The organism is Bacillus sp. FSL K6-0069, from assembly GCF_038007785.1.
GTDB classification, from domain to species: Bacteria; Bacillota; Bacilli; order Bacillales; family Bacillaceae_G; genus Bacillus_A; species Bacillus_A mobilis.
Window position 1 is genome coordinate 3,360,216 of sequence record NZ_JBBOXN010000001.1, and the last position, 57,671, is coordinate 3,417,886.

Genomic DNA, 57,671 nt, shown 5'->3' on the forward strand with positions numbered 1-57,671 from the left:
AAACAGGATGACCTTCTGTCGGATTACAACCTACAATAATAACAAGACCGGATTTTGCGATATCTTTAATCGTTCCTGCATCTCCGCCCATACCAATTGTACGGAATAATCCGTCTGTCGCTGGTGATTGACAATAACGTGAGCAGTTATCAATATTATTCGTTTCAAATACTTGTCGAGCTAATTTTTGAATAACATAATTGTCTTCATTCGTAATTTTTGATGAAGAAATAAAACCGATAGCATCTTTACCGTATTCTTCTTTAATAGATCCTAATTTACTTGCAACTACATGTAGTGCTTCTTCCCATGTAGATTCAACAAACGTTCCATTTTTACGAATTAAAGGTTTTGTGATTCTTTCTTTAGAATTTACGAAATCCCAACCGAATTTTCCTTTTACACAAGTAGAAATTGCGTTAACTGGCGCATCAGAAGAAGGCTGTACTTTAAGGATTTTACGCCCTTTCGTCCACACTTCAAATGAACAACCTACGCCACAAAATGTACAAACTGTTTTCGTTTTCTTCGTACGAGTATCACGCATGGCCGCTTCCACTTCTGATACTGCAAAAATGCCGCTATATCCAGGTTCAACTTCTTTAATTAAATCTACCATCGGTTCAAGAATATCTGGTTTTAATCCCGTCATAAATCCAGCTTCACCGAGCATCGTTTTCTCCATTAAAGCATTACAAGGACAAATGGTTACACATTGACCACAGCTCACGCATGAAGAATCATTAATATTTACTCCTTCATCCCAAATAACTCGTGGGCGTTCCGCTTCCCAGTCTATTGATAACGTTTCATTTACTTGTAAGTTTTGACATACCTCAACACATTGACCGCATGCAATACATTGATTAGGATCGTAGCGATAAAACGGATGCGTCATATCAACTTCACTTACATCTACTTTCGGTTCATAAGGATATTTTTGATGTTCAATCTCCATTAATTCTGCTGTATTATGCAGTTTACAGTTCCCATTGTTGTTATCACATACCGTACAGTATAATAAATGATTTTCTAGTAACCGATCCATCGCCTCTGTTTGCGCTTCTTTTGCACGAGCAGAATTACGTTCAATGTTCATACCTTCTGTCGCCATTGTCGAACAAGAGCGCATTAACTTTCCGTCAACTTCTACAATACAAGTATCACATGTTTGAATAGGATCTACTTCTGGCACGTAACAAATTTGTGGATGTTCAATCCCGTTCTCATTAATAACACCCAATATCGTTGAACCGGGCTCCGCTGTATACTTTTTTCCGTCAATTGTAATATGAACCATGTTGTCATTCATGGTCTTTCCCCCTTTTTGAGAATAAAAAAACTCCACCACGAAAATATACGCACCACATTTCGGCACGTTATTATCATGGTGGAGTAGTTTATTAGCACATCTTGCTAAAATACCAATCCATTTATTCATAAATAAAACGATAGATTCATAACAGGTCATATCACGATTCCATCTTTAACACTATAATTATAGCGTTAAAGCTAAAAATATACAATATAAAATTTAAACTACGCATATGTCCGCATAGAACTATCCATAATAACCCATATAAAACATAACAAGGAGTAAGCGAACAAATGGGGTCTTTTAATAAATGGATACGTGGTGAAAAATCTTTTTCTGCCCAAGGGCAAGCTGATCACCTATTAAATAAAGCTATTTCTTCTTCTCTTTCCCTTAATCTAAAGCACTTGTCCAAACTGTTTAGCGGTATTCCAGAATTAATTACACGCACTTTTCCGTTAAAAAACGGCAAAGAAGCTGCACTTATATATATGGAAGGACTTGTAGATAAAACTGTTATTAACATTGATATTCTTCGCCCACTCCTATTTAAAGAGTGGAATGAGGACGATTTTTGGGAATCCTCCGTTACAATCGGGAATATAAAGAAAGTTCAGCAGTGGGCAGATATTGAACAGTCCCTTTTACATGGAAAAAGCATTTTATTCATAAATGGACAACTTACAGCTTTAGAACTAGATACGCAATCTGCGCCAAAAAGAAGTATTGAAGAACCGACTACAGAAACTTCCATAAAAAGCTCACACGAAGGATTTAATGAGGTAGCGAGCGACAGTCTTGCACTTATTCGTCGCTATATTCCAAATCGCGAATTGAAAGTGAAGGAATTCACTGTTGGTGAACGAGCTACTTCAAAGGTTTTTTTGCTATACCTAGCAGACACTGCAAATGAAGATGTCGTACAAGAAATGGCATGCCGTATCGAATCCATTAAAGTGGATGCCATTCTTACTACCGGAGAATTAGAAGGATTTGTTGAAGATAATTCCTATACTCTCTTTCCCCAATTATCTATTACTGAACGCCCTGACACAACGGCCCATCATATTTTGGATGGACGAATTGCTGTTGTTGTAGATCGCTCACCAGGCGTATTAATTGGACCTATGACCTTTTCAGCTTTTTTTCAGACGATAGATGATTACAGCTTTAGGCCAATGATTCCATCTTTCATACGATTACTTCGTTTCACCGGATTATTTATTGCAATATTTGCTCCGGCTCTTTATATTGCTATGATTTCTTTCCATTATGAAGTGATTCCTCTTAAATTATTGTTAACAATTGGAGAATCTCGAGCTAAAATTCCTTTTCCTCCTATATTAGAAGCACTTTTGATGGAATTAGTACTTGAAATGCTCCGCGAAGCTGCGGTTCGGCTTCCTGGTCCCGTTGGACAAACGATCGGCGTCGTAGGAGGGATTGTTATTGGACAAGCCGCGGTTCAAGCAGGCATCGTAAGTAATGTTATGGTTATCGTCGTATCTATTACTGCAGTCGCTTCTTTCATCATTCCTAACATGGAAATGTCGGCAGGAATTCGGCTTCTTCGATTCCCAATGATGGTAATCGCTTCTTTATTCGGTGTCATTGGCATTATGGTCGGGATGGCAATTATCATCATCCATATTCTTTCTATGGAATCACTTGGTGTACCATATGGTAGTCCTTTTTCTCCGTCATTTGCTTCGGATTTAAAAGACATTCTCATACGTTTCCCATGGAAAATCATGAAAAAACGACCTCTCTCTCTTAACTTGAAACAAGAAAACCGACAACGAGATATGAAGGAAAGGAAGGAAAAGAAGTGACAAATCGCGCAAAGAGGGAGATTACTTTATTTCAATACATTCTAACAATTAGTGGTGTTCAAGTTGGATTTGGTGTACTCACACTTCCACGTGAAGTTGCACAAGGAGCGAATACCGATGGCTGGATGTCAATTATTATTGGATGGGCTATAACTACTTGTGTAAGTCTTTGTATTATACAAATTATGGCGCAACATCCTGGTTATTCTTTACTTGATGTGTTAACACGTTATTTGGGGAAATGGCTAGGAAAAATCGCGATGCTGCTTTGGATTTTATATGCTGTACTTGCAGCTGTTTCTTTAATATTCTCCCTCTTATACGTTATTCACATTTGGATTTTACCTAGATCTCCTATGTTTTTAATTATGATGTTACTATCTATTCCAATGCTTATGCTCGCATGTAAAGGTGTTCTTATTATTAGCCGCTATGCTGTTTTTACTGTCTTCTTTACACTCTGGATGCCATTATTATTATTTATCCCACTTAAAGACGGGCATTGGGTTTATCTTCTTCCCCTCCTGAAAGAGGGATGGATACCCGTTTTCAATACAGTAAAATCAACTATTATTGCGTTTCTCGGATTTGAGTTTGCATTTGTCCTTTATCCTTATCTCAGTAATAAATCATCTGCAAAAAAAGGCATTGTTCTTGCGAATTTGATTACGCTCTTTGTTTATCTTCAAGTCACGTTCGTCTCTTTTGTTTATTTTAGCCCGGATGGTATAACAAAGTTTTTATGGCCCACTCTTTCTCTTGTTACACCATTTCACTTTTCATTTCTTGAACGGTTTGAAATTATCTTTTGTCATTTTATCTCTTCATTATTTTTGATTCTTGCATTCCCTATATTTTCACTGCTTCAGATGGAATCAATCAATTACTTAACAAAAAAGAGAGTTCATTGCCTGTTTGGTTTTTATTATTTGGGTGTGTTTTCGTTTTATTCTTTTATATCCCATCCTCGTATCAAATAAGTGCATTACGAGAATTTTGGGGAACTGCAAGTTATTTTATCGTTTTTCTATTCCCAGTCGTATTTCTCTTATACATGACACTTTATCAGCATTGGAAAAGGAGAAAAATTTAAATGAGACGCTTTATTTTCACTATATTTTGCTTTCTCATAACCTTTTTAACAGGATGTGGAGGAGATCGGCTCGACTTAGAAAAACAATCCATTTCATTAATTTATGGGTTTGATGCAAAGACAAAAGGAAAATTAATTGTGTACCACGTAAACCCTATTTTTAATGAAGATGTAGAGAAAAAATACGAAACTCATGAAGCGACAGTACATACCCCTCGAGAAGCGAAAGCAACATTTAATAGTTCAAGTAGCGGTTTAATATCTACAGAAAAGTTACAGCTCATTTTATTTAGCACGAAGTTTTTAAAACAAGAAGGCGCTATGCCTTACCTTGATGTTTGGTATCGCGACCCTAAAAATACAGGAAATATGCGCATGGTTGCAGTTGACGGACCAATTTCTTCCGTTATATATAATAATTTTAAAGATAAGCCTGCACTTCCTGAATATTTAACAGATTTAATTAATACGAACAAACTATACAATCGAACCGCGTTTACGACATTCCATGAATTTCATAGGCAAACTTTTAATAAAGGTATAACACCTGCTATCTCAGAAATAAAAAAAGGAAAAAAAGATATTATCGTTACCGGTTCCGCACTATTAACTTCTCGCGGAATTTATAAGATGTCTTTAAATCGATATGAAAGTGCCCTCCTTCTTCTATTACAAAAGAAGGCCAATACACCAGTTTCTCTTACAATGAAGATCCCTTCTACTCAAGTTGAAAGTAATAGTGATTTAAAAGATACAGACGGCAAAGATTTCGTGACAATAAATGTTCTTAGTATGAATCGTGACATTCACACAGGTTATAACGATAACCACTTCAAATTTAATATTGCAATGGATTTTAAAGTTTCCGTATCTGAACTTACATTCAACATGGATATAGACAAAGATAGAAAGAAATTAACTTCTCTTATTACAAAACAGCTAAACAAAGATTTAAACGATTTAATCCACAACATTCAAAAACAGCAACTTGATCCGTTTGGATTTGGTGATTATGCGAGAGCTTTTCAATATAAAGAATGGAAAACTGTCGAAGATGATTGGCCAAGTGCCTTTTCAAAAGCTAATGTGAAAGTAACTCCTACTATTAAAATTTTAGAAAACGGGATCATTAAATAATAAAAACACGCTACTTACTCTTATACGTGTAAAGAGTAAGTAGCGTGTTATCATTTTTATTTTGAAACTTCTTATACAGTTACGCTTCTGTTTCTGGTTCTTCGTTTTCCGCTTGTTCCAATCTTTGTTGCTCTGCAAGTTCAGCTGAAATCATTCCATAATAAATTTCTGGATACAATCCAAATATTTGATATACACTTCCTAAAAACGGCATCGGAATCCCTCTTTTCTAAAGTTGTATTGCCACTTTTAAGGATTCCCTTTTCATTCATTAAACATTCGTTTTTGGTGTTTCCTCTTCATCATAAACGCTTAATAAATTTTGCCACTTTTTATAAGGAGCACTATTTGGGTCTACATAACCTTTCGCATACGAACGATCCCACAATTGTTTAATAAACATTTCTTTCTCTTTCTTTGCAACCATATCGGCACCTGTACCGTAATAGTTTTGGAAATACAACTCAATTTCATCAAGGAATAGCCTTAATAATTCATCAGAAGTTTCTTCTAGCGTTGGGTCATATTTCGCTTCACGATCATACATTAAAATCATATCTAAAATATTATGGACATGCTCTTTACGAAGCCATCTAATATCTTGAGCACCTAATACAAACGGATGTGTATATAAATGTCCGCCCTGTATCATAGCTTTTTCTTGTTCTTCTTCAAATCTGGACAAGATGTTTTCATAAATAAACGGATTATGAAGCAACGCCCTGTGTAATTTGTAACTTTCACTTGAAATATTTTTTCCCATCGACTGAATTAAGAAGCTACGCCCAACGCCGTTATATTGATACACGAACTGACCATCAACAGCAACTAAACTAATCCAGCGATACATATACGCGTATAGAAGAGCTCGATTACATTTATCGTAATCTAACTTCGTTTGTGTTGCATTTAAGTCTGGCATGAATGCTGGTAAGTGCCAATACTTATCTAAATGCGGCGTTAAACTAGATTTTTTACTATTCAACTTGTTTACACGGCGATAGTATGACTGAAAATAATCACCTTTATCATTCATAAATCCATTTGCAATGTGTCCAGACGAAAGCTTAGGAAAGTCTTGCAACGATAAACCGTAATGCGCACGATAACAAATGACTTCAAATGGCGAAAAAGCTTCATGTACTGTATCTTTTTCTTTAAACATTTCTTGAATTAATTCCTCTTGTAGTTCTTTCTTTAAAGATGGATGTATACCCCAATATTGTAATTCCCTATGATGTGAAACTTTCGGCACAAATGGACTAGCTAAATGGAACAAGTCTTCAATTTTTTCACGGACGTATTCATCACGATCACGCTTCTTATAATCCGCTTCTTTTCGTAACGCCTCAACGATATTCAGTTCTAACTTATCGCGATAGCGTATTTGTAATTCATCGTAGCAATAACTTAGTATGTGCTCACGATAAAAGTCTTCTACCTTTTTCGATTGAATCTCTTCTGTTTTCGCATCCCGGCAATATTCCCCGTATAAACTCATATAAATTTCCGCAGATATATCTTTCGGTAATACTCCTAAATTTAAATGTTGCTGCATATCTTGCCATATTTTTTCTTGTAACTTCTCTTCAGCTAATACGTATACATTCGTTGGGTTTGTTTTCCCTTCAAATTCCTTGCTTCGTTTTTGAATTTCGAACAATAAATTTTCACGTGTTTCGTGTAAATTATCAAAAAACCTTTCCCAATATTGAATCATTTTATTAACTGCTTGATATAGTGATTGATACACGAGTTCTAATAGCATTTCTTTACGATACTCGTTTAACTTGTGTACGTACTGCGTTACAATATCTTCAAATTCCTTTTTAAATAAACGCTGCTGATTATTCATCATTTTTCCAAACCAGCCTTGTTGCTGCGCGATTTCTACTCGGCGAACAGCAGTTACCGTTCCATCAATATTACTTACATTAAATTTCTTATCGTAGTTTTGAATTAAATTACGCTTTTGTTCATTATTTTCATGTAAACGATTCATTTTCTCTACTAACTGCTTTCGAATTTCATATAACATAAAACGAGCTGATACTGGATGAACAGGATCTGTTTTCTTTAAAAACCATGTATTTAGTTGATATGACTGGCCTTCAGAACCACTTGGTGAAAAACGGTCTGATTCAATCATGTCATATAAAAGTGTCGTTACATGTTCATGTACGCGGCTCGGAATCGCATACGCATATAAACGAACCGCATGATCCACTCTTGCTACTTCACCTTTCATTTGCTCCATCATTTTCAGCTTCGCAGCCGAAATTTTACACTCATGCTGCAGACGGTTTAATTCCTCATCTTTTTGCACCGTACGCTGTACATAGCTTTCTACAGCTTCTAAAAATAATTTAGATTTGGCTACACCAACCTTACCACCTTCTGCTCCTTCACGCGTTTCATTGTACATTTGTCTATAGAAAATATGAGCCTGTTCCGGACGAGTAGCAAGATGTTCTAAGTCTTCTAAATAACTTTTCCCGCGCTCTGGCTTTTCACGTTGCATCCCTCGTTTTACATCTTGATCATATCTTTGTTTCTTCTCTTGAAACAGTTGATCTAAATGAAGCCACGATTCATCTAAACCTTGCACTGCCCATTTTAAAGCACAATATTTTAACACGTGCTCATACGGATAAATAATCTTTGCCGTTCCTGCCCCGCAATATCGTCCTTTCCCGCTCGATTCTGCTAATTGCTGAATTTGATTATCTTCCTGCGCAAAATGGTTTGCAGACATCGGACTAAATAACTGTAAATAAATCGTATTTGCCATTTGCTCCATATAATCTGATAAATTGTGCAGATGGTGTCCATGTAGATTTTCATAATCGTATAAGAAACAATAATTGTACGGTAAATGATGCTGTTTAATCGTATGATTCGTTCTCCCATCCTCATCTACTTGATCAGGACGATACTCTAATTCAATCGTGACGCCACCGCGTTTTGATAATTCCCCCGTAGAACCAAGCGTAATGGCATGTAATTCTTTTAAAGATGCATAGCCGTTTGCTTGCACCGTTTCAAACTCTTTCGCACTAACCGTTCTCGTCTTAACTAAAACGTCAGGCATTAGAAACGCACCACGTATTAAAATGTTGTGATGCTGCAGTTTTTTCCGAAGCATTTCACGTAAATATAATGCAATTTGTAGAAACATCCCTGAACCTGTTCCGCCCGCTAGTGACGTTACTATAATGACACGTACTCCATATTCCGTTTGATCGCTTGTAACCGGAAAAATCTTCTCGATTTCTTGCCAAAAGGATGTCAATTTATCTTCTTTCATCGCAGCACGTAACGCTAAACGGGAAATGACGCGTAACTGTCCTGCCCCTTCCGTCAGTGGTTTATCAAGTATAGTCGGGTCCATTGGAAACCATTCTGGAATCGTTGGATCTCCCGCAATATACTCTCTTGGCGTTTTACTTGAACTCGTTTGTGTTTTAAACTTTCGAATATGATCAAATTTACTCAATGTATTCACATCTGTATCAAATACGTGCATTGCTACCTTTTTCCGGCGCTCCTCAGGTAGTCTTTCATATATTTGATGTGTTACAGTACTACCGATTCCACCTAAACCAATTAATATCGTTGGAACTTGTAACGTCATGTGAACCACCTTCCTATTCTTGCTTGTTTGAAAAGAGGAGGGAAAGCTAAAATTCCCCTCTTTGCCCTATCTACTATTCACACTCGTACCTGTAAATCTCTTTACCATATCCTCTATCAATTACTAAAAGTTCATTTGGATATAGCGTCTTATGCTCCATTCCAACCTCATCCTCTGTTATAAACATCCCATCAATAATCATTCCTACTACTTGTGACTCTTTCGCTACAAATATTGATTTCGATCCTTTCTTTGCTATAAACGTAACAGATTGCACAGTCTTTCTTTCTGCCCTAAACGGAATGCCAAAATAGTGCTTCCACCATTTATTTTTAAGTAACTCTGGTTCAGATTGATATAACCAATCTTTCGCTACCTCTTGATCCCATTCATAATACAATAGTGCTTTCCGGTGAAATCTTGGGCGAACAATCCATCCTAAAATGATTATTCCTACTATTAACAGTAATAAAGTGATAGGAATAACAAACTTAAAGATAAGCGCATATTTTTCATAAAACGGTGCATTTTGAATATGAAGTGAAATACTTTTCTTTACTTCTTTTAATTTTGAATCTTGCACTGCGATGGTAGCTTCTACGGTGCCGGTATCTGTAAAATTGAATGTGTCGGAGTAATGAGGTCGAGGATAAATATAAATTTGATTACCATGTTGTTTGATTTCATAGTTGATTGATTGTTTAGATGTGACACCAGTAGATTTTATTAGTCTCTTTACAGCCTCTTCTGTTATCGGCTTACCATCTAACTGTGGTTGTATAATAAAGGGTTTACTATTCTCTAAATTTGTTACTTTTTCTTCATAATCTTTCGTAATAGTTTGCAGTGATAATTTTGGTTTTTCCGTTACTTCGACTTTAAATTCTTTCGTCTGTCTGTAAAATCCCTTTATGTTCATATGAACTTTCCCACGCACTAACCCTTTATCAATCTTCGTTTCGTAGTAAAATACATGTTTTTTATCGTCCCACTTCATCTGGTACTGTTTTCCGTCTATTTCTACTTCTGCCTGAAAATATGAAGACTGAATTGGTAATTCGGTAGGCTTCGCTTCAATAACAGCAGTAACACCTTCGTACATTTCTTCCACATTTTTTTGACTACGATCATCTTTGTCATAAGTAGAAACAGTATAGTTAAGCGCTGGTTCAACTAGTACTTGTAGTCCTTCTTTCTCAATGTCTCGATCCACCTCTATCGTATAAGTTCCTGGTTTAATAACTTCCTGATTTTCCGTACTGATATGAACTATATTTCCGAATAATTTCGCTTCTCCTGGTGCATGTATGGAATAGGAAGATTGTAATTGTAACGGTTTAGAAATTTGTGTGACCTGATAATTAGACAAAGAAGGCGATTGTCGTACAAGCGTCATACGCTTTAATGGAAATGGTGTTGTAATCTCTACTTTCTTCCCTACTACTTTCGTTTTTACAATCGATTCAACAGAAGAGAACGGGTCACGATTTGCAACTAATGCAGCCACTTGATTGACGCTTTTTACAATACCATCCTCTCCACTAGATGGCATCGCTACTCCGTTTATCTCTTTCTTCCATATCTCTTTAAACGTATTTAGTTGTGCCTTTTCTTGCTGTCCTAAATCCTCTTCCATCGTAATTAAAATTGGATGTAGCGATATTTTTTTTGCATCCATATCCTTCTTAAACTGTGCTAACTTCTGCAAGATTTGTTCTTTCCCGCCAACCTTATCTTTCTCTAAATCATTAAATGCCCCGTCAGTTAAGACAATAAGCCAAAATTCACGTTTTCCATCTATATCTGCTTCCTTTTTTATAGATTGCATCGCCGTTTCTACTGCGCTAAACGGAGTATTTAAATACGTTTTCCATGCCCCAATTCCCTCAATTTCTGTTTGTCTCTTATCCTTTGTTAACGAAATGTTTAATGGATCATTCGGCTTGCTCATTGGAACATACGAAAATTTATCTTTTTCATCTAATAGCGCAACTAAACTTTGCAAAGCGTAATTGGCATATTTCCAGCGATCGTTATTTCTCATGCTGCCCGAATCATCATATACAAGTGAAACGACCCTTTCCTTTGCCTCCTCTCCTTTTGCAAAAGTCCAAAAAGGATGTAACCATATAAATAGAAACAACATGAATGTGGCACAAATTCGAATTTTCATGATGAGGCTTCGCCACCTTTGTAGACAAATTCCTATGTTTAAATTTATGAGAGGAAACAAGATATATGACTTGTATTTTAGGACAACTAACATGGCATAACTTTATTATGTAAACAGTTATATAAACTGAATAGTATTCCTTCTAGCGTTTTCTATCCGATACTATAAGTAAAAAAGCCTGTTTAAGCTCTACACTTAAAACAGACTTTTCCTACTTTTCATATTGAAAACACATAACAAAAAGTTTGATTTTGAATTAACACATCACTTCAATTGTAAATCCACCAGGTGCTTCAACATAAAACGTATAAGCATGTGCATGCTTAGGAGGTTCGACCAAAAAGCCATCCGCATGCAATCTTTGATTCATCTTATTTACTTGTTCTTCATTTTCTTGAGGAAACCCTACATGAAATGTTTGTGGATAATGTACGTCTTTCCCTTTCATTAATGTTAATATAAACCCATCATTATCACGCAAAACTGCAAAGCCATTTCCCCTTGTTCCGCTACAAGTTAAACCAAAATATTTCTCTAAAAACTCTCTAGCAGCTACTACATCTGAAACTGTCAAATTAAGATGTTTAATTTTCAAACCGCCACCTTCTTTCTTAATTTTCTAACATTTTATCATAAAAATAAAAAACACGCCTTTCACAGCGTGTTTCATTGCTTCACATACACTTCAACAACCGGATTATCTTTATTATCCGCATGCAAGCGTATATTCTCTTCACTCGCACTATAAATACTAGCTAATAACATAATTGTTAACACATTAGGCGTTTTTGCATCGCTTCCGTATTTTCTTTCAAGTACTTCCTTATATTCAAAATCCAAATCCCCTTGCACATATGTATACACTTCAAAGCCATCTTCTAAATTGCAAACTACTGTATCAATTATATCTGCCCCTACTTGCTTCTTCATTTCCTCTCGCAATGCTTCAATAAATTCTTCCCACGGTACTTCGTATGTCTGAAACTGATCTGTAGATTTCATTGCCTTTTCCTCCTTATATATCCTTCTCCTATATTTCCCCTTTCCTATAACAATTATGATAGATAGGGCATTCGTACAAGCCGCACTTGTCCCCCTTACATATCGTATTACTGTAATGGAGAAGGAGGAAAGAACATGCATAGACAAAAATGCTATGATACGTGCCAACGTTATTTCGGTAAAGTCGTTCGAATTGAAGATCGTGATGGGCGCGTCCATTTAGGTAAAATAATTGATGTGACAAAAAACTCTGTATGGATTGAACCAGTACAACAGCACTCATCTTTTGATACAGGATTCGGATACTATGACGCTTATACAAACGGTGGTTGCGATCTTTGCGGCGGCCTTAGCAGATGTGATAGTTGCGGGTTTGGTTGTGGTGGTGGATTCAGTGGCTGTGGATGTGGCGGTCGTGGTTGCGGTAATTGCGGCGGCTGGGGAGGCGGCGGTTGTGGATGGGGCGTTGAACTTGGATTTGGTTTCATCTTCGGAATTACATTAGCTGCATTATTTTTCATTTAACATAGTAAAGAGTTGACTATCTTTAGCCAACTCTTTTTATTTATTTTTCACATATAAAAATACGATGACCTAAAATATGTTGGTACATAAGTCGTACATTTTCATGCTGTACCCATGCCTCATATAATTCATTTGGAATATGCGAGGATACATTCCATTCTGGCTCTTCTATATAGCCCGAGATCGTTTCTGCAATTGTACCACCGCCAGCAATTATAATTCTTTTAAAATTTGCTTTCTGGAATAATTGTACCCATTCATTCTCAGTTAATAGTTCTTCCATCCCGTATAACTGGACAATCTTTTCTTCCTCACTCTTCTCAATGTGCCTATCAATAATCATTTCAATGACAACAAGCTTGCCATCCTTCTGTAATACACGATAGCACTCCGAGATAACCCTTTCTTTCTCTGTAAAAGCGAGTATCGATTCTCCGAGTACGAACTCAAATGAATTATGCAAACAAGGTAATTGCTCTACATTCCCTTCAATTAATTGAATGTCTAGTCCTTCAATTAACCATCTATCTTTCGCCTTTTGAATCATAATCTCATTCTTTTCAACCGCCGTTACTTTATAACCACATTCTTTTGTCATATATGCCGCTGTTTTCCCCGTACCGCACCCTATCTCAAGGACATTCGCTCCAAATCTAAAAGGTAGTTGCGCCAACAATTGTTTTGTTAGCGTAAAGCCACCAGGATGAGCACTTCCTATTCCATAATAAGCTAGGAAATCGATGTAAGTATTTCGTTCCATGGGATTCTCCCTTTTTTATTTTATATATTCGGGGAAGAAATAAAAGTGCATAGAAAAAGCATTTTCAAGTGCTATAATACCGCAACTTGAAAATGCTCTTCTCTTTTTTATTTCTCTTCAATATACGCCCATTTGAAGCTATATTCCGGACTAATATTATGTTTCACAATTCCCTTTATATTTGGTTTCATAACATATGATTTAGCACTTTGGTATAAAGGTACAAGCGCTACATCATCTTCAAGTAACAATTTCTCTGCCTTCCCTAACTCTGTCCAACGTTTTTTTGCATCAGCCATCCATTCTGTCTTACTTTTAGTAATAATGTCATCATATTTTGAATCTGAGTAGCTCATCTGGTTCTGAGAATTTGTCGTTTCAAACATATCCAGATACGTCATTGGATCCGCGTAATCTGGATTCCAGCCACCATATGAAAAATCATAATCTTGGTCTGATTCTAATTTCAGCTTTTGCTTAAATGGTTGCAGTTTAATATTTACTGTCACGCCTTTTAGATTTTTTTCAACTTGATCTTTTACATACTCCCCAACCTTTTTCGCATTACCAGTATCATAATTTAACAGTTCAATTGTTACTTGATCTTTTCCAAGTTCTTTTTTCGCTTCTTCCCAAGCTGCTGCTGCCTTTTTAGTGTCTTGTTTTAAACCATTCTTGAACGTTTCTGCGAAATCTTTACCATCTGGTCCACTCGCTAAACCTTTTGGTACTAAGTAATCCACTGGTTTTGAACCATCATTTAAAATGACATTCGCTAAAGCTTTCTTATCAATTGATAATGCAATTGCTTCACGTAATTTTTTGCTCTTTAACGGTGTATCTTGCCCGCCACGTTTTTGGTTTAGACGTAAGTAAAACGTACTTGTTTCCGAATACGCACCAAACTCTTCTTTATTATTTCTATACTTATCAACAAATTCTCCTGATAAAAGGGCGAAATCAATCGCTCCTGTATCGTATAAATTCACTCGAGTAGCTGGTTCTTTTACTACACTATAGTTGATTTCCTCTAGTTTTACAGTCTTTTTGTCCCAATACTGCTCATTTTTCTTTAATTTCCAGCCTTGCTCATGTTTCCAATCAGTAAGAACGAACGGTCCGTTATATACTGTTGTATCAGACTCTAAACCGAATTTATTCCCTTTTTCTTTTACGAACTTTTCATTTAATGGATAGTATGACGCAAATGCCATTAAGTTCAAGAAATATGGTACTGGTCTTTCTAGTTCCACTTCAAGCGTATAATCATCTGTCGCTTTTACACCTAATGTAGCAACTTCTGCTTTTCCTTGATTAATTGTTTCTGCATTTTTAATATAGTAAGCAATAAATGCATACTCAGCAGCTGTTTTTGGATCTACGAGACGTTGCCATGCAAATACGAAATCTTTCGCCGTTACTGGATCACCGTTTGACCATTTTGCATCTTTCCGTAATTTAAATGTATACTTTTTCCCATCCTCGCTTTTCGTGCTAGATTCTGCTACAGCTGGGATTGGCTTATTATCTTTATCAAGGCGATATAAACCTTCCATCGTATTCCCTAAAATTTGTGCGCCAAGTGTATCTGTACTTTTAGAAGTATCCATCGTCGGAATTTCATTCGTTTCTGTACGATTTAGCACTTGCTTCGCTGCATATTTTATATCAGATTTCTTCTCTTCCCCGCCATTATTAGACGTTGTAGTCGATTTCTTCTCCCCACCAGATCCAGAAGAACATGCTGTTAACGCCATACTCATTGCTAAAACTGGTACTACAACCGCCGTGAACTTTTTCATCTTTTTCTTCATTCTTGTACCCTCCCCAATTTATATGTACGAAACTAACTTTGAGAGATTTCTAATTTAAATTATCAGAAAATTATTACTAATTATTATTCTACTAATTTTTCGTAATTTGTAAAGTATTTTTAATGAATATTCATAATAATTAATTTATTTAAATCAATAACAATCTATTACTACTATACGAATTCTCCCCCATCTACTATATGTAAGTACCACTTTTCTTATTCTTCTCTATTTATTTAAATTTAATTGAATAGTAAAAGAGCGTTTAAAAAATAAATAATATATTTTTCAAACGCTCTTTTTTCTTATTTCCCTTCCGTTACATACGCCCACTTAAAGCTATATTCTGGACTAATGTTATGTTTCACAATTCCTTTAACATTCGGTTTCATTACATACGCTCTTCCTGTTTGATATAAAGGAACTAACCCAGCATCTTCTTCAAGGAATAATTTTTCTGCTTTTCCTAACGTTTCCCAACGCTTCTTCGCATCACCCATTAATTCATTACCTGCTTTTGATACCATATCATCATATTTGGCATTTGAGTAACTCATTTGGTTATACGGGCTCTTCGACTCGAACATATCGATAAACGTCATTGGATCCGCGTAGTCTGGACTCCAACCTGCATAAGAAATTTCATAATCTTGTGCAGTCTCTAATTTTAATTTTTGTTTGAATGGCTGAATTTTTGTATTAATCGTTACACCCTTTAAATTTTTCTCAATTTGATCTTTAACATAATCAGCAATCTTTTTCGCAGTTCCATCATCATAACTTAGTAATTCAATTGTAACTTGATCTTTGCCAAGTTCTTTTTTCGCTGCTTCCCACGCTGCTGCACCTTTTTTCGGATCATATTTCAGACCATTTTTAAATGTATCTTGGAAATCTTTACCGTCTGGTCCTGTCGCAAGTCCTTTTGGTACTAATTGATCTGTTGCTTTTGAACCATTATTTAAAATAACATTTGCTAAACCTTTTTTATCAACTGATAATGCGATTGCTTCACGAAGTTTTTTGCTCTTTAACGGCGTATCTTGTCCGTTACGCTTTTGATTTAAACGTAAGAAGAATGTACTTGATTCTGCATACTCGCCATATTCTTCTTTGTTCGATTTATATTTATCTACAAACTCTCCTGATAGTAGTGTGAAATCAATTGATCCTGTATCATATAAGTTTACTTTCGTCGCAACTTCTTTTACTACACTATAGTTAATTTCTTCTAATTTCACAGTCTTCTTATCCCAATACTTATCATTTTTCTTTAGCTGCCATCCTTGTTCATGTTTCCATGAAGACATCACGAACGGCCCGTTATACACCGTTGTATCTGCTTCTAAACCGTACTTATCGCCTTTTTCTTTTACGAATTTTTCATTTAACGGATAGTATGACGGGAATGCTAGTAAATTCAAGAAATATGGTACTGGCTTTTCTAATTCTACTTCTAGTGTATAATCATCTACTGCTTTTGCTCCCAAATCTGTTAGAGGTTTTTCACCTTTATTAATTGCTTCTGCGTTTTTAATATAGTAAGCAATAAATGCGTATTCTGACGCTGTATTTTTATCAAGTAAGCGCTGCCATGCAAATACGAAATCTTTCGCTGTTACAGGATCACCATTCGACCATTTTGCATCTTTACGTAATTTAAATGTATATTTTTTGCCATCCTCGCTTTTCGTACTAGATTCTGCAGCAGCTGGGATTGGCTTATTATCTTTATCAAGACGATATAATCCTTCCATCGTGTTCCCTAAAATTTGTGACCCTAACGTATCAGTAGATTTAGACGTATCCATCGTCGGAATTTCTTGATTCTCTGTACGATTTAATACTTGTTTTGCTGCGTATTTAATTTCGGATTTGTTCTCTTCCCCACCACCACTAGACGTCGTACTTGATTTCTTCTCCCCACCAGATCCAGAACACGCTGTCAACGCCATACTCATCGCTAAAACTGGCGCTACAACCGCCGTGAACTTTTTCATCTTTTTCTTCATTTTTGTACCCTCCCCAATTATATGTACGGAACTAATTTTGATAGATTTTCTAATAACTAGTTATCAGAAAATTCTTATTAATTAATATTCTACTAACTTTTCTATTTTTGTAAAGTTATTTTTAAAATATTCTAAAAATTATTTTTTTGTTATAGTAAAATGTATTTTTCACAATTGTTACTATACAAATTATTTATATCTATCAATTCATTTACATTTAATCTCATAATAAAAGAGCATTCCAAAAGTAAATAGTCTACTTTTAGAATGCTCTATCATTTTATCTTACTATTGTGGACGATGAGATTCTCACTACAAAATAAGCTAAGAAACTTTTATAAATCCACCTAAATCTAGTATTACTGTTTAAAATTATTTCCCATCTTTTTCAGTCATGTATGCCCACTTGAAGCTATACTCTGGGCTAATGTTATGGTGAACGATGCCTTTTGCGTTTGGTTTTTGAACGTATGCATCACCACGTTGGTATAAAGGGACAAGCGCTACATCTTGCTCAAGAAGTAATTTCTCAGCTTTTCCTAGCTCTTCCCAACGTTTCTTCGCGTCACCCATTAATTCTCCGCCAGCTTTTTTGATCATATCATCATATTTTGAATCAGCGAAGCTCATTTGGTTATGAGAATGATTAGACTGGAACATATCTAAGAATGTCATTGGATCTGCGTAGTCAGGTCCCCAACCAGCATATGATAAATCATAATCTTGCTCTGTTTCTAATTTCAGCTTTTGTTTGAATGGCTGAAGTTTAATATTAACAGTTACACCTTTTAAGTTTTTCTCAATTTGATCTTTTACATATTCTCCAACTTTTTTCGCATTACCAGTGTCATAGTTTAATAGCTCAATTGTAACTTGATCTTTTCCAAGCTCTTTTTTCGCTTCATCCCATGCAGCCGCTGCTTTTTTCGCATCTGGTTTAATACCATTTTTAAATGTTTCTTGGAAGTCTTTACCGTCTGGTCCAGTTGCTAATCCTTTCGGTACTAAGAAGTCCGCAGGCTTAGATCCATCATTTAAAATAACGTTTGATAAATTCTTTTTATCGATTGATAATGCGATTGCTTCACGTAATTTTTGGCTCTTTAACGGTGTATCTTGTCCACCACGTTTTTGGTTCATACGTAAGAAGTAAGTACTTACTTGTGAGTATGTGCCAAACTCTTCTTTATTGCTTCTATACTTATCAACGAATTCACCTGTTAATAGCGCAAAATCAATTGCATTTGTATCATATAAGTTTACTCTTGTAGCTACTTCTTTTACTACACTATAGTTAATTTCATCTAGTTTTACAGTCTTTTTATCCCAATATTGATCGTTTTTCTTTAGTTTCCAGCCTTGCTCGTGCTTCCAATCAGTAAGAACGAACGGTCCGTTATATACTGTTGTATCAGACTCTAAACCGTATTTATCCCCTTTTTCTTTTACGAACTTCTCATTTAATGGATAGTACGATGGGAATGCTACTAAGTTTAAGAAGTATGGTACTGCTTGTTCTAATTCAACTTCAAAAGTAAGGTCGTCTACTGCCTTTACTCCTAGTTCTGTTACAGGTTTTTCCCCTTTATTAACGGCTTCTGCATTTTTAATTGGGAATGCAATGAATGCATACTCAGCAGCTGTTTTTGGGTCTAATAGACGTTGCCAAGCATATACGAAATCTTTCGCTGTTACAGGATCACCATTTGACCATTTTGCATCTTTACGTAATTTGAATGTATATTTTTTACCATCCTCACTCTTCGTGCTTGACTCTGCCGCAGCTGGGATTGGTTTGTTATCTTTATCTAATCGATATAAACCTTCCATTGTGTTCCCTAAAATTTGAGAACCTAATGTATCAGTATTTTTAGAAGTATCCATTGTCGGAATCTCATTTGTTTCAGTACGATTTAGTACTTGTTTCGCTGCTAATTTTTCTTCTGATTTGCTATCTCCGCCAGAGCTAGAATTTGTGCTTGTCTTCTTATCTCCGCCTGATGTAGAACATGCTGTCAATGCCATACTCATTGCTAAAACTGGTGCTACAACTGCTGTTAATTTTTTGATTTTTTTCTTTTTCACTTTCTGTACCCTCCCTAATTCTTAACGCTCTCATTTAAGAATTTTCTGATAATTCTGTTTTTCTTTATATATTTATCAGAAGATTCTTATTAACTATTATTCTACTAATTTTTTGAGTTTTGTAAAGTGTTATTATTGAAAATTTTTAAAAAATTATTTTTTTACAGTAATATTCATAAAAATTCCATAATCTTTCGAAACACTATATCTCATTGAATTCTATGTATTGATTTAATAGCCTTTATATCCCTCCACTATAAAACACTTGTAAATTATTGTTAATAAATAATGTATATCGTAACAAACCTCTTTTCTACAAAAATAAAAAAGCAGGCATTACGCCTGCTTCAATTCTCTTCAATCTGCTTTTCACTTAATCCTAGATGTGTTCTAAGCGTATTACTCAAACTCTGTAGATCTTTTTTATTAGGATTATAATAATATACACGTTGCCCATTTGGACCGTTAGGTAAATATAAATCATCACCAGCTAATTGTATTTTTTCAACTGAACCGTTTAAACCGTACTTATAAAATGATAAAATATCATCCATTACTAAGTTTGTTTTAAAATCACCGTCAACCGCCTCAACCATTTTTTCTAGTTTCGTAATCGAACCTACACTTTTTAATTTACTTAACATCGCTTCAATAACAAGCTGTTGACGCTGACCTCTCATTGCATCACTGTCAATATGACGCGTTCTTGCCAGTGCAAGTGCTTCTTCCCCTGTTAGTTTTTGTAGTCCTTTTTTCAAATGAATCGCATCAGGCTCATCTTTACTATTTTGCTCCGTAAATTCAACTGGGACATCTACTTCAATCCCATCTAACCCATCAACAATTTTAGTAAATGCATTAAAATTGAACTTCACAAAATAATCAACAGGCACTTGTAACAATTTTTCTACCGCTTCCACCGAAGCTTGTGGTCCTCCATCTTTACCATTTTTAACGAAACCACTTCCATATGCATGCGTTATTTTATCTTTTTTCTTTTCAACTGGAACATATGTATATGTATCACGTGGTATGCTCGTTAATTTCACTGTCTTATCATCCTTATTAAAAGTAGCTAGCAGTAGTGCATCTGTATGAAAAGCACCATTATATTCCTTTTGCCGTTCTTGATTTTCATCAATTCCCATAATTAAAAGTGAAACATTATTTGCAATTGGTTTTACGGTGTTCTCACGTAAATGTGATTTTTCACCACGTGCTAAATGTAAACTAGACTTTTGTACGAGATTAGAAGTTTTCATATACACATAAGCACCATATCCCACTCCGCCAAATAGTAATACTACTAACAATACACTTATTATCATTGTCTTTTTATATTTTCTTTTATTTTTCTTTTCTCTTGAAGGAGATGTATTCTCCATATAGTTCCCTCCGTTTTCTATTCATCTAATATGTTTTTCAATTTTTCATACTTAGCACTATCCTTTTGAAATACATTCTCTTTCAATCCTTTGTTTATTTGTATCCATTCAGTCGTAATCGAATATTGAATCATACCTTCGTGGAAACTAAGGAACTTTAGCATAATCCCCGTATTTTTCTCTACAACCATTTCAAATTTCCCTTTTAAATCTTCAGATGTACTTACAGGCATTTCTATGTTTATTGTCCCTTCTATTTTGTAACAGTCCAGTCCAAGATACTTCGTTTCTTTATAATTCCAATCTTTATATCGAATTAATAGATCAGCAAACTCTGATTGAATACTATACTTAGCAAATCCCACATATTCATCATCATATCTTTTTTTCTCGCCTGATTTTCTCAATAATCTTTCCGTGGGATTTAATTTTAATAGTTCATAGTTTCTTTCTTTTGGGCTCCATTTTGTTTCTTTATATGTATACTTCTCATCATCAAATTCTTTTTTCTTGCCCTCGTTATATATAATTGTTCGTTTTTTCGCTAGTTTATCTTCTTTCGAAGAGATCCCACTTTGTTGCTCCGTATCAATCGCATATTTGTATGTTGTAGCAATTCTTGATGAGCTAGAATATTCTTCAAATTGTCCTGAAATATTTTTAAAATAATCAATGGAATCCAGCATCTTTTCATGAATTTTTTCTTTATCTGGATAATTTACGTTCGATTTTATTTCCTCTTCATTTTCATAATCAGAAAACGCCTTTTTCTTTACATATTGAAATACTCCACCATTTTGAGCAAAAATTTGATCAGAGAACTCCGACATAGATACGATTGAAAGTGCTAGAACAGCAGCACTTATAACCATCATATACGCTCTGTAACCTTTCTTTTTGACCGGAAGATTATGTAGTGTACGATTAATCTTTTCATTTAACTCTGGCGGTACTATAATATTCTCATCTTTTATTCTCTTTTTTAATTTCTCATCAAATAATTTTTCGTTATCCATCCTATACACCCCCTATTCCATCTTTAATTGTTTTTGCAGTTGTTCCCTCGCACGTGATAATCTCGATTTCACTGTTCCTTTTGGTATTTCTAAAAGCTTCGCTATACTCTCTTGATTCATATCTTCATAATAATAAAGCACCGTAACAGCTCTTAATTCTTTATGTAACGATTGAATCGCATTACACAAATCTATATCTTCATACTGATCACACGCACTCATATTGTAATCATTCTCTTCTGTCACAATTACCTTTTTATACGCTCTAATAATATTGTTACACTCATTCATTAAAATTCGAATTAACCAAGTTTGAAAAAACTCTTCTTTTTTTAATTTTTTAATATTTTCATAGGCTTTTAAAATTGTTGCCTGTATCGCATCTTCTATATTTGTCTCATCACGTAACATAGCCTTTGCAATGCGATACATCTTCACTTTTTCTGTATGTATAAGCGCCATAAACGCTTCATGATTACCTTTTTTCGCTAAAGAAACATCGGTTTCTTCTTTTACAATCATTTTATATAAAGGGATTACTTTCACAATTGCTCCTCCTGTTTCATCCTCACTTCAAATTTAACTTTACATGTATTAGACGGATGAACCTAGAAAAAGGTTCATTTCTTTGAATATTTTCATAAAAAAAGGTAAACATTTTTCATGTTTACCTTTACTCAGATGTAATTCTAAGGAAATATCCATCTGGATCCGTAACTTTAAATCCCCTCATCTCCCACGGATACGTTTGAATTTCTTCCTGTATTGTGCACCGCTTCTCTTTACAACGTTCATATACTTCTTCAATCCGATTGACAACAATAATTAGTTCAAAGCCATTCCCCTTAATTTCTTTTCGATTGTAAAAATAGTGATTTTCATTCAATCTTGAATCACTGACTAGCAATAAAGAAAACTGGTCGTGATTAAAACGTGCTGCATGCATATCTTTTTTATACAACTGTAAACCAATTACTTCTTCATAGAACAATAATGACTTTTCTATATCATTTACATATAGCTGCACCCGGAACAACTGATTCATTCATTTCCTCCTCATCAAAAAAAGCCCACTTTTTCAGTGGACTTTCTACTTTACAACGGTAAATCCCTCTTCTTAAACACTAAAATCGCTACTATGAAAATACAAAGTGCTCCAGCAGTTAAACCTATACTCACTGGCCATATATTATACGTTCCCTCAGCAATCTCTTTCGGACGAAATAGCGTAAATAATGATATATTTCTCATCCATTCTAACTTATCACTTAATTTACCTACCATATCCGTTACGAAAAATAAAATTGTTAAACTTGCTGAATAGCTAAGTGCCTTTCTTTCATCATTACATATGCAAGAAAAGAAAAAGGAATAAGCACTAACGGCTAAAAATATGAGCCCTCCGACTACATTTATCTTCAAGAATAATTCTTTATTTAAGTTATTATCTTGTAGAAACCATTCTGCACCTACTATACCCGCTACATACGTAACAGTTACTATAATGAGTAGTCCCAATATGAGAATAGACGCTTGTGTGATTGCAATTTGCACTCTAGATACTGGTGTTGCTAGCAAGTATGCCATCGCTCCTTTATCTACATGACGAGCAATTAAATGTGTTGCAACTGTTACACAAAAAATTGTTAATATGATAATAAACAATAAACTATAATATTCGCCAGCTAAAAAATCCATTACGTTTTGAATCGGACTTTCCATGCCAACGATTTTTTTCACACTATCAGGCATAGCACTTATTAATTCATTTAACCCTTTCGCCGATACCATTGAAGGGAATATCCAAATTAACAACCATAAATATAGAGCTGCACCGGTTGCATAACTCAAAATACTTTTTTGTGTTTCTTTCAAACTAGCTAAGAACAATTGCTTATTCATGCTTTACCCCTTCTTTCTTATCGTAATAATGCATAAATAAATGTTCTAAATCCATTGCTCTCGTTTGAAGTGCCGTTACATTATAGTTTGAAAGTGTTTGTAAAACAGCTTGATAGTTTCCTTGTACAATAATTGATGCTTCTCTTCCTTTCACCGCTTCAAATTGCAAATTGCATTGCGCCAGAGATTCAATCTCTTCTTGCGATGATACTGTTACATCTATTACCTGACGTCTCATACTTTGTAAATCATGAATATTTTCAACCGTTACAAGGCGACCATCTTTAATAATCGCTACTCGATCACACGTACGCTCAATTTCAGTGAAAATATGTGACGACATAAGAATTGTTTTTCCTCTTTGTTTTTCCTCTACTATTAAATCTATAAATACTTGCTGCATAAGTGGATCGAGCCCTGATGTCGGTTCATCTAAAATTAACACTTCTGGATCATGCATAAAAGCAGCAACAATCCCTACTTTTTGCTTCATTCCTTTAGACATTTTTCGAATCGGCGTTTTCACATCAAATTGCAGACGTTCTATTAATTCATCTCTTCTTTTCGTATCCTTAAGCCCACGCATTCCTTGCATTAACTTTAAAAACTCTAATCCGTTCATTCCTTCAATAAAAGAGATTTCTCCTGGTAAATAGCCAACTTCTCTTTGAATTTTCGCTGCTTCATTCCAACAATCTAATCCAAAAATTGTTGCTTTACCATCTGTCGGTTTTATAAATCCCATTAAATTACGAATCGTTGTGGATTTCCCGGCACCATTTGGTCCTAAGTAACCGAATACTTCCCCTTCTTTTACATCAAATGTAATATGAAACAAACCTTTTCCATTTGAAAACTGTTTTGTGACATTTTGAACTGAAATCATAATTCCACCTCATTTTTTGAAATATTTAATATGTGATATTTCAAAATTATTGTACTCCTCATCTTTCATATTCGCAACAACTTTTTGAAATATTTATATGTCCATATTTCAAAAATATTGTTTTCCATTATTTTTTCTTGTATATTTTAATTGAGGTGATTGCATTGAACGGCTTTGAAAAAGTGAAAGAAAAGAAAAAACGTGCCATTAAAGAGGCCGCCTTCTTATTATTTTCAGAACGTGGATTTAATGAAGTGAAAATAGAACATATTGCAAAAAAAGCAAACGTTTCTCAAGTTACCATTTATAATCATTTCGGAAGTAAAGATGCGTTATTTCGAGAGCTTATACAAGAATTTATTATATCTGAATTTCAATATTATAAAGATCTTGCAGCGGAAAAATTACCTTTTCATGATATGATGCAAAAAATGATTGTAAGAAAAATGAATACTGGTGGGTTATTTCAGCCAGATATGTTACTACAAATGATGCAAAGAGATGAAGAGCTCCGAGAGTTTATTTATAGTTATCAAAAAGAAAAAATCCTACCTTGGTATTTAGAAATATTAGAACAAGCACAGCAAAAAAATGAAATTAACCCTCACCTTACTAAAGAAATGATGTTATTATACATTCAAATGTTCACTAAATTAGGTGATGATTTCGGAGCACAGCTTCTTGAAGGCGATCGCGAAAAACATATACAAGATATCGTTACGATGTTCTTTTATGGACTGTCCGTCCCAGAAAAATAATGTTTCTAGTGAACAAATAACATCACAAAAAAACCCTTTAGATATTTAAATCTCAAGGGCTTTTTCACATCAAAAAATGATTAAAACTAACTTTATCTTAAAGAAGTTAAATGCTTTTTTATAGATAATACCTTATTGTAGATTAACTCTTTTAACATAACAGGCTGAATGGAGATAATCGTTTCTCCGAAATTCAGAAAATAGTTCGAAATAAAATCAACTTCTTGCTTATTAAAATAGCCTGTTATCATGTAATTTTCATTTTCTTTTTGTATCTTCATGGAAGGATAATTCTCTTTATCAAAAATGTCTTTTCCTTTTTGATTAACAATGACACTAAAATCAGTTGCATCAGGCTTTCTATGAAAAGTTGTAAGATAACTTAACAATTCTTCAAGATTTTTTGGATTCGTATTGCTTGTTTCCTCAATAGAAAGAATTTTATCACATCTAATGATTTGAACATGATTTGTCTCAAAATTAAAGATTTTAGCATACCACTGGCCAAATTTAGATTCGATTCGAATAAATTGAGCTACCATTACTTTCTCCACATCTTTTTTTAAATATGTTAAATGATAAACTCGCTCAGCAAAAATCCCCTGTAAAATTTCTTTTAAGAACGGACTAAAATTACTATGATTTGTTACTTCAAAAGAAAGCGTTCGTTCCATAATTGAAATATTTTTACTCACATTTTCAGGTAATACATGTTTAAATTTATTTTCAAGTGCAATACTTTCTATATTAAATGGTTTTGTCTTGTATCCATTTAATGTGAGAATCGAAAAGTATAACGCATACATTTCATCCACACTAAAATAAATTGGCGATAACACACTATTTTCTATAATTTTATAACTTCCATTTCTACCTAATTCAGAATATAATGGTACACCTATTTCTTCCAATGATTGAATATCTCGTAAAGCTGTACTTTTAGAAATAGCATATCTAACCATTAAGTCCTTTAAATTAAAATGCCTTTTATTATTTAAGAAAATAAGCATATCATTAATTCGTTCCGTTTTTTTCATATTCCCCTCCCGAAAGGTGTCATGTATTGAAACCTTTTTAGTCTATATTATAATTATTAACTAATAAAGGAGTTGTATATGTATGACATTAGAAATAGCTATTTTTCTTTCAATGAATGGGCATGCAAAAGAGGCAATTAATTTTTATACACGCAATTTAGAAGCTAAGCAGTTAATGATTGTTACGTATGAAGAACTGGCGAAAAGAAATCGTTCTTTTAAAATTACAAGTGAAAATAAAGATCATATTGCTCACTCTGTTTTACAAATTGGGAATACAAAGCTAATGATAGCAGAAGATACAATGAATCCTAAGGAATGTTATAACGTTGGAAATAACATTTCACTTTGCATTCAAAGCGCTAATTTAGAAGAAATAAATAGATTTTATAATAATTTAATTTCCGATAAGAACGTGAAGGTAATCTCTCCACTAGAAAAAAATATATTTAGTGAAGCATATGGAATTATTGAAGATCCTTACGGCATACAAATTCAGCTAATGTATGACAAACGATTAAGCTAAATAATTAGTCATATTCACATTTTCCTAATAAAAAAGACACGAAATTCGTGTCTTTTTTATTTTACAGTGATAACTCTACCTGTTTCACTACTTTCAATCGCTAATTGAATAAGCCTGATAACTTCTAAGCCTTCTTGTGCTGTTACAGGTGGTTTATCGCCATTTACAATACTATCTCTTACACCTTTATAGTACATATCATAACAGCCAACTTCTGTCGGAATACGCTCTAGCTTTTCTTCCGTATCTAAAATAGCGAAATTCTCTTCCGCATCTACTCCATAACCGTTATCGCCTGGCTTCATTCCATTTTTTAATTGTTCCTCCTGTGAATCCATACCGTATTTCACGATAGAACCTTTATCTCCATGCAGTGTAAAGTGTGGACCTGCTTGCTTTACGTAACTGCTACTATGTAAAGTGACACGTTTCACACCGTAGTGAAGTATAACATGGAAGTAATCATCAATTTCTGCACCTGGTCGTTGTTTGATCACATCTGCACTTATCGCATCTGGTTTCCCAAATAATGATAGTGCTTGGTCAATTAAATGCGATCCTAAATCATATAGTATACCTGATCCTGGTAAATTCTTTTCTCTCCAGCGATCACGTACATTCGGGCGAAAACGATCGAAATGCGCTTCATATGCGTATACATTTCCTATTCTATTTTTTTCTAACAATTTCTTTATCGTTAAGAAATCATTATCAAAACGACGATTATGATATACACTTAAAACCACATTATGTTGCTCTGCTAACGAAATAAGCTCTTCCCCTTCTTCAATTGAAACAACGAATGGTTTCTCCACAACTACATGCTTACCATGTAAAATTGCTTCTTTTACATATGGAAAATGAGTCGTATTCGGTGAAGTAATGACCACTAACTCAATATCAGCACGATTTACTAATTCCTCAATTGTGCCAACAACTTCAGCGTTTGGTAATGCTTGTTTCACTAGTTCTTCTTTTGAAGATAAAATAGCACGAATATCGTATTCTTCTATCGTTTGTAATAATGGGATGTGAAATGTTGTACTAGAAAACCCAAATCCTACAATCCCTACACCTATTCTTTTCATGTTGCCCCTCCATCTGTCCGGCTTCAACTAATAATCAGTGGGGATAAAGAAAACACTCACTGATTAAAGTTTCACTTTATGAGAACGATTTCATTCAATTATTATAACAAGATTATTGTTATGGACATAATAATTTGCCTAGAAAAAAGCATCTTGCTATTATTCATAGCAAGATGCTTTCACTTTACTCCGGTCGTTTTTTCGTCCACGTTTCAATAACTTCACCAGTATCATTAACATCTAGTACTAAACTACCGTTACTATACCGGTCTTTATTTCGATACGCTTTCGGATCAATTTCTTCTACGATGTGCTTCTCTGTCTTCATGTAAACTAGTTCATCGTCTCGAACAATTTCAATACCGACAATACGGTATGGATTACGTTTTAACTCTTTGAAAATAACAAGACCTCGCTTCGCCCTCGTTGATTTTTCAATTTCTGATGCTTTTAAACGTTTTACAGCACCGCGCTGCGTTACGAGAATAAGTTGATCTTTTTCACCATTTAACGGTTTACCAGAAGCAACATAATCATCTTCTTTTAAATTAATTGCTTTCACACCAGCGGCCCTTACACCGACTGGACTTACTTCATCTTCATGGAAAATAAGTGCATATGCACCATAGGTTGCAAGCACGATATCACTCGTTCCATCTGTTGCAAATATATCTACTACTTCATCATCTTTTTTCAAGTTTACAGCAACAAACGCCCTTGAATAACGCTGTACTTTATATTGGTTTAATTCTGTTTTCTTAATCATGCCATTCTTTGTTACAAATACGATAAATCGTTTTTCTTCTTCAAAATTCGGTACGACGGTCGCCCAAATAATCATTTCATCTCGCTCGAGTGAAACGAGATTCGCAACGTGTTGACCTAAATCTTTCCAACGGATTTCTGGCATTTCATATACTGGCAGATATATATAGTTTCCTTTATTCGTAAATAAGAGGACTGTCTCTGTCGTATTCGTATCGAATCGCTCCAGTAAGATGTCACCCTCTTTCATACCGAAGTCTTTCCCGTTCGATGCATTATGCGAACGCCAACCTGTTCGTTTCACATATCCTTCTTTCGTTACAGTAACGATGACATCTTCCTGCGGAATCATCACTTCCACATCGATTTTAATTTCCTCAATTTGGTCTTCAATAATAGCACGGCGATCATCACTATATGTTTTCTTTACTCTCTTCAAATCTGTTTTAATAACTTGAAGAAGTCTTTTTTCACTTTGTAAAATTGCCTGTAATTCTGCAATTTTTGTACTTAATTCATCCGCTTCTTTTTCCAGTGCTGTAATATCTGTATTTGTTAAACGATATAATTGCAACGAAACGATTGCTTCTGATTGTGCTTCTGTAAAGCCGAATTTAGCACTTAAGTTATCTTTCGCATTGCGCTTATCTTTAGAAGATCTAATCGTTTCAATTACTTGATCTAAAATTGATAATGCTTTCATTAAACCTTCAACAATATGTTGACGATTTTCTGCTTTTCGTAACTCATACTGAGAACGCTTTGTTACGACTTCTTTTTGGTGTCCAATATATGCATCCAAAATTTTTGGTAACGTCATAAGTGTAGGACGACGATTATTTATCGCAACCATATTAAAATTATATGGAATTTGTAAATCTGTATTCTTATATAAATAATTTAAAATACCTTCAGCATTTACTTCTTTTTTCAGCTCTACAACGATGCGAAGACCTGTACGATCTGTCTCATCACGTACTTCAGCAATTCCATCTAGTTTTTTATCTAGACGTAATTCATCCATTTTTTTAACAAGGTTCGCTTTATTTACTTCATATGGAATTTCTGTAATAACGATTTGTTGCTTACCACCGCGAATCGTTTCAACTTCAGCTTTCCCGCGAATAATAATTTTACCTTTTCCTGTTTCATACGCTTTTTTAATACCATCAATCCCTTGAATAATACCACCGGTCGGGAAATCTGGTCCTTTCATAACTGTTAATAAATCATCAACAGTACTATTCGGCTTATCAATACGCATCATCGTCGCATCAATTACTTCCCCAAGGTGATGGGGAGGAATTTCTGTTGCATAACCAGCTGAAATCCCTGTAGATCCGTTCACTAATAAGTTCGGGAACATCGCTGGAAGCACAACAGGTTCTTCACTCGTATCATCAAAGTTTGACACAAATTCTACTGTTTCTTTATCAAGATCACGTAACAACTCAGATGCGATTGGTGATAAGCGGGCTTCCGTATAACGCATTGCCGCTGCTGGATCGCCATCCACACTACCATTATTACCATGCATTTCAACTAAAACATTACGTACTTTCCAAGTTTGACTTAAACGTACCATCGCTTCATATACAGAGGAATCACCGTGTGGATGGTAGTTACCGATAACATTACCAACTGTTTTAGCTGATTTACGAAATGCTTTATCATGTACATTTCCTTCTACATACATAGAATATAAAATACGTCTTTGTACAGGTTTTAAACCGTCACGCGCATCTGGAAGCGCGCGGTCTTGAATAATATATTTACTATAACGTGCAAAGCGGTCACCTAACACGTCTTCAAGCGGGAGGTCATGAAACTTCTCTGCCTGCATGTTATTCCACCTCCGTCTCCATAATCATTTCATTTTCTAAAATATTTCCTTCTTCTTGCATACCAAATTGTACATTTCGTTCGATCCATTTACGACGAGGTTCTACTTTATCACCCATCAATGTCGTAACTCGGCGCTCCGCTCTTGATGCATCGTCAATTTTCACACGAATCAACGTACGTGTTTCAGGATTCATAGTTGTCTCCCATAATTGATCTGCATTCATTTCGCCAAGTCCTTTATAGCGCTGCAGCATGTAGCCTTTACCAACCTTTTTTGTTACACCATCTAATTCTTCATCGGACCATGCATACTCAATTATTTCACTTTTCCCTTTTCCTTTACTTACTTTGTATAAAGGAGGAAGTGCAATAAATACTTTGCCAGCTTCGATAAGTGGTTTCATATATCTGTAGAAGAACGTTAATAACAATACTTGAATGTGTGCACCATCTGTATCGGCATCGGTCATAATTACAACTTTATCGTAGTTAATATCTTCAACAGCGAATTCATTCCCTACACCACCGCCAATAGCGTAAATGATTGTATTAATCTCTTCATTTTTAAAGATATCAGCAAGTTTTGCTTTTTCTGTATTGATTACTTTACCACGTAACGGTAATACCGCTTGGAAACGTCGGTCTCGACCTTGTTTCGCTGAACCACCGGCAGAGTCACCCTCCACTAGGTACAGTTCATTTTTTTGCGGGTTACGTGATTGTGCGGGTGTTAACTTACCACTTAATGTACCTTCTGATTTCTTTTTCTTTTTACCAGTACGTGCTTCCTCTCTCGCTTTGCGAGCAGCCTCACGTGCTTGCGCTGCTTTAACTGCCTTTCTCACAAGAAGTGTAGCAACATCTGGGTTTTCTTCTAAAAAGTAAGCTAAATGCTCTGATACAATGGCATCAATTGAAGAACGAGCTTCACTTGTACCTAGTTTCCCCTTCGTTTGACCTTCAAACTGAAGTACTTCTTCTGGTACACGTACAGAAACGATAGCCGCTACACCTTCACGAATATCTGTACCTTCTAAGTTTTTATCTTTTTCTTTTAATAACGATACTTTACGAGCATACTCATTGAACACACGAGTCATTGCTGTCTTAAACCCAGCTTCGTGTGTTCCACCATCTTTTGTACGTACGTTATTTACAAACGAAAGAATATTTTCTGAGTAGCCATCGTTAAATTGGAATGCTAGCTCTGCCTCAATTCCATTTTGTTCACCAGTGAAATATACTACCGGATGGATTGAATCTTTTTCTTCGTTTAAGTATGAAACGAAAGCTTCAATTCCTGTTTCATAATGAAAAACATCTTCTAAATCATTTCGCTCATCTTTTATTGAGATTTTCATCCCTTTTAATAAGAATGCAGATTCACGTAATCTTTCACATAATGTTTCGTAATTGTAATTTGTTGTGCTGAAAATCGTTGTATCTGGTTTGAAATGCATTGTCGTACCAGACTCTTTCGTCTTCCCGATTTTCTCTAACGTCGTTGCAGGCACACCGCCATTTTCAAAGCGTTGTTCATAAATATTTCCGTCACGCTTAATCGTTACGACTAACCATTCAGATAAGGCGTTTACAACTGATGCCCCAACACCATGTAAACCTCCACTCGTTTTGTAACCACCTTGACCAAACTTACCACCAGCATGAAGTACAGTTAAAATAACTTCAGGTGTAGGTTTCCCAAGTTTATGCATTCCCGTAGGCATTCCTCGCCCTTTATCTATAACGCTAATACTATTATCTTTATGTATTACGACAGAAATTTCGTCGCCAAATCCCGCTAACGCTTCGTCAACGGAGTTATCTACTATTTCATATACTAAATGATGCAATCCACGGCTATCCGTACTCCCGATATACATACCCGGGCGTTTTCGAACGGCTTCAAGTCCTTCTAGCACTTGAATTGCATCTTCATTATATTGGAACTGATGCTTCGCCAAACTCCTTGCCCCTTTCCTAATCAAATCAGAACATATGTTTCTATTATAGAATAACGCCTCGACTATAGTTTTGGCAAGTTATCTTATCTCTTTTATATACCATTTTCAATAGAAAAATCCTTGTTTTTTTCACAAGGATTCCTCTAGGCTACTATTTCAGAAAAATAATCGTTTGTCAACGAGAAATGGATATGTATGCCAAGATTACACATTCCAAACCTTTATCATGATCCAAATGATCAATATCCAAAATGGGATAACGAGTAACAATCCCCAAAAACAGCCTTTAAAAAATCTCATGATGAACACCTCGTTCATCGGCCCTACTTATCTATAACGAGGGCTGAATCAATCTTTCTCTCTTTAAAATCTATACTACTTTGTCATCGCATGTTCTACTTTAATACAACGATCCATTATTACAGTATAGCCTTTTTCTTTTAACAGTTTATATGTATCTTCATCTTGTACTCCTAATTGTGCCCAAAAAACATCTGCATCAATCTCTACAAACTCTTTTGCAACATCCATTAAAAATTCTGAACGGCGGAATACATTTACAATGTCAACATGTTCCTTAATATCCTTTAGTGAAGAAACTGCTTTTTCTCCAAGCACCTCATCTACTGTTGGGTTTACTGGAATAATGCGATACCCAGCATCTTGCATTGCTTTTGAAACCATATACGATGTACGTTCTGGTTTATCCGATAATCCAACAACTGCAATCGTTTTACTTTTCTTTAATACTTCACCAATTTCCGTACGAGTTGGGTTTTCAATTGTCATAATTTATCCCTCCTATTCCTTTAGTATAGCCGATAAAGAAAGTCTCTTTCAATATGAAAGAGACTTTCTTTTATTTCAATTATTGATTCTTTGTAGCTGAATTATCTGCTAAAGTAGCTGTTTTCGTCATTTTTTGACCGTTACGATAGAATGTAACTTCTACTTTTTCGCCTACTTTTTTCTTTTCATATAAATATTTACGGAATTGAAGTGAATTTTCTACTTTTTGATTATCTAATGCTATTACAATATCATATTGCTCTAAACCAGCTTTTTCGGCAGGTGATATTGGGTAAATTTTACCTAATACAACGCCGCTTGTTACTTCTTTTGGTACTTTCAATTGATTTACTGCATAAGCTTGCACATCTTCTAATGAAACGACACCTACTCCAAGAGCTGGACGTTTCACTACTCCGTCTTTTTCAAGTGATTCAATAACTGGTTTTGCGATATTAATTGGAATAGCAAATCCAATTCCTTCAACTTCTTGTTGTGCAATTTTACTTGAATTAATCCCAATTATTTCACCGTTTTGGTTAAATAACGCACCACCACTATTACCTGGGTTAATCGCTGCATCTGTTTGAATAACTTGAGCATTCCAATCCGCACGTTTATCGCCATCAATATCTACTGGAATTTCACGTTCTTTACTACTAATAATGCCTTCCGTTACACTTCCATCAAACCCTAGTGGGTTACCGATTGCAATTGCTTTTTCACCAGCTCGGATTTTACTTGAGTCACCTAAAGTGGCAACTTTATTTACATTAGACCCGTCAATTTCAACAACAGCTAAATCTAACCAAGGATCTTTCCCTACTAGTTTTGCATCTACTTGTTTACCATCACTTAATTTTACAGCAAGTTTATTTGCACCATCTACTACGTGGTTATTTGTTACAATATATGCTTTATTTCCTGCTTTTTTATAAATAACACCTGATCCTGAACCAGCTTGTTGTTCTTGGCCTGTTGGTTGCATTGCAAATGGATCAATGCTTTGTTGCATATTAATAACACCTACAACAACATCTTTCGCGCCTTCAATCATACCAGGTAAATCAGTTTCATTTTTAGCTTTATTGACAACAGGAACTACAGTACCTTCAACTTTTGAATCCGAACTGAATGATGATACGGCCGCTCCATTATTTTGAGCCCATGGCATATATGGTGCTGCAAAACTAATTGTGACAGCCCCAACTACCGCTCCGACTAAACCTGTGAAAAAATAACCTTTTTTACCGCCTGATTTTCTCACTTCTCTCGTTTCACTATGCTCTTCATTTAAATTCGGTCCGTCGTAATATCCCATGTTTTATTTCCCCTCTCTGGTGAATTCGTACTTTCAGTATAGTCACAGTTTGTGTCCTTCTTGTGAACTCATCGTGAAATCCAATTAAAAAAATACTCTTATCTAACATTGTAGACAAGAAAAGTATTTTTTGTACATTCCACCTACAAAAGAGAGTATAAATTTGCTATATCCCAAAGCCAAATTACATAGTATTTTCAAGGTTATTCTTCAAATTTATAACCAACTCGAATAACAGTACCGATATGCTTCGCTTTATCTCCTAGCTTATTTCGTAGTTTTTTAATATGAGTATCAACTGTTCGGTCATCACCGTAGTAATCATATCCCCATAACTGATCTAATAAATGTTGACGTGACAACACAATTCCTTTGTTCTCCATTAAATAAACAAGAAGTTCAAATTCCTTATGTGTCAATATAATTTCTTCTCCATTTACTAACACCGTTCTAGATAGGCGATTTACTTCTATTCCAGCTAAAGACATAGTATTTTCTTCCGCTACTCCTACCACGCCATCCGCACGTTTCAATAACGTCTTCGCGCGAGCTACTAACACTTTCGGGCTGAAAGGTTTCGTTACGTACTCATCTGCACCTAATTCGAACCCTAGTAATGTATCATCCTCATCTGAACGTGCTGTTAACATAATGATAGGTACTGCTGATTCTTTTCTAATTCGTCTACAAACAGACCATCCATCTATTTCTGGTAACATAATATCTAACATAATTAAATCAATTTCATGCTCTGCAAATAATTCTAATGCTATTTTTCCGTCTTCTGCTTCGATTACTTCAAAGCCTTCATTACGAAAATAATCACTAACGATTTCACGTAGTCTTCTTTCATCTTCAACTAGTAATACTGTTTTATTCATATCATCTATCCCGCCTTTTTACTCTTTCAATCGAATAATACGTTGATTGGAGCTTCCGCGAAATGGAAGTGTTAAATCTTTTTTCTCGATTTCAAATCTTCCATCGACTAAAACATCCCCATAATGTAACAACTCTATCATATCATTATTTTGAGAACTCTGTATCTCTTCTAACGTATAACCTGTATACATCCATAGATTTTTTTTCAAATCTTTCACTGCTTGTGCTACTTTCTTCACCTCAGTAGCTTGGAAAAATGGATCTCCACCTGAAAATGTTACATCAGTTAATGGATTACTTGCAATCTCTTTCACAATTTCTTCTACTGTCATTTCAGTTCCATTACAAATATTCCACGATTTCGGATTATGGCAACCGAAACAACGATGCGGACAGCCCGCAAAAAACACGACTGTCCGCAACCCTTCTCCATCTACTACACTATCATGAATGATGTTCATCACTTTCATTTATGCTTCACCCGATCCATCTCTTCACTGCGTTTGGCACTATTCCACTTCGACATATCTCCTACAAGATAGCCTGTAATACGGCGAATCCTTTCTATATTAGCCTCGTCTCCATTTCCACAGCTTGGGCATTCATTACCAATAACCCCGTGGTAACTACAGCACTTACAACGGTCAACAGGATGATTAATTGAACCGTATCCAACGCCATGATCTGCCATCGCTCGCACAATTTGTTTTAACGCCTGTTTGTTATGCATAGCTGCTCCATCTAGCTCAATATACGTAATATGTCCCCCGTTACATAAGGCATGGAAAGGTCCTTCTAAACGAATTTTATTTATCGCTTGAATGTTATAATAAACTGGGATATGGAATGAATTCGTATAATAATTATGGTTCGTTATACCGCTAATCACACCAAATTCTTCCCTATCCTTTTTCACAAACTTCCCTGATAATCCTTCTGCAGGAGTTGCAATTACTGAGAAATTCAGTTCATGTTCTTCCGTCGCTTTATCCATTCTATCTCTCATAAAGGAAATGATTTCATACCCGAGTTTCCATGACTCTTCATCTTCTCCATGATGCTTTCCTGTTAAAGCTACTAAACACTCCGCAAGACCGATAAAACCAAGACTTAACGTCCCTTGCTTTAAAATGGATGCTACAGAATCTTCAGGATGTAACTCTTCTCCACCACGCCATACACCTTGTGAATATAAAAATCGAAAATCTCTTGCTCGCTTCGTACATTGATACTCAAATCTCTCTAATAATTGCTTAATTCCTAAATCTAAGTAATAATTTAACGCTTCAAAAAACGCTTCTTTTGAACCACTAATTAACGCTAATTTCACTAAGTTGATAGACGTAAATGATAAATTACCTCTTCCAATCGCTGTTTCTTCTCCATGTATGTTAGACATAACACGGGTACGACATCCCATGTAACATACTTCACTTTCCGGTCGCCCGTCATAATGCACGGCATTAAATGGCGCATCTAAAAATGAAAAGTTAGGGAATAATCGTTCAGCCGTTGTCTCTAACGCTAATTCAAATAAATCATAGTTCGGATCACATTCTTCAAAGTTCACGCCTTTTTTCATTTTAAAAATTTGAATAGGAAAAATTGGTGTTTCTCCTTTACCAAGACCAGCTTGTGTCGCTTTTAAAAGCTGTCTAACTAATAACCGTCCCTCTTTTGATGTGTCTGTTCCATAATTAATAGAAATAAACGGTACTTGTCCCCCGCCCCTACTATGCATACTATTTGAATTGTGAATGAAAGCTTCACACGCCTGATACGTATCATTTTCTGTTTCTTTCCATGCAAATTCTTCTATTTGTTCTTTCGTAAGCGGATATGACTGTAATCGTTTCTTATGTCTCGCTATTGTTTTTCTCACATATGGAGCTAAATCAATATCAAAGAGTGCAAACGATTGACCACCGTGCTGCATATTTTGATTCGCCTGAAAAATAATAGACGAAAGAGCCAATGCACTTTTAATATCCTGCGGCTGTCTCATATGCCCATGTCCAGTATGAAAACCGTTTGCAAGCATTTGAGCTAACGGAATTTGCGAGCAAGTCGTCGTTCCTGTCGCATAAAAATCTAAATCATGTGGATATAATATATTTTGATTTATCGCTTTTTTCACTTGATCTGACAATAAATTTTCAACTGCATAATATTTCGCACTCTCTGATGCGAACGTTCCCATTACTCCCATCGGAGAGCGGCCATCTACATTTGCATTTTCTTGCATTAAATCTTGCTCACTACCGTGGACAATCGTCTCAAACACTCTCATTAATTCTTCTCCACGTACATTTCGTTGTAACATTTATAACCCTCCACCAATATGTTGTTGTCTTTTGATTAAAATGTTACTACATATAGTCTTGGTGTTTCTGTGAGAAATGTAACATTCCTGTGAAATTTTTTTCACGAAATAATGAATTTTTCATTTACAAAAAAGAAATGTGCTCTTTACAAATGTATGGTACAATATACGGGAAAAACTCTTTTTACCCTTTATCAACACATTTGAATAAAGGAGACTGAACTTATGGTTACTACATATCTTTTATTTATCGTTGCCTACTTACTTGGCTCGATTCCATTCGCACTAGTCGTTGGAAAAATCGGCTACGGAATCGATATTCGTGAGCACGGAAGCGGTAATCTAGGCGGAACAAATACATTCCGCACACTAGGGAAAAAAGCAGGTTTTATCGTTACAATTGCTGACATTTTAAAAGGTACATTAGCAACAAGCCTACCGATTATTTTCGGATTGGATGTTCACCCACTTTGGTTCGGATTAGCAGCTGTTCTTGGACATGTGTATCCGATTTTCGCAAAATTCCGTGGTGGTAAAGCTGTTGCAACTTCTGCTGGCGTGCTATTATGCTACTCTCCAGTTGTTTTTGCAATATTAGCTGTTGTCTTTTTCAGCCTTTTATTTACAACAAGATACGTATCACTTTCTTCTATGGTAACAGCCGTTGTTGCTGTTATTGCATCCATTGTTAGCGGGGATAAAATCTTCATTATTGCGATGTGTTTATTAGCAGGTATGGTTATTTATAAACACCGTGCAAATATCGGACGAATTATAAATAAAACTGAACCGAAAGCAAACTTTTCAAAAAAGCAAAAATAAGATCGTAACCCACATAACGCAAAAAGAAAACGTGAAGCATATTAATAGCGTCTTTTTGCGTTATTTTTTATACTAAAGAAAAAGCAACATAATTTGGAGGAACTATACATGAATCTTTCCGTAACAAAAGAAGCAGCACAATGGTATAAAAATGAATTAAACTTACAATTGGGTGAAACACTACGCCTATTCGTACAATACGGCGGTTGCAGTACTGTGCAAAAAGGACTTTCTTTAGGTATTCGTAAAGATGACCCTGCACATCCTGCTGTTCAAACTCAAGAAGAAGGTATTAACTTCTTTATTGAAGGCGATGATGAGTGGTTCTTCGATGGACATAATTTATCTGTTACATTTAACGACGGTGATGATTTCCCGCAATTTAATTATGAAAAATAAAAAAAGCGTGGCTTCTGCCACACTTTTTTTATTTTTTCTTAATTTCCTCATATTTAGCATACCACTCAGGATATAACTTTTTAAATGATACGGGCCTGAACCCTTCTTTTTTCGCACAAATATTCGTCGTAGTTGCAGTAATACAAAGATCTCCATCACCGTTATATATTTCATAACCATATACAACACGAAGCGGGCTCACAGTGTCCACCCACGTTTTCACAATTGCTTTTTCACCGTAACGCATCGCTTTACGATATGAAATTTGTAAGTCTAACACAGGAGAAATAATTCCCTCTTTCTCCATCTCAACATATGAAAATCCTAAATCTTGTATAAGTTTCGTGCGACCTAATTCCAGCCACACTAAATAGTTTGAATGGTAAACAACACCCATTTGATCTGTTTCCGCATAACGGATTTCAACTTCATGTTCTGCTACAAACATTTCTATTCGCCTTCTTTCACTTCTGCTACCTTGCATACATTTAATCATAATACAGCGGAATCAAAAATAAAATAAAAACAGTGAATCTTTTACTGAAAGGAGCAAGCATATGATTCAAATTGTAACTGTTCGTAGCGGTGATAGCGTATATAGCTTGGCATCAAAATATGGATCAACACCTGATGAAATAGTAAAAGACAATGGACTAAATCCATCTGAAACACTCGTCGTTGGTCAGGCACTAATCGTGAATACGAAAGGAAATAATTATTATGTACAGCCTGGCGATAGCCTCTATCGAATTTCTCAAACATATAACGTTCCTCTCGCTAGCTTAGCTAAAGTGAATAACTTATCTTTAAAATCCATTCTCCATGTCGGGCAGCAATTATATATACCGAAAGGGACAAAACGAGCAGTAGAATCCATCGCTTATTTACAACCTTCAACTATACCTATTAAAGAAAGTTTAGTTAATGCTACGCGTGCTATTAATCCATTTTTAACATACTTAGCTTACTTCAGTTTCGAGGCAAAAAGAGATGGTACGTTAAAAGAACCAACTGAAACAGCTAAAATCGCTAATATTGCAACGCAAGGTAAAACCATCCCTATGCTCGTTATTACAAATATTGAAAATGGAAATTTCAGTGCTGATCTGACATCAGTTATTTTACGTGATGCAACGATTCAAAACAAATTTATTACAAACATTTTGCAAACAGCTGAGAAATATGGTATGCGAGACATTCATTTTGATTTCGAGAGCGTGGCACCTGAAGATCGCGAAGCGTATAATCGTTTTTTACGAAATGTGAAAACACGATTACCTAGCGGATACACATTAAGTACAACGCTTGTACCGAAAACAAGTTCAAATCAAAAAGGGAAATTTTTCGAAGCTCACGATTATAAAGCACAAGGACAAATTGTTGATTTCGTCGTTATTATGACATACGACTGGGGTTGGCAAGGCGGACCACCGATGGCTATTTCTCCTATCGGTCCTGTAAAAGAAGTACTTCAATACGCAAAATCTCAAATGCCTCCCCAAAAAATTATGATGGGGCAAAATTTATACGGATTTGATTGGAAACTTCCGTTCAAACAAGGGAATCCGCCAGCAAAAGCAGTTAGCTCTGTCGCAGCTGTTGCACTAGCTCGTAAATACAATGTTCCTATCCGCTATGATTTCACAGCTCAAGCTCCACATTTCAATTACTTTGACGAAAACGGCGTACAACACGAAGTTTGGTTTGAAGATTCGAGATCTATTCAAAGTAAATTCAACTTAATGAAAGAACAAGGCATTGGTGGTATTAGTTACTGGAAGATCGGTTTACCATTCCCGCAAAATTGGCGTTTACTCGTTGAAAATTTTACGATTACGAAAAAGGGCTGACAAAAGTCAGCCCTTTTTTACTATTAAAAATCCGTCACAAAAAAGAAGAATGACAACATTCTCCCTTTTTAACCGTTATCAACAATCGGTTGTTTACCTGTTTGGTCTTGCATTTGCTTTCCTTTATTGCCACCAGCTTTTTTTGATTGTGTCCCAATATGATTCGGTGCAAAGTCTTTTGAATTTTTTTTCGGATTACCCATTACTATCGCCTCCTTAACACTAGTATCGTACTAGTGTTAAGAATTATTCAGCTTGCTTAAAAAGTTTCATTTCATAACGTTTTTCAATACGCTCTTCAATACGATCGATTGCATCACGATCGCTTAATAATTGTTGTTTATTTTCTTTCACAAGTTCGTCAAATGATTTACGGCGACTTCTTCTCACGCTGTTCACCCTCTCTCCTTCGCATTCTTACTATACATAGTATGAGCAAAGGAAAAACTCTTTAATCAGATTTGCAAGAAAATTTTATGTTTTAGTACTCCTAAAAAACGCCGTGTACAGTAAACTGAAGTGAACCCGAATAGTGGTACATGAAAAAAACACCTCCTGAATTCGCATACTAAGTATGCAAATTCAATGGAGGTGTTTTTTCGTATGACGACAAGAGTTCATTACCCAGAAGAAACAAAGTGGAAAGTAATTGAAATGAAGAAAGATGGTTATTCAAATCGTACAATTATGGAGAAACTCGGAATTAAAAATGTTTCCCAAATTAAGACATGGATGAAATGGTATCGTACAGATCAAACGTATCGTTTTCAACAACCTGTAGGAAAACAATATTCTTATGGAAAAGGACCAAAAGAGCTCAGTGAATTAGAACAACTACGTCTAGAAAATAAGCATCTAAAAACAAAATTACTTGTATGGGGAAAGTATCTGGAAATCGAAAGGGGCTGAAACCAGAAACTGTAGTTACTTTATGGAAAAATGTAAAAACAAAAATAACGATAAAAGAATTGTGTAACGTATTAGAATTACCCCGTTCCACATTTTATCGCTGGTTACAACGAACGGAAGATCGGAAAGATGATATAGAAGAGAAAGTAAAGGACGTCTGTCTTAGGCATAAATTTCGGTATGGATATCGAAGAGTGACCGCTACTCTTCAAAAAATGGGACTGTGTGTTAATCATAAAAAAGTATTACGAATCATGAGACAAAATCACATTCTTTCAAAAGTACGTCGAAAGAAAAAGAAATATATCAATGGTACGGAACCAATGGTAGCCCCTCATCGATTGGAGCGTGAATTCGATGCATCCAGACCAAATGAAAAGTGGTTTACAGATGTGACGTATCTCTTATTTGGAGAGCGTACCTTGTATTTATCAACGATCATGGATGCCTTTAATCGTGAAATTATTAGTTGTGTCATCAGCGAATCACAAACACTGACATTAGCGATGAAGACATTGAAACAAGCAATGAGAGGGCGAAGAGTAAAAGATGTCCTTCTTCACTCGGATCAAGGAAGTATTTATACAGCAAAAGAATTTCAAGCGTATGCCAAAGAAAACGGCATTATCACCAGCATGTCCCGGAGAGGAAATTGCCATGATAATGCCGTCATGGAAAGCTTCTTTGGTCATTTGAAAAGTGAAGCTTTCTATTCACAAGAGATAACAAAAGTATCCAACACAACTGTGCGAAAGATTGTGCTAGAATACATTCATTACTACAATTGTGTGCGAATTCAAGAAAAATTAAACCACTTATCCCCTAAAGAATTTAGGGAACAAGTGGTTTAGGTGTTTTGATTGGTGTCCCGTTTTCGGGGTTCACTTCAAACCGTACACGGCGTTTTTTATACCATCATATTTAAATACTCTTTTAACTTTTCATCTGCATTCATTTCACTTTGTTTATACTCACTTAGCGCTTGCAGTACGAAATCATACTGTTCTAAAATATAACTTTCTAATTTCAGGACGTCCTCTAAGCTATTAAGCATAATTCTCGTATTACCAACTTCACTTTTTAACGCCGGTTCACAATTTAAACTCGTACATATTTCTTTCACATCAGCTTCTAATATCTCTGTTAATACGTATTTCTTTCGCCCTTTTACTTTTACTCTCATAACTGGATAAAAAGCTTTTATATCTAAATAACTTCCTACATTCATGCAACGAACCCATTCGATATCACGTTTATTTCGTACAAGCATCTTTTTTACTGCTTCATATACTGCTGTTTCATCAAGTACTTCCGTATCCGATTTCCTGTTTGTTTCTTCTTCAATAGATGCACATTTTTGATAAACAGCTGCACACGTAATACAATCATCAAATGCATTATGAGAACTTAAACGAATGCCAAGCATTCGCTTTAACGTTTCAAGTTTATGATTAGGCGCGTGCTTCATATATTTCTTTGCTAAAAACACAGTGTCAATCACTTTATTTTTAGGCTCAGGCAGCCCAAGCATATTTACATTGCTTTTCAAAAAACGCATATCAAAAGATGCATTATGAGCGACAATTACATTTGTATGTAAAAATGCTAAAAATAAAGGTAATACTTCTTCAATCGTCGGTGCATCTGAAACACGATAATTTGTAATACCTGTTAAACTCGTTATTCGGTCCGGAATTGAACGCTCTGGATTCACATAGGAAACAAACTGATCTACTAGTTTATGATTACGATATTTCACTGCTGCGACTTGAATAATTTTATCATTATAAGGGTTAAATCCTGTTGTTTCAAAATCAATTACAACATAATCTAACGGTAAGGATATATTCCCCACTCCATACACTCCTTTATCTCTAAACGTTTATATTTCTTTTATCATAACATGCTGCTATCACTACGTGAAAAAGAAAAGGCAGAAATGGTAACTTTCCACTTCTACCTTTTCACCGTTATTTTAATTTAGCAATCCGTTTCTCCATCTCTTTTTGTGTCATCGGTCCAATGAACTTATCTTGAATGACACCTTTCGTATCTATAAAATACGAAGTTGGGATCGTAATTACTTTATAGGCTGTCGTTACATCAATATTCTTGTCCAATAAAATAGGAAAAGTAATTCCTTTTTCCTTAGCAAAATTACTTACCTTTTCTATACCCCCACCTTTTTCTGAAGGCGTATAATTTATTGCTAAAATTTCTACGTTTTCTTTATGTTCTTTATAGAAAGCCTCCATATCAGGCATTTCTTGCTGGCAAGGCCCACACCACGTTGCCCAAAAGTTTACAATCACTTTCTTTCCTTTTAAATCCGATAACTTTACATTCGTTCCATCTAACTTCGCTAATGTAAAGTTCGGGGCACTCTTCCCTATTTCAATACCATTACTTGCAATCATCTCTTTCATAACAGCTTCACTTTTTTCTTGCTTCCCTTGTACCACCTGATCGTTTTTACCAAACTGTTCATACGCTGCATATCCGGCTAAACAAAGTAACACTACAATAATCGTAAACTTCCGCCACATTTTATATCACCCTAACGTGTTTGTCTTCTTATAACTTAATTAACAAAATACTATATATCTTATTTTAGCTTATACGGACGAGCTTGGAAATATTCACAGTCGAAATAATCGGAATATTTGTAATTTAAATGAAATATTTACCTTTATATCATATAATTAGAAATATATACAAAAACTGCGAGGTGATATGTATTTTACAATTGCTAATTAACCCTTTCACTTTCGTTTTTTTCACTTTACCATTACTATGTATTTGTTTGAGCAGTTTGCTATACAAATTTAAATGGGCTGCTATTATTATTTCTTTTACTGTCCCGTTTATATTTTTCATTATCGTTTCTGAATTTGACATACACCTAGCTTTACAAAGCTTTGATACTTGGATCATTTTTAGTGCTGTTTATTCTGTACTTTCCTACATAACGGCAGCATTAATAAGAAGAAAACTCCACATATAGAAATTTCAAAAAGGAGGATGTTTTTATGAACTTATTTGAAAAAATACTATTATATATTCTTAGTTTTATATTTTCCCCAATCGGCATTATTACTTGGATCATCTCGCTCTTCAGTAAAGATCCTGAAGAAAGGCAAGTGGGACGTATTTGCCTCTATATCGCTTTAATCTCATTTATCCTATTAGCCGGCCTTGGTTTTCTTAGTTTCTTCACGACGACTATGACTACCACTACTATACAGAAGTTATAGAAAGGATGATTATTTTGGGAGAACATCCTATAAGTAAAGAACTTCGTTATATACGGATATGTTTAGTTGTTTTAGTAATTGTTCTTTTATTTTTCAATAGTAAAAAAGTCGTTGAAATTTCTACAAATCATGATTCTACAGAAAATGTTTCGACCAGTAATATGACACAGATTGCTGAAAATACATTCGCTATTCAAGAATATAACCCCTCTCTAAGTAGCGAACATACGGTCAAAATTTTCAAATATAATCCAGATACAAACCAACTTACTCTGGTGAAAGAGTTTAGTACTAACGATACTGAGTCTTATACGTATCAACTTAATACGAGTGAATAAAGATAAGAGCACTATGTCGCTCTTATCTTTTTATTAACATCTTTTTGAAAAATGACTTATATGTTAGTAATTCTTTAGGATTCCCACATTCCACAACACTTCCATTATTCATGACAACAACCCGATCCGCTATCATCGCCCTCTCAACATCATGTGTTGTCACAACTCTCGTTACATTTCTTCCTAGCCCTTTAAGCATATTCCAAACTAATTCTTGATTATCCGGATCTAATCCAGCAGTCGGTTCATCTAAAATAATAAGATTCGGATTTGAACCTATTGCTCGCAATAATGCAAGACGTTTTCTTTCTCCTCCCGAAAACTCTTCACCACTTTTATGTAGTACAGTTTGAATCCCCCCAGATAAATCTCTAATAATTGGTTTCACATTTACAAGTTCAATATTTTTTTCTAATCGATCTTCTAAATACTCTTCTCCGAAATACATATTCTCTTTTACTGTCGTCCGAAAGAAACGAGGTTCTTGCCACACTGTAGTCATACGTACCTCATTACCATAGTAAACAATGCTACCGCTAGATGGTTTATACAAACCTGTCATTAATTTTAAAAGCGTTGTTTTTCCTGCACCACTTTCCCCCACAATAATAACGAGTTCACCAGGATGAATTTGCAAATCGATATTCTTAATTCTGCATTTTTCTCCATCACTTTCCTGAAATGAAACATTTGTTACCGTCATCCCCATCGCTCTTTCTCGACTACTATCTGCCCCTCGTTTATTTAAAAAGGAAAAAACTCTATTTGCCGAAGCGACTGCAACTTGTGTCATCATTAATAAATCGCCAACGTAACGAACTGGAAAAAAGAGCATTTCAATTGTAGCTAATACCGCAACAAGTGAGCCAACTTCCATTTCCCCCTTCATTATTTTCTGCGCACCTATAATGAGAACAACGATATATGCTCCTGTTTCAATCATTGTTCCAACTACTCCAATGCAGTGTTGCATCATCGTCTTCTTTACTTCTGTTTTATAAGATTGTGCTGTTACTCCTTTAAATAAGCTAATAGCCCACTTTTCTTTTTGCAAACTACGTAAATCTTGTGCTCCTTTTACAAACTGTGCCACCATCTCTACAACACTTGATTGATTATTTTGAGCAACGCTTGCAATATTTCTTACCCTTTTCCCCATCACCACCGGAACCGTTGCACTTAAAAATAAAAACGGAGTTACCCACAATATAAACTTCATATCTATATGTTGTAGTGCTATGAACGCACCTATAAATTGCGCAACGGCGTGTATATATTCTATTAATATAGAACCATACAATCTGACCCAGTTTGGAATATCAGACACAACTAACGTCTCTAACTCTCCTTGTTTAATCTTCTCACTCTCTTCAAACGGTAATGAGAAAAAATGACGTAATACATCTATACGTTTCTTTCGCAATATTCGTTGACTTGCTTTAGAGCTTACATAATCAAATGAAAGATTGTTGATCCACATCAACAATCGGCTAGCTGCAAATAGAATAATGTAAAGGTACGCCTCCTTTAACTCCCGTTGAATAAGGTTATCTACAATTAATCCCATTAAAATCGGTCTAGATAAGTTTAAAATAGCTGCGAAGGATCCACTGCATACAGCTGCTATTACTAACATTTTTTCTTTCTGTAACGGTAACAATATTCTTTTATATTTTTTCATGACCTTTCCTCCATTTTTTAAAGTAAAAAGAAAGGGATGAAACCAAATGGTTTCATCCCTTTTCATAAAATAAGGAAGCTAACAGTTGTTAGCTTCCTTATCGTTCATTTCAATTATTTAGTTCGACACTTTAGACTCTTCAATTTTCTCACGAAGAACCATTTGTAAGATACCACCGTGACGGTAGTAGTCAATTTCAACTTCACTATCGAAACGAGCTACTACTTCAAATTGTTTTTCGTTGCCATCTGCATCAGTTGCAACTACTTTTACAAGATCGCGTGGTCTAACTGTTTTGTCAATTTGAATTTCAAATGACTCGTTACCAACAAGACCTAATGTTTCAGCGCTTTCGCCATCTTTAAATTGAAGTGGTAATACACCCATTAACACTAAGTTACTGCGGTGAATACGTTCGAAGCTTTCTGCGATTACTGCTTTAATACCTAATAAGTTTGTACCTTTCGCAGCCCAGTCACGAGAACTTCCCATACCGTAATCTTTACCAGCAACAACTAGAAGGCCTGTGCCCTCTTCTTTATATTTCATAGCAGCATCATAGATAGATGTTACTTCACCAGTTGGCCAATGTGTTGTATATCCGCCTTCTGTTCCTGGTGCGATTTGGTTTTTAATACGGATGTTCGCGAATGTACCACGCATCATAACTTCATGGTTACCACGACGAGAACCGTAAGAGTTGAAGTCAACTGGTTGTACGCCGTTTTCTAATAAGTAACGTCCAGCTGGCGTGTGCTTACCGATTGAACCTGCTGGTGAAATGTGGTCTGTCGTTACAGAATCACCAAATTTACCAACTATGCGTAAGCCTGATAACGTTTCAACTTCACCTGGCTCTTTTGATAAACCTTCAAAGAATGGTGGGTTTTGAATATAAGTTGAATCATTATCCCAAGTATATAGAGCTTCATTTGAAGTTTGGATTTCGTTCCAACGCTCATTGCTGTTAAATACTTGTGCATATTCTTTCTTGAACAGTTCAGATGTAACAACACTTTGAACTACATCTTCAATTTCTTTAGCTGATGGCCAAATATCGTTGAAGTATACAGCATTGCCATTTGCATCTTTACCGATTTCATCATTTTTCAGGTCAATATCAACAGTACCTGCAAGTGCATATGCCACAACAAGTGGTGGTGATGCTAAGTAGTTTGCTTTTACAAGCGGGTGAATACGACCTTCAAAGTTACGGTTACCAGATAAAACAGATGTTACTAATAAATCGTTTGCTGCGATTGCTTCTTCTAATTCCTCTGCTAATGGACCAGAGTTACCGATACAAGTCGTACAGCCGTAACCAACTGTTTGGAAACCTAATTGATCTAAATATGTTGTTAAACCTGATTTATCTAAGTACTCAGTAACAACTTTAGATCCTGGTGCTAATGATGTTTTTACGTACTCAGGTACTACAAGTCCTTTTTCAATTGCTTTCTTCGCAACTAGACCTGCCCCAATTAATACGTATGGGTTTGATGTATTTGTACAGCTTGTAATTGCAGCGATTGCAATTGCACCTGTTTTCATCGTTACTTCTTTATCTTCTAATGTAACCTTCACTTCTTTATCGAACTCTTGCTCATTAAATCCAAGTCCTTGTGTTCCAACTGGTGCTACAACAGCTTTGTGGAACGCATCTTTCATATCTGAAAGTGGAATTAAATCTTGTGGGCGTTTCGGTCCAGAAAGGTTAGATTCAATTGTATTTAAATCAATTTCAACAAGATCAGTGTAAATTGGATCTTTGCTGTCCTCTGTATAGAATAAGCCGTTCGCTTTACAGTATTCTTCCACAACGCGAATTTGCTCTTCATCTCTACCTGTTAAACGTAAGTATTCTAATGAAATATCGTCGATTGGGAAGAATCCACAAGTTGCGCCATATTCTGGTGCCATGTTTGAAATTGTTGCACGGTCAGCTAAAGGCATGCTCTTTAGTCCATTACCGAAGAACTCAACGAATTTACCAACTACACCTTTTTGACGTAATACTTGTGTTACTTTTAATGCAACGTCTGTTGCTGTAGTACCACTTGGAAGTGTACCAGTTAATTTCACACCGATTACTTCAGGTACTGGGAAGTATGAAGGCTGTCCAAGCATTCCTGCTTCTGCTTCAATACCACCAACGCCCCATCCAAGAACGCCGATACCGTTAATCATTGTTGTATGTGAGTCTGTTCCAACTAATGAATCTGGGTATGCAACTAAGTCACCTTCAGCATTTTTCACAGCATGAACAACTGGCGCTAAATATTCAAGGTTTACTTGGTGTACAATACCTGTAGCTGGTGGAACTGCACGGTAGTTATCAAATGATTTTTGTGCCCAGCTTAAAAATTTATAACGTTCTTCATTACGTTTAAACTCTAAGTCCATGTTGAATGCAAGCGCGTCTGCCGTACCCGCTCTATCAACCTGTACAGAGTGGTCAATTACAAGGTCTACAGTAATTTCTGGATTAATTTTATCAGGATCCCCACCCATATCTGCCATTGCTTTACGAAGCGAAGCCAAATCTACAACAGCTGGTACACCAGTGAAATCTTGTAAAATTACACGAGATGGTTTAAATGGAACATCGATATCTTGCACATCTTTCGTTCCCCATTTCGCTAAATTTGTAACATGCTCTTCTGTAATTACACGTCCGTCTACTTGACGAAGTACTGATTCAAGTAAAACTTTCACGGAATATGGTAATTGAGATACGTTGCCAACCCCTGCGTTTTCAAGCGCTTTCAAATCATAATAATGATACGTTTTTCCATCTAATTCAAAAGTTGCACGTGATTGAAATGGATTATGTTTGACCATTATGTTTCCCCCCTGTTAAACGTGACTAAGTTGTCTGAATATAAAATGTAGACAAACTTTTCAATACCTTACGATAATATCTTATTACAACTTTCTAAATAAGTAAATAATAAGAAACTTATAGATTATCATAAGTTTTCTTTATGTTTCTAAATTCGAATAATGTTCATGCTCCTTATGAATACTATTATCATAAAGTAAAGTGCTCTATGAGCGCTTTGCTTACAGTTCATACATACTATGAACTGCTTATCATTCAACACACAAAAAATGTTATAGAGGTGAAATAAAATGGGTAAAAGAAAAGCAAATCATACTATTTCAGGAATGAATACGGCATCTGCACAAGGACAAGGTGCTGGTTACAATGAAGAATTTGCAAACGAGCCTTTAACTCCAGCAGAGCGACAAAATAATAAGAAACGTAAAAAGAACCAGTAACGAAAAATCCCAAAAGGTCCATTTCCTTTTGGGATTTTTTCTAATGTTTATAACGTAGTAATTCTGAAACCGTTACAAATCGATAGCCTTGCTTTTTCAGCTCAGGTAAAATTTTTGCTAATGCTGCTACTGTTTGACTACGATCATTTCCTCCATCATGTAACAATACAATATCTCCACTTTTAGCATTTTTCACTACATGATTTACAATGGATTCAACCCCTGGATTTGCCCAATCACGCGGGTCTTGATGCCACGACCATAGAACCGTTTGATAACCCGCTTCTTTCGCGGTTTTAAATACAGCATCGTTAATATATCCGCCAGGTGGACGGAATAGCAAAGGTTCTTTCACCCATTTTTTAAAATATTTCTTCCCATCTAAAATATCATTTTCTAATTTTTCGTCTGATGAATTACTCGCATACAAATGATTCATCGTATGGTTTCCAATTTCATGTCCCTCTTTTAACACTTCTTTCACTAAATATGGATTACGCTGCACTCGAAATCCAATCATAAAAAATGTCGCTTCTGCTTTATATTGACGTAATAAATGTAAAACTTGTGGTGTATAAGTTGGATCTGGTCCATCATCAAATGTAATGGCAATAATCTTTTCATTATTAGGTACTTCCCACGTTACATAGCCCGTTGGTTCTAGCTCTTTTCTGAGCAACATTTTCGCTTCCACTTTTTCAACTTGAAATATATGTACTGCGCATAATAAACAAAAAACGAATAGAAAAATCTTCTGTTTTAGCATAACGTTCGTCAAAGTAATAAGGTTGTCGAATACACAACAATCTCATTTACTTTTCTAATTGATCTACATTTCGCATAATGTTTTGGAGATTATTTTCGTATTGCTCAAGTTGTGGGCGTTGTGTTTCCGAAGCTACTTCTAATGCATTTTGAATTTGTTCATACGCTTCCTGAACCTCTTGGCGTAACTCTTTTAAATCATGACCGTAGTTTGGATCATTTTTCACAATGTTATTAAATGCGTTTTCTGCTTGTGTAACTCCTTGCTGCGCTGCTTGAAAAGCTTGTTGTTTATCTTTATGATATGGCACTATATAATCCCCTTTCCATAATAGTTAGTCCCATTTATCTTTACCTTTTTTTCTAAAAACATTCTCGTATAAATTTGCAAACTTCTCTCATTCTAAAGAGAAAGAGGAGGTGTCACCTACAATGGGAAAAAACAATCGTGAAGCAAAAGAAAAAAAAGGACAACCTGAACCATTAAGCGGATCTCATAAAGTAAAAAACCGTAACCATTCACGTCAAAAGAATCATGCACATCATGATATGTAAAACAAAAGGTTCACACTAGCTACCTTTGCCACATACAATGTTTATATTTTTCCATTTATTCTTCACCCCTACTTCATTCATGCATAACATAGTATGAATTGAGATTTTACGGAGGGTGTCTTACATGGGCAAGAAAAAGAAGGATTGTCTTTTTCATGTTGATGGTTTCGAAGAATGGATGGATCAATTTTGTTCTGATTCTTGTAGTAACTTTAGTTTTCCAAATCAAATTCATATTGACCTTTGTGAAACTGAACAAGAGTACATTTTGGAAACAGATGTACCAAATGTATCCGAACAAAATGTAGTTATTAAAAAGATGGAGACAGGCCTAAATATTTGTATACTTCATAATAATAGTTCTTTGCAGCGGATCATTCCTTTACCCGCTACTATTATTTATAAGAAGATGCTAGCCTGCTTAGAGAATGGATATTTAGCCATTCATATTTCGAAAAATGAAGTTGCTAATAAACATGAAGAAAAAGTTCTTTTTCAAATTGAGAATTAAAATAAAGTAAAACTTTAATCAATGGAAGTTTTACTGCCCGCAAATAGCGGGATAAATACAAAAATAAGCCCCAGCCGTCTACTGGGGCTTATTTCACTTCGCATGTAATTCTAAATTACAATTTTTATCATCTCTTTTTTTCAATAAACCTTTTGTAACTAAAAGTACAGGAAATGCTACAGTTGAAAATATAGCTAGCGCTGAAAAGACAATAAATCCATTTTGATACCCGTAGTAATCGAGAAGTACTCCCCCAAGCCATGGACCAATTACTGCTCCAATTCCTGAAAATCCCATTGCTCCAAAATATGTGCCTTTTAAATGTGAAACAGCTATACCATCTATAAATACATCCGTCATTGAAAACATGAGAACTTCTCCAATGGTAAAAATAATTGTGCAAATAGCAGCACCTAGTATAGATTCTACTATTCCAAATCCAAACAATCCTCCGCTCACAAATAAAGTTCCAACCATAATGGATACTAACGGTGTATACTTTTTACACATTTGAATAACAGGGTATTGAATTACGACTACAACAATCGCATTTAAAGCTAACATATATGAAAATAATCTCACTCCATCCTGAAATATATGTGCATTTGCAAAATATTGAGATACTGTTGTCGTTAAGTGAGAAAAACCACAATTACTCAAAATAATACCAACTAATGCAACTAAAAATACGACATCCTTTCGCAAAATACGAATTGCATTTAACATTGTGACAGGCTTTTCTGTATTTACTTTCTTTTTTTCAATTGGATACTTCTTAAATTGGAACGCTAATATAGCTGTATATAGAATGTATACTCCAGCTGCTACTAAAAACGGAATTGTTGATTTTGCGCTTCCAATTTGCAATCCGACAAGTGGGCCAATTGCTACTCCAACATTGATTGCACCGTAACGCAAATTATATACGAGTAAACGATACTCTGGTTTCGTTAAATCTGATAATAATGCTCTTGACGTCGGTTCAAAAAAGGACCTACATAATCCATTCAAAGCATTTAATAAAAAGAAACTTAAAACATGATCTGCAAGTGAAAAACCTATGAATACAAATACCCAAACGATCATGGACCATATTATAATCATATTTCGGCCGAACCGATCCGATAAATTCCCTCCGATAAAACTAGCAAACACTCCAACAAGTGCACTCGTTCCAATAATAGCACCAGTCATTCCAGCTGATACACCTTTAACAGTCGTTAAATAAATCGCTAAAAAAGGGATACTCATTGACGTGGCAAACCTCGCAAATAAAGTCCCTATTATAATTGTCATTCCTAACGGATGAATATTTTGTAACTTCCCTTTCATCTAAAAAAACCTTCTCTCCTATTCTTACATAAAAAAAGAAAGCAAAGGTTCTGCTTTCTTTTCCCTTTTTATACTTGAGCTGTTGATACTCGAGTTGTTCTCGTTATATCCATATCTATGCCGTATGTAAACTGTAATTCTTTACAAACATCTTTAATTAAAATTACGACATTGTATTTCTCATTAAATTGTAAAACGATACTTTCTACTTCTTCATATGTATACTTATATTCCCCTGTAATGACACTTTTTAGATCAAAGCATTCATTTATACAAAGTTGCACAAGTAGCTGGTCATATTTCTCTATTACATCTTCTTTCTTCCACAGTACCTCTTTTACGTATAACCGATCGAACTTCACACTTTCTCGATTACAGTCCGTTAAAATCCGGGTCATTTCATTTAATTCTCGATACAATTCAGAAATATTTTTGCTTAAACTAAGTAGTTTATCTACGCCGTTTTCATATAACATATTCATTCCACCCCCGCATTTTCTTTTTCTTATTATAGCAAGAAAATTCTAAAAATAGTTTCTTTCTTCTGAAATATTAGGAAACTAATTTCAATTGCTTTACAATGAAACTATTGAACACGAAAGGGGAAAGAAAATTGAAGCAAAAATTATATTACACTGACGCTTATAAGAAAGACTTTACTACTAAAATTATAAAGCAAGATTATGATAAAGACGGTAACTTATACGTTGTTTTAAACGAAACAGCATTTTATCCGACAGGTGGCGGGCAGCCCCATGATACTGGAACTTTAAATGGCATTGCAGTAAACGATGTTGAAGAAGTCGATGAAGAAATCCGCCACTTCATTACAGAACAATTACATACAGAAGAAGTTGAAGGTAAAATCAATTGGGAACGCCGTTTTGATCATATGCAGCAACATGCAGCTCAGCACATTTTATCCGCTGCTTTTTGGGACCATTTTAATATACCTACAATTGGATTCCATCTTGGGAAAGAAACGGTAACAATTGATTTAGAAACAGAAAATCTGCATGCAGAAACAGTTGAAAAAGCAGTACAAATTGCAAACAAAATTGTTTTTGAAAACCATCCAATCCGCATCCAGTGGATGAACTTAGAAGAAGCGAAAACATTGCCCCTTCGTAAAGAACCGACTTTAACAGAAAATATACGTGTTGTTATAATTGAAAACTTCGACTACAACGGCTGTGGCGGAACACATCCGAAATATACAGGTGAAGTAGGTCCTATTCAAGTAGTAGGATGGGAGCGTAATAAAGGTGGCATAAGATTAACGTTTATCGCTGGCTGGCGCACACTTAAATTAATGGGGCAACAGCAACAAATTATAAAAGATGTTTCTAAACAATTAAACAGTAGCGAGAATGATATTCCAGCAAAAGTAGCACAACTTCTCACCTCTCAAAAAGAAAACGAAAAAACAATACAAACAATGAATGAAAAATTATTATATGCAGAAGCAAACGAACTACTGCAACAGCCTTCAGAAATACATGCTGGCATACTTATTTCTAAAGTATTTACAAATCGTTCTATGCAAGAAATCGCAAAGCTTTCTGCTATTATTACAGAACAACAAGAGCATGCCATTACATATTTCGTTATTGAAAATGAGGACAAATTACAATGTATTCTCGCTTGCGGAAAAACAGTCACACTGGATATGAACGCACTTTTAAAAGACGCTCTTCCTGCTATTGAAGGAAAAGGTGGCGGAAATAAAAAGAGTGCGCGCGGCGGCGGAAAAGCGGTTATGACCGGAGAAGAGTTTTTAAACCAACTTGTTTCTTCTTTACAGTCAGCTGTGTAAAACATGTTTATAAAGGATAGCTAACAGCTATCCTTCAACTATATTTACAAACCAATATTTCGTTTCAATCCTTGATAACTCCCTGCATTTGCAAACCCTTCATTTACCAGTTTTATAAAAGTTTCCGAAAAACCATAATGACTTAATTCGTTAATCGGTACCATTTGCACATCATGAATCGGATTATGATCGAACTCGTTAGAAGGTAGCGTAATTTCACCTTCAATCTTTTCAAGCAGAAATGTAATATGTAATAAAGATGGACTAGCATCTGGTTTATCACAAACATAGAGTAGCTTCTTAATTTTAACTTCTAATCCTGTTTCTTCTCTCATTTCTCGAATCATCGCTTCTTCTAACATTTCACCATTCTCCATCCTTCCTCCAGGTAAAGACCAATCGCGATTAGCAACTTTTTGCTTTACTAGCAATACTTTTTCATCTTCAATTAAAATTCCCGTAACACGAACTTGCATTACATTTTCCATATGTAATCTCCTCTTCCTGTTATATTTACAAATTAATCCTTCCACAAAAAGAACGTATGTTTTATAATTAAAGAAAATTATGGAAGAAAGAAGTTGTTACATTCATGCGTCCAACTTTAACAAAATTTATATCACTTGAAGATTTCCAAAACTATTATTGGTTAAAAGCAGAACTGCAAACATTTTGCCGTGAGCATGGTTTGCCAGCTAGTGGCTCTAAGATTGAAATAACTGAGCGTATCTCACATTATTTACATACTGGTAAAATATTAAAAAACAGCTCTAGTCAAAAGGTGAGTAAAGCTTCCCTCTCTTATAAAGAACTTTCTCTTCAAACGATTATTACTAACAATCACCGCTGTAGCGAAGATGTTCGTGCTTTTTTCAAAGAAAAAATCGGAGCAAACTTCCGTTTTACAGTAGCTCTTCAAAAATTTTTTAAAGAGAATGTTGGAAAAACATATGAAGACGCGATAACGTTTTGGTATGAAGAAAACGAACGAAAAAAAGATCCTACTTATAAAACAACTATTAGCGCGCAGTTTGAATACAATCGCTTTACTCGCGACTTTTTCGAAGATCCAAATAACAACGGCAGATCAAAAGCTGATGCTATCGCTGCTTGGAATGAAATAAAAGCAAAACCTGGTAGTAATGCTTATGTTCCTCAAAAAGTAGAAAACTAGTTCTTTTCTAGTCTTCTACTTTTTCAAATAATAGCGCTAACCCTATTCCACCACCAATTCCTAACGTCGCAATTCCATATTTCATATGCTCTCTTTGCGCTTGATAAAACAAACGTGTTACAAGCATAGCACCAGATGCACCGTACGGATGACCGAGCGCAATTGCCCCGCCATTTACATTTAATTTTTCGAAAGGAATTTGTAACTCCTTTGCACAAGCTACAACTTTTGAGGCGAATGCCTCATTCATTTCAAAATAATCGATGTCTTCTATTTTCACATTCATTTCGTTTAATAATTTGTTCACCGCAAATATCGGCCCCGTCCCCGGAAGCTTTGGATCCACTCCAACTACAGCACTACGGACGAAACGAAGAACAGGCTTGTATCCTAGTTTTCTGGCTTGTCCCTCTTCCATTACAAGAACGGCACATCCTCCATCATTTACACCGCACGAATTACCTGCCGTTACTGTACCATTTTGTAAAAATACGGGCTTTGTTCTTTTAATCATTCTTTCATACTTCATTTCTCGTTTTATAGCTTCGTCAAAAGAGCCATTACACGTAAGTATTTCATCTTGTAAATATCCATTTTCTACTGCTTGCAGTGTCCGTTTATAACTAAGACAAGCGTATTCGTCTTGCATTTCTCGCGTTATTTTATAGCGCTCTGCAACATATTCAGCCGCTATCCCCATATTAGGATCTCCAATTGTTTCTGGTGAAAATCGCGCTCTATTTTGAAAAGGTGATGTACTTGTACTCTCTACTCCTCCTGCAATATAACAAGTACCTGCCCCGCCTTGAATGAAATGACATGCGGTGCGAATAGCTTCCAATCCAGCACCACATTGCCGATCAATTGTTACACCAGGAATATGATAGCCAAGTCCTGCCTCTAAAGCAGATAATCTCGCAACATTCCCTCCTGGTCCAACAACATTACCTAATATGACATCGTCTATTTCTCTCTCAATTCCTTTACTTAAAAACGTAAGAAGCGGCGCTGCTAATTGCTGAACTTCATAATCTTTAAACATCCCATTCTTCTTACCAATGGGCGTCCTTTTCGCTTCTACAATAACCGCTCTATTCATATATCTTCTCCCGGT

Annotated in this window: 56 protein-coding genes (2 of these 56 cut by a window edge); 17 read left to right on the forward strand and 39 right to left on the reverse strand. The window is 35.3% G+C overall.

Annotated features, from left to right (window positions below; genetic code table 11):
• Positions 1 to 1,312: the 5' portion of a formate dehydrogenase subunit alpha gene (gene fdhF, locus MHB74_RS17245; RefSeq protein ID WP_061678491.1), read on the reverse strand. 1,628 nt of this gene lie to the left of the window's left edge; 1,312 of the gene's 2,940 nt are visible here — the first part of the coding sequence; it begins with the start codon at positions 1,310 to 1,312; its stop codon lies off the left edge, out of view.
• A gap of 296 nt (positions 1,313 to 1,608) precedes the next feature.
• Here fdhF and MHB74_RS17250 point away from each other — a divergent pair, with 296 nt between their 5' ends.
• The 3 genes from MHB74_RS17250 to MHB74_RS17260 all read left to right on the forward strand — a co-directional run bounded on the left by MHB74_RS17250 (position 1,609) and on the right by MHB74_RS17260 (position 5,377).
• Positions 1,609 to 3,147, forward strand: a complete 1,539-nt coding sequence (locus MHB74_RS17250) for a spore germination protein (protein ID WP_061678492.1) — start codon at positions 1,609 to 1,611, stop codon at positions 3,145 to 3,147.
• The gene (locus MHB74_RS17255) at positions 3,144 to 4,127 is read left to right on the forward strand and encodes an endospore germination permease (protein ID WP_081110272.1); all 984 of its coding nucleotides are present in this window, start codon (positions 3,144 to 3,146) and stop codon (positions 4,125 to 4,127) included. The genes MHB74_RS17250 and MHB74_RS17255 overlap by 4 nt, the downstream gene beginning before the upstream one ends.
• 113 nt (positions 4,128 to 4,240) lie before the next feature.
• Positions 4,241 to 5,377: a Ger(x)C family spore germination protein gene (locus MHB74_RS17260; protein WP_061678493.1), complete on the forward strand. Its 1,137-nt coding sequence runs from the start codon at positions 4,241 to 4,243 to the stop codon at positions 5,375 to 5,377.
• A 79-nt stretch (positions 5,378 to 5,456) separates the two neighbouring features.
• On the opposite strand, the gene MHB74_RS17265 is transcribed toward MHB74_RS17260, so the two are convergent.
• The 5 genes from MHB74_RS17265 to MHB74_RS17285 form a co-directional block, all read right to left on the reverse strand.
• Positions 5,457 to 5,591 carry a hypothetical protein gene (locus MHB74_RS17265; RefSeq protein WP_001116178.1) on the reverse strand — a complete coding sequence of 45 codons (135 nt, stop codon included), beginning with the start codon at positions 5,589 to 5,591 and terminating at the stop codon, positions 5,457 to 5,459.
• 57 nt (positions 5,592 to 5,648) lie between these two features.
• Positions 5,649 to 9,011, reverse strand: a complete 3,363-nt coding sequence (locus MHB74_RS17270; protein ID WP_061678494.1) for a tubulin-like doman-containing protein — start codon at positions 9,009 to 9,011, stop codon at positions 5,649 to 5,651.
• A 73-nt stretch (positions 9,012 to 9,084) separates the two neighbouring features.
• Entirely contained in the window at positions 9,085 to 11,184 is a 2,100-nt protein-coding gene (locus tag MHB74_RS17275; RefSeq protein WP_061678495.1) for a vWA domain-containing protein, read from the reverse strand.
• Between the two features lie 256 nt (positions 11,185 to 11,440).
• The gene (locus tag MHB74_RS17280) at positions 11,441 to 11,779 is read right to left on the reverse strand and encodes a VOC family protein (RefSeq protein WP_061678496.1); all 339 of its coding nucleotides are present in this window, start codon (positions 11,777 to 11,779) and stop codon (positions 11,441 to 11,443) included.
• Positions 11,780 to 11,850: 71 nt separating this feature from the next.
• Complete coding sequence (locus tag MHB74_RS17285; RefSeq protein WP_061678497.1) at positions 11,851 to 12,186, reverse strand: hypothetical protein; 336 nt, start codon at positions 12,184 to 12,186, stop codon at positions 11,851 to 11,853.
• A 135-nt stretch (positions 12,187 to 12,321) separates the two neighbouring features.
• On the opposite strand from MHB74_RS17285, the gene MHB74_RS17290 reads away from it, so the two are divergent.
• Positions 12,322 to 12,711, forward strand: a complete 390-nt coding sequence (locus MHB74_RS17290) for a hypothetical protein (RefSeq protein WP_061678498.1) — start codon at positions 12,322 to 12,324, stop codon at positions 12,709 to 12,711.
• 40 nt (positions 12,712 to 12,751) lie between these two features.
• On the opposite strand, the gene MHB74_RS17295 is transcribed toward MHB74_RS17290, so the two are convergent.
• From MHB74_RS17295 to MHB74_RS17340, 10 genes are all read right to left on the reverse strand, one after another.
• A complete protein-coding gene (locus MHB74_RS17295) occupies positions 12,752 to 13,471 on the reverse strand; it encodes a class I SAM-dependent methyltransferase (protein WP_061678499.1) in 720 nt (239 codons plus the stop codon).
• A gap of 107 nt (positions 13,472 to 13,578) precedes the next feature.
• Positions 13,579 to 15,285 carry a peptide ABC transporter substrate-binding protein gene (locus tag MHB74_RS17300; protein ID WP_061678500.1) on the reverse strand — a complete coding sequence of 569 codons (1,707 nt, stop codon included), beginning with the start codon at positions 15,283 to 15,285 and terminating at the stop codon, positions 13,579 to 13,581.
• A gap of 305 nt (positions 15,286 to 15,590) precedes the next feature.
• On the reverse strand, positions 15,591 to 17,297 hold the full coding sequence (locus MHB74_RS17305) for a peptide ABC transporter substrate-binding protein (protein ID WP_061678501.1): 1,707 nt from the start codon (positions 17,295 to 17,297) through the stop codon (positions 15,591 to 15,593).
• 372 nt (positions 17,298 to 17,669) lie between these two features.
• Positions 17,670 to 19,382 (reverse strand): peptide ABC transporter substrate-binding protein, encoded by a 1,713-nt coding sequence (locus MHB74_RS17310; RefSeq protein ID WP_061679901.1) that lies wholly within the window; start codon positions 19,380 to 19,382, stop codon positions 17,670 to 17,672.
• Between the two features lie 347 nt (positions 19,383 to 19,729).
• Positions 19,730 to 20,767, reverse strand: a complete 1,038-nt coding sequence (locus tag MHB74_RS17315; protein WP_061679902.1) for an LCP family protein — start codon at positions 20,765 to 20,767, stop codon at positions 19,730 to 19,732.
• Between the two features lie 17 nt (positions 20,768 to 20,784).
• A complete protein-coding gene (locus tag MHB74_RS17320; protein WP_061679903.1) occupies positions 20,785 to 21,783 on the reverse strand; it encodes a hypothetical protein in 999 nt (332 codons plus the stop codon).
• Between the two features lie 12 nt (positions 21,784 to 21,795).
• Positions 21,796 to 22,329, reverse strand: coding sequence for a sigma-70 family RNA polymerase sigma factor (locus MHB74_RS17325; protein WP_061679904.1), 534 nt, complete (start codon positions 22,327 to 22,329; stop codon positions 21,796 to 21,798).
• Between the two features lie 127 nt (positions 22,330 to 22,456).
• Positions 22,457 to 22,828, reverse strand: coding sequence for a VOC family protein (locus MHB74_RS17330; RefSeq protein WP_061679905.1), 372 nt, complete (start codon positions 22,826 to 22,828; stop codon positions 22,457 to 22,459).
• A gap of 50 nt (positions 22,829 to 22,878) precedes the next feature.
• Entirely contained in the window at positions 22,879 to 23,685 is an 807-nt protein-coding gene (locus MHB74_RS17335) for an ABC transporter permease subunit (RefSeq protein ID WP_061679906.1), read from the reverse strand.
• Positions 23,678 to 24,571: an ABC transporter ATP-binding protein gene (locus tag MHB74_RS17340; RefSeq protein WP_061679907.1), complete on the reverse strand. Its 894-nt coding sequence runs from the start codon at positions 24,569 to 24,571 to the stop codon at positions 23,678 to 23,680. Before MHB74_RS17340 ends, MHB74_RS17335 begins: the two co-directional genes overlap by 8 nt.
• A gap of 164 nt (positions 24,572 to 24,735) precedes the next feature.
• Here MHB74_RS17340 and MHB74_RS17345 point away from each other — a divergent pair, with 164 nt between their 5' ends.
• Positions 24,736 to 25,329: a TetR/AcrR family transcriptional regulator gene (locus MHB74_RS17345; RefSeq protein WP_061679908.1), complete on the forward strand. Its 594-nt coding sequence runs from the start codon at positions 24,736 to 24,738 to the stop codon at positions 25,327 to 25,329.
• Positions 25,330 to 25,421: 92 nt separating this feature from the next.
• Here the strand turns inward: MHB74_RS17345 and MHB74_RS17350 are convergent, their stop codons facing one another.
• Entirely contained in the window at positions 25,422 to 26,366 is a 945-nt protein-coding gene (locus tag MHB74_RS17350) for a helix-turn-helix transcriptional regulator (RefSeq protein ID WP_061679909.1), read from the reverse strand.
• Positions 26,367 to 26,448: 82 nt separating this feature from the next.
• Between MHB74_RS17350 and MHB74_RS17355 the strand changes: the two genes are divergently transcribed.
• Complete coding sequence (locus MHB74_RS17355) at positions 26,449 to 26,892, forward strand: VOC family protein (protein WP_061679910.1); 444 nt, start codon at positions 26,449 to 26,451, stop codon at positions 26,890 to 26,892.
• Positions 26,893 to 26,948: 56 nt separating this feature from the next.
• Here the strand turns inward: MHB74_RS17355 and MHB74_RS17360 are convergent, their stop codons facing one another.
• From MHB74_RS17360 to MHB74_RS17395, 8 genes are all read right to left on the reverse strand, one after another.
• The gene (locus tag MHB74_RS17360; protein ID WP_061679911.1) at positions 26,949 to 27,980 is read right to left on the reverse strand and encodes an oxidoreductase; all 1,032 of its coding nucleotides are present in this window, start codon (positions 27,978 to 27,980) and stop codon (positions 26,949 to 26,951) included.
• Positions 27,981 to 28,164: 184 nt separating this feature from the next.
• Positions 28,165 to 30,588: a DNA topoisomerase IV subunit A gene (gene parC / locus MHB74_RS17365; protein ID WP_061679912.1), complete on the reverse strand. Its 2,424-nt coding sequence runs from the start codon at positions 30,586 to 30,588 to the stop codon at positions 28,165 to 28,167.
• A 1-nt stretch (position 30,589) separates the two neighbouring features.
• A complete protein-coding gene (gene parE, locus MHB74_RS17370) occupies positions 30,590 to 32,554 on the reverse strand; it encodes a DNA topoisomerase IV subunit B (protein ID WP_061679913.1) in 1,965 nt (654 codons plus the stop codon).
• Positions 32,555 to 32,929: 375 nt separating this feature from the next.
• The gene (locus tag MHB74_RS17375) at positions 32,930 to 33,343 is read right to left on the reverse strand and encodes a CoA-binding protein (RefSeq protein WP_000151391.1); all 414 of its coding nucleotides are present in this window, start codon (positions 33,341 to 33,343) and stop codon (positions 32,930 to 32,932) included.
• A gap of 79 nt (positions 33,344 to 33,422) precedes the next feature.
• Positions 33,423 to 34,664: a S1C family serine protease gene (locus tag MHB74_RS17380; protein ID WP_061679914.1), complete on the reverse strand. Its 1,242-nt coding sequence runs from the start codon at positions 34,662 to 34,664 to the stop codon at positions 33,423 to 33,425.
• 203 nt (positions 34,665 to 34,867) lie between these two features.
• Positions 34,868 to 35,545, reverse strand: a complete 678-nt coding sequence (locus tag MHB74_RS17385) for a response regulator transcription factor (protein ID WP_061679915.1) — start codon at positions 35,543 to 35,545, stop codon at positions 34,868 to 34,870.
• Positions 35,546 to 35,563: 18 nt separating this feature from the next.
• The gene (gene nrdG, locus MHB74_RS17390; protein ID WP_061679916.1) at positions 35,564 to 36,016 is read right to left on the reverse strand and encodes an anaerobic ribonucleoside-triphosphate reductase activating protein; all 453 of its coding nucleotides are present in this window, start codon (positions 36,014 to 36,016) and stop codon (positions 35,564 to 35,566) included.
• A complete protein-coding gene (locus tag MHB74_RS17395) occupies positions 36,013 to 37,869 on the reverse strand; it encodes an anaerobic ribonucleoside triphosphate reductase (protein ID WP_061679917.1) in 1,857 nt (618 codons plus the stop codon). The genes nrdG and MHB74_RS17395 overlap by 4 nt, the downstream gene beginning before the upstream one ends.
• 225 nt (positions 37,870 to 38,094) lie before the next feature.
• Between MHB74_RS17395 and plsY the strand changes: the two genes are divergently transcribed.
• Complete coding sequence (plsY, locus tag MHB74_RS17400) at positions 38,095 to 38,691, forward strand: glycerol-3-phosphate 1-O-acyltransferase PlsY (RefSeq protein WP_000258967.1); 597 nt, start codon at positions 38,095 to 38,097, stop codon at positions 38,689 to 38,691.
• Positions 38,692 to 38,799: 108 nt separating this feature from the next.
• A complete protein-coding gene (locus MHB74_RS17405) occupies positions 38,800 to 39,090 on the forward strand; it encodes a HesB/YadR/YfhF family protein (protein WP_061679918.1) in 291 nt (96 codons plus the stop codon).
• A 28-nt stretch (positions 39,091 to 39,118) separates the two neighbouring features.
• Here MHB74_RS17405 and MHB74_RS17410 read toward each other — a convergent pair whose 3' ends face one another.
• A complete protein-coding gene (locus tag MHB74_RS17410; protein ID WP_000495809.1) occupies positions 39,119 to 39,538 on the reverse strand; it encodes an acyl-CoA thioesterase in 420 nt (139 codons plus the stop codon).
• Positions 39,539 to 39,647: 109 nt separating this feature from the next.
• On the opposite strand from MHB74_RS17410, the gene MHB74_RS17415 reads away from it, so the two are divergent.
• Positions 39,648 to 40,940 (forward strand): glycosyl hydrolase family 18 protein, encoded by a 1,293-nt coding sequence (locus MHB74_RS17415; protein ID WP_061679919.1) that lies wholly within the window; start codon positions 39,648 to 39,650, stop codon positions 40,938 to 40,940.
• Between the two features lie 68 nt (positions 40,941 to 41,008).
• Here MHB74_RS17415 and sspN read toward each other — a convergent pair whose 3' ends face one another.
• Positions 41,009 to 41,143 carry an acid-soluble spore protein SspN gene (gene sspN, locus MHB74_RS17420; RefSeq protein WP_000527987.1) on the reverse strand — a complete coding sequence of 45 codons (135 nt, stop codon included), beginning with the start codon at positions 41,141 to 41,143 and terminating at the stop codon, positions 41,009 to 41,011.
• Positions 41,144 to 41,186: 43 nt separating this feature from the next.
• Positions 41,187 to 41,330, reverse strand: a complete 144-nt coding sequence (locus MHB74_RS17425; RefSeq protein ID WP_001254697.1) for an FbpB family small basic protein — start codon at positions 41,328 to 41,330, stop codon at positions 41,187 to 41,189.
• A 213-nt stretch (positions 41,331 to 41,543) separates the two neighbouring features.
• On the opposite strand from MHB74_RS17425, the gene MHB74_RS17430 reads away from it, so the two are divergent.
• A protein-coding gene (locus tag MHB74_RS17430) for an IS3 family transposase (RefSeq protein WP_151360624.1) occupies positions 41,544 to 42,700 on the forward strand; the annotation gives its coding sequence in 2 pieces (ribosomal slippage) (positions 41,544 to 41,796 and positions 41,796 to 42,700; 1,158 coding nt in all).
• A gap of 56 nt (positions 42,701 to 42,756) precedes the next feature.
• Here the strand turns inward: MHB74_RS17430 and MHB74_RS17435 are convergent.
• Both MHB74_RS17435 and MHB74_RS17440 read right to left on the reverse strand, forming a co-directional pair.
• Positions 42,757 to 43,704 (reverse strand): 3'-5' exonuclease, encoded by a 948-nt coding sequence (locus MHB74_RS17435; RefSeq protein WP_061678585.1) that lies wholly within the window; start codon positions 43,702 to 43,704, stop codon positions 42,757 to 42,759.
• Between the two features lie 115 nt (positions 43,705 to 43,819).
• Complete coding sequence (locus tag MHB74_RS17440) at positions 43,820 to 44,395, reverse strand: TlpA family protein disulfide reductase (protein ID WP_061678584.1); 576 nt, start codon at positions 44,393 to 44,395, stop codon at positions 43,820 to 43,822.
• Between the two features lie 483 nt (positions 44,396 to 44,878).
• Here MHB74_RS17440 and MHB74_RS17445 point away from each other — a divergent pair, with 483 nt between their 5' ends.
• Together MHB74_RS17445 and MHB74_RS17450 are read left to right on the forward strand one after the other, a co-directional pair.
• Positions 44,879 to 45,103, forward strand: coding sequence for a hypothetical protein (locus tag MHB74_RS17445; protein WP_061678583.1), 225 nt, complete (start codon positions 44,879 to 44,881; stop codon positions 45,101 to 45,103).
• Positions 45,104 to 45,108: 5 nt separating this feature from the next.
• Positions 45,109 to 45,441: a YmzC family protein gene (locus MHB74_RS17450; protein ID WP_080467759.1), complete on the forward strand. Its 333-nt coding sequence runs from the start codon at positions 45,109 to 45,111 to the stop codon at positions 45,439 to 45,441.
• Between the two features lie 22 nt (positions 45,442 to 45,463).
• On the opposite strand, the gene MHB74_RS17455 is transcribed toward MHB74_RS17450, so the two are convergent.
• Together MHB74_RS17455 and acnA are read right to left on the reverse strand one after the other, a co-directional pair.
• A complete protein-coding gene (locus tag MHB74_RS17455; RefSeq protein ID WP_061678581.1) occupies positions 45,464 to 47,122 on the reverse strand; it encodes an ABC transporter ATP-binding protein in 1,659 nt (552 codons plus the stop codon).
• 117 nt (positions 47,123 to 47,239) lie between these two features.
• Complete coding sequence (acnA, locus tag MHB74_RS17460; protein WP_061678580.1) at positions 47,240 to 49,963, reverse strand: aconitate hydratase AcnA; 2,724 nt, start codon at positions 49,961 to 49,963, stop codon at positions 47,240 to 47,242.
• Positions 49,964 to 50,254: 291 nt separating this feature from the next.
• Here acnA and sspO point away from each other — a divergent pair, with 291 nt between their 5' ends.
• Positions 50,255 to 50,404: an acid-soluble spore protein SspO gene (sspO, locus tag MHB74_RS17465; RefSeq protein ID WP_061678579.1), complete on the forward strand. Its 150-nt coding sequence runs from the start codon at positions 50,255 to 50,257 to the stop codon at positions 50,402 to 50,404.
• 40 nt (positions 50,405 to 50,444) lie between these two features.
• Here the strand turns inward: sspO and pdaB are convergent, their stop codons facing one another.
• Both pdaB and MHB74_RS17475 read right to left on the reverse strand, forming a co-directional pair.
• The gene (gene pdaB / locus MHB74_RS17470) at positions 50,445 to 51,170 is read right to left on the reverse strand and encodes a polysaccharide deacetylase family sporulation protein PdaB (protein ID WP_098374097.1); all 726 of its coding nucleotides are present in this window, start codon (positions 51,168 to 51,170) and stop codon (positions 50,445 to 50,447) included.
• 46 nt (positions 51,171 to 51,216) lie between these two features.
• Positions 51,217 to 51,480 (reverse strand): hypothetical protein, encoded by a 264-nt coding sequence (locus MHB74_RS17475; RefSeq protein ID WP_001146295.1) that lies wholly within the window; start codon positions 51,478 to 51,480, stop codon positions 51,217 to 51,219.
• Between the two features lie 121 nt (positions 51,481 to 51,601).
• Here MHB74_RS17475 and MHB74_RS17480 point away from each other — a divergent pair, with 121 nt between their 5' ends.
• A complete protein-coding gene (locus tag MHB74_RS17480; RefSeq protein ID WP_000517650.1) occupies positions 51,602 to 51,724 on the forward strand; it encodes a small acid-soluble spore protein P in 123 nt (40 codons plus the stop codon).
• Between the two features lie 124 nt (positions 51,725 to 51,848).
• On the forward strand, positions 51,849 to 52,235 hold the full coding sequence (locus MHB74_RS17485) for an Hsp20/alpha crystallin family protein (RefSeq protein ID WP_061678577.1): 387 nt from the start codon (positions 51,849 to 51,851) through the stop codon (positions 52,233 to 52,235).
• A 93-nt stretch (positions 52,236 to 52,328) separates the two neighbouring features.
• Here the strand turns inward: MHB74_RS17485 and MHB74_RS17490 are convergent, their stop codons facing one another.
• Positions 52,329 to 53,567, reverse strand: coding sequence for an MDR family MFS transporter (locus MHB74_RS17490; protein WP_061678576.1), 1,239 nt, complete (start codon positions 53,565 to 53,567; stop codon positions 52,329 to 52,331).
• A gap of 68 nt (positions 53,568 to 53,635) precedes the next feature.
• Positions 53,636 to 54,043 carry a hypothetical protein gene (locus MHB74_RS17495; protein WP_061678575.1) on the reverse strand — a complete coding sequence of 136 codons (408 nt, stop codon included), beginning with the start codon at positions 54,041 to 54,043 and terminating at the stop codon, positions 53,636 to 53,638.
• A gap of 137 nt (positions 54,044 to 54,180) precedes the next feature.
• On the opposite strand from MHB74_RS17495, the gene MHB74_RS17500 reads away from it, so the two are divergent.
• Positions 54,181 to 55,383, forward strand: coding sequence for an alanyl-tRNA editing protein (locus tag MHB74_RS17500; protein ID WP_152343560.1), 1,203 nt, complete (start codon positions 54,181 to 54,183; stop codon positions 55,381 to 55,383).
• A 44-nt stretch (positions 55,384 to 55,427) separates the two neighbouring features.
• On the opposite strand, the gene MHB74_RS17505 is transcribed toward MHB74_RS17500, so the two are convergent.
• Positions 55,428 to 55,871, reverse strand: coding sequence for an NUDIX domain-containing protein (locus tag MHB74_RS17505; protein ID WP_061678573.1), 444 nt, complete (start codon positions 55,869 to 55,871; stop codon positions 55,428 to 55,430).
• Positions 55,872 to 55,975: 104 nt separating this feature from the next.
• Here MHB74_RS17505 and MHB74_RS17510 point away from each other — a divergent pair, with 104 nt between their 5' ends.
• The gene (locus MHB74_RS17510; protein ID WP_061678572.1) at positions 55,976 to 56,557 is read left to right on the forward strand and encodes a DUF6434 domain-containing protein; all 582 of its coding nucleotides are present in this window, start codon (positions 55,976 to 55,978) and stop codon (positions 56,555 to 56,557) included.
• A gap of 7 nt (positions 56,558 to 56,564) precedes the next feature.
• Here MHB74_RS17510 and MHB74_RS17515 read toward each other — a convergent pair whose 3' ends face one another.
• Together MHB74_RS17515 and MHB74_RS17520 are read right to left on the reverse strand one after the other, a co-directional pair.
• Positions 56,565 to 57,656, reverse strand: a complete 1,092-nt coding sequence (locus MHB74_RS17515; RefSeq protein ID WP_061678571.1) for an acetyl-CoA C-acyltransferase — start codon at positions 57,654 to 57,656, stop codon at positions 56,565 to 56,567.
• Positions 57,649 to 57,671, reverse strand: the final stretch of a protein-coding gene (locus MHB74_RS17520) for an acyl-CoA synthetase (RefSeq protein ID WP_061678570.1). 1,441 nt of this gene lie beyond the right edge of the window; 23 of the gene's 1,464 nt are visible here — the last part of the coding sequence; its start codon lies off the right edge, out of view — the gene reads right to left on this strand; the stop codon is at positions 57,649 to 57,651. The genes MHB74_RS17515 and MHB74_RS17520 overlap by 8 nt, the downstream gene beginning before the upstream one ends.

Excerpts from the sequence above, each read along its gene's own strand:
- MHB74_RS17250 (WP_061678492.1), top strand. The coding sequence starts at position 1,609 with ATGGGGTCTTTTAATAAATGGATACGTGGTGAAAAATCTTTTTCTGCC.
- MHB74_RS17260 (WP_061678493.1), top strand. The coding sequence starts at position 4,241 with ATGAGACGCTTTATTTTCACTATATTTTGCTTTCTCATAACCTTTTTA.
- MHB74_RS17265 (WP_001116178.1), bottom strand. The coding sequence starts at position 5,591 with ATGCCGTTTTTAGGAAGTGTATATCAAATATTTGGATTGTATCCAGAA.
- MHB74_RS17270 (WP_061678494.1), bottom strand. The coding sequence starts at position 9,011 with ATGACGTTACAAGTTCCAACGATATTAATTGGTTTAGGTGGAATCGGT.
- MHB74_RS17275 (WP_061678495.1), bottom strand. The coding sequence starts at position 11,184 with ATGAAAATTCGAATTTGTGCCACATTCATGTTGTTTCTATTTATATGG.
- MHB74_RS17285 (WP_061678497.1), bottom strand. The coding sequence starts at position 12,186 with ATGAAATCTACAGATCAGTTTCAGACATACGAAGTACCGTGGGAAGAA.
- MHB74_RS17290 (WP_061678498.1), top strand. The coding sequence starts at position 12,322 with ATGCATAGACAAAAATGCTATGATACGTGCCAACGTTATTTCGGTAAA.
- MHB74_RS17295 (WP_061678499.1), bottom strand. The coding sequence starts at position 13,471 with ATGGAACGAAATACTTACATCGATTTCCTAGCTTATTATGGAATAGGA.
- MHB74_RS17300 (WP_061678500.1), bottom strand. The coding sequence starts at position 15,285 with ATGAAGAAAAAGATGAAAAAGTTCACGGCGGTTGTAGTACCAGTTTTA.
- MHB74_RS17305 (WP_061678501.1), bottom strand. The coding sequence starts at position 17,297 with ATGAAGAAAAAGATGAAAAAGTTCACGGCGGTTGTAGCGCCAGTTTTA.
- MHB74_RS17315 (WP_061679902.1), bottom strand. The coding sequence starts at position 20,767 with ATGGAGAATACATCTCCTTCAAGAGAAAAGAAAAATAAAAGAAAATAT.
- MHB74_RS17320 (WP_061679903.1), bottom strand. The coding sequence starts at position 21,783 with ATGGATAACGAAAAATTATTTGATGAGAAATTAAAAAAGAGAATAAAA.
- MHB74_RS17330 (WP_061679905.1), bottom strand. The coding sequence starts at position 22,828 with ATGAATCAGTTGTTCCGGGTGCAGCTATATGTAAATGATATAGAAAAG.
- MHB74_RS17335 (WP_061679906.1), bottom strand. The coding sequence starts at position 23,685 with ATGAATAAGCAATTGTTCTTAGCTAGTTTGAAAGAAACACAAAAAAGT.
- MHB74_RS17340 (WP_061679907.1), bottom strand. The coding sequence starts at position 24,571 with ATGATTTCAGTTCAAAATGTCACAAAACAGTTTTCAAATGGAAAAGGT.
- MHB74_RS17350 (WP_061679909.1), bottom strand. The coding sequence starts at position 26,366 with ATGAAAAAAACGGAACGAATTAATGATATGCTTATTTTCTTAAATAAT.
- MHB74_RS17355 (WP_061679910.1), top strand. The coding sequence starts at position 26,449 with ATGACATTAGAAATAGCTATTTTTCTTTCAATGAATGGGCATGCAAAA.
- MHB74_RS17360 (WP_061679911.1), bottom strand. The coding sequence starts at position 27,980 with ATGAAAAGAATAGGTGTAGGGATTGTAGGATTTGGGTTTTCTAGTACA.
- parC (WP_061679912.1), bottom strand. The coding sequence starts at position 30,588 with ATGCAGGCAGAGAAGTTTCATGACCTCCCGCTTGAAGACGTGTTAGGT.
- MHB74_RS17375 (WP_000151391.1), bottom strand. The coding sequence starts at position 33,343 with ATGACAATTGAAAACCCAACTCGTACGGAAATTGGTGAAGTATTAAAG.
- MHB74_RS17380 (WP_061679914.1), bottom strand. The coding sequence starts at position 34,664 with ATGGGATATTACGACGGACCGAATTTAAATGAAGAGCATAGTGAAACG.
- MHB74_RS17385 (WP_061679915.1), bottom strand. The coding sequence starts at position 35,545 with ATGAATAAAACAGTATTACTAGTTGAAGATGAAAGAAGACTACGTGAA.
- nrdG (WP_061679916.1), bottom strand. The coding sequence starts at position 36,016 with ATGAAAGTGATGAACATCATTCATGATAGTGTAGTAGATGGAGAAGGG.
- MHB74_RS17395 (WP_061679917.1), bottom strand. The coding sequence starts at position 37,869 with ATGTTACAACGAAATGTACGTGGAGAAGAATTAATGAGAGTGTTTGAG.
- plsY (WP_000258967.1), top strand. The coding sequence starts at position 38,095 with ATGGTTACTACATATCTTTTATTTATCGTTGCCTACTTACTTGGCTCG.
- MHB74_RS17405 (WP_061679918.1), top strand. The coding sequence starts at position 38,800 with ATGAATCTTTCCGTAACAAAAGAAGCAGCACAATGGTATAAAAATGAA.
- MHB74_RS17410 (WP_000495809.1), bottom strand. The coding sequence starts at position 39,538 with ATGTTTGTAGCAGAACATGAAGTTGAAATCCGTTATGCGGAAACAGAT.
- MHB74_RS17415 (WP_061679919.1), top strand. The coding sequence starts at position 39,648 with ATGATTCAAATTGTAACTGTTCGTAGCGGTGATAGCGTATATAGCTTG.
- sspN (WP_000527987.1), bottom strand. The coding sequence starts at position 41,143 with ATGGGTAATCCGAAAAAAAATTCAAAAGACTTTGCACCGAATCATATT.
- MHB74_RS17440 (WP_061678584.1), bottom strand. The coding sequence starts at position 44,395 with ATGTGGCGGAAGTTTACGATTATTGTAGTGTTACTTTGTTTAGCCGGA.
- MHB74_RS17445 (WP_061678583.1), top strand. The coding sequence starts at position 44,879 with ATGAACTTATTTGAAAAAATACTATTATATATTCTTAGTTTTATATTT.
- MHB74_RS17450 (WP_080467759.1), top strand. The coding sequence starts at position 45,109 with ATGATTATTTTGGGAGAACATCCTATAAGTAAAGAACTTCGTTATATA.
- MHB74_RS17455 (WP_061678581.1), bottom strand. The coding sequence starts at position 47,122 with ATGAAAAAATATAAAAGAATATTGTTACCGTTACAGAAAGAAAAAATG.
- acnA (WP_061678580.1), bottom strand. The coding sequence starts at position 49,963 with ATGGTCAAACATAATCCATTTCAATCACGTGCAACTTTTGAATTAGAT.
- sspO (WP_061678579.1), top strand. The coding sequence starts at position 50,255 with ATGGGTAAAAGAAAAGCAAATCATACTATTTCAGGAATGAATACGGCA.
- pdaB (WP_098374097.1), bottom strand. The coding sequence starts at position 51,170 with ATGCTAAAACAGAAGATTTTTCTATTCGTTTTTTGTTTATTATGCGCA.
- MHB74_RS17480 (WP_000517650.1), top strand. The coding sequence starts at position 51,602 with ATGGGAAAAAACAATCGTGAAGCAAAAGAAAAAAAAGGACAACCTGAA.
- MHB74_RS17485 (WP_061678577.1), top strand. The coding sequence starts at position 51,849 with ATGGGCAAGAAAAAGAAGGATTGTCTTTTTCATGTTGATGGTTTCGAA.
- MHB74_RS17490 (WP_061678576.1), bottom strand. The coding sequence starts at position 53,567 with ATGAAAGGGAAGTTACAAAATATTCATCCGTTAGGAATGACAATTATA.
- MHB74_RS17495 (WP_061678575.1), bottom strand. The coding sequence starts at position 54,043 with ATGTTATATGAAAACGGCGTAGATAAACTACTTAGTTTAAGCAAAAAT.
- MHB74_RS17505 (WP_061678573.1), bottom strand. The coding sequence starts at position 55,871 with ATGGAAAATGTAATGCAAGTTCGTGTTACGGGAATTTTAATTGAAGAT.
- MHB74_RS17510 (WP_061678572.1), top strand. The coding sequence starts at position 55,976 with ATGCGTCCAACTTTAACAAAATTTATATCACTTGAAGATTTCCAAAAC.
- MHB74_RS17515 (WP_061678571.1), bottom strand. The coding sequence starts at position 57,656 with ATGAATAGAGCGGTTATTGTAGAAGCGAAAAGGACGCCCATTGGTAAG.